This window comes from Micromonospora sp. NPDC049089, from assembly GCF_040648775.1.
Classification (GTDB): Bacteria; Actinomycetota; Actinomycetes; order Mycobacteriales; family Micromonosporaceae; genus Micromonospora.
The window spans coordinates 1-56,599 of sequence record NZ_JBEZEH010000006.1 but is presented as its reverse complement, the minus strand read 5'-3'; the positions used below and the strand labels follow the sequence as shown (position 1 = coordinate 56,599).

Sequence of the window (56,599 nt, the reverse complement as noted above, 5' to 3'; positions counted from 1 at the left end):
TAGGTGCGACCGTCGCCGGAGACCAGCCGCACGTTGCGACCGCCACCGTGCCCGGGCGGCGGGCCGTAGCCACCGCCCTGGTCGTACGCGGGGTAGGCGGGCGGGCCGGCGTCGTAGCCGGGCGCCGACACCGGGGCGACCTCGCCGCCGGTGTAGACCTCGGCCGTGACACGGAACATGCCCGTGTCCAGGCCCTCGCCTCGCTCGATCTCGACGATCACATCGCCGTAGACCGTCCACGCCTGCTCGCCGATGAACTCCGCCTGCGACTGGGCCAACTCCTGGGCCAGCGCGGCGGCGTACGGCGCCAGCCGACTGTGGTCGAACGGCGAGAGATCGATCACGTAGCGGTTGGGCACCAACGTGCGCCCACCGGCCAGGATCGCCTTGTGCGCCTCGGCCTCCCGCTGCATGGCGTTGAGGATCTCCACGGGGTGGACCACCCCTTTGAAGACCTTGGCGAAGGCCCCTTCTACCAGGCCTTCCAGACGCTTCTCGAAGCGTTGCAGCACGCTCACCGGCTCCTCCTCGGGTCCCGAGGACATGATGGTATCCGGCCGGCGCGCGCGCAGCTCACACGCCGCTCGGCCGGCTGCTCTCGACCCGTTCGGAAGGGCCGGGATTGTCGTGCTAATCTTTCGTCCGCCACGAACGGTCATCGTTCGTGGCGAGCGTCAGGGACAGCGTAGTATTCCCGAGGCCCGTTGGAGACAGCGGGGCCGGGCGGCTAGAGTGTTCCGGGTTGTGCCACGGGGATGTGGCGGAATGGCAGACGCGCACGGTTCAGGTCCGTGTGCCCGAAAGGGCGTGGGGGTTCAACTCCCCCCATCCCCACCACCGACGAGGGCTCCGCTTTATGCGGGGCCCTTCCGTCATATCGGGGCGTGCTGGACGTCACGCTATGCTCCGATGGATTCTGCCTCCGATGGACCAGGAGTGGCGTGTGAGTGTCGCGTTGGTGACAGGGTCGGGTGGTCTGATCGGCTCCGAAGCGGTCCGGCATTTCGCCGGCCTCGGTCTGGACGTCGTCGGCATCGACAACGACATGCGCCGGTACTTCTTCGGCGAGGACGGCTCCACCTCGTGGAGCCTGGAACGGCTCGGCCGTGACCTGGGTAACGCGTACACCCACTTCGCGGTGGACATCCGGGACCGGGACGGCCTGGAGCAGGTGTTCAAGAAGTACGGCTCGGACATCGCAGTGGTGATCCACAGCGCTGCCCAGCCGAGCCATGACTGGGCAGCCAAGGAGCCGTACACGGACTTCGACGTGAACGCCGGCGGCACGCTCAACATCCTGGAGAACACCCGCCGGCACGCGATCGACGCGCCGTTCATCCACTGCTCGACGAACAAGGTGTACGGCGACCGGCCCAACAGCCTGCCGCTCATCGAGTTGGAGACCCGGTACGAGCTGCCCGAGGACCACCGCTGGTACCAGGGCATCACCGAAGAGATGTCGATCGACCACTCGCTGCACTCGGTCTTCGGCGCCTCCAAGGTCGCCGCGGACGTGATGGTCCAGGAGTACGGGCGCTACTTCGACATGAAGACCGCCTGTTTCCGGGGCGGCACGCTGACCGGCCCGGCGCACTCCGCCGCCGAGCTGCACGGGTTCCTGGCCTATCTGATGCGCTGCGTCATGGAGGGCCGGACGTACAACCTCTTCGGCTACAAGGGCAAGATGGTCCGGGACGCGATCCACTCGCACGACGTGCTGACCGCGTTCGAGGCGTTCTTCCGGGCCCCGCGATCCGCGGAGGTCTACAACCTCGGTGGCGGCCGCCACTCCAACACCTCGCACATCGAGGCGTTCCGGATCGCGGAGGAGATCACCGGCCGCGAGGCGCAGATCAACTACGTCGAGCAGAACCGCACCGGTGACCACCAGTGGTACGTGAGCAGCATGGCCCGGTTCGAGGCGCAGTATCCGGACTGGAAGATCACCTACGACGTGCCGATGATCCTGCGGGAGATCTACGAGGCCAACGTGGACAAGTGGGTGGCCCAGCCGTGAGCGCCCGGACGAAGCGCAACGTGCTCGGCGTCCTGGTCGACGCCACCGACTACGCCACGGCGACCGACGCGGTGGTGACCGCGGCACACGAACGGCGTCCCCTCGCGCTGACCGCGTTGGCAGTGCACGGTGTGATGACCGGGGTGCTCGACCCGGCGCACAACGCGCGGCTCAACTCCTTCGACGTGGTGACGCCGGACGGGCAGCCCGTGCGGTGGGCGCTCAACCTGCTGCACCACGCGGGGCTCAGCGACCGGGTGTACGGGCCGACCCTGACCCTGCACGTGCTGTCGCGCTTCGCCGACGAGGGGCTACCGGTCTACCTGTACGGCTCGACCGAGGAGACCCTCGCCCGGTTGATCCCGGCCCTGGAGCAGATGTTCCCGGCGCTGAAGATCGCCGGGGTGGAGCCGTCCAAGTTCCGTGCCGTCCAACCCGGTGAGGACGCCGAGATCGCCGACCGGATCCGGTCCAGTGGCGCCCGGTTGGTGCTGGTCGGGCTCGGCTGCCCGCGCCAGGAGGTCTTCACGTACGCCATGCGGCCGCTGCTCGACATGCCGCTGATGGCGGTCGGCGCGGCCTTCGACTACCACGCCGGGCTGCTGCGCCAGCCCCCGCCGTGGATGCAGCGCGTCGGCCTTGAGTGGTTCTGGCGCCTCGGTCTGGAGCCGAAGCGGCTCTGGCGCCGCTACGTCATCCTCAACCCGGCCTACCTGAGCCGGCTCGCCGCGCAGAAGACCGGCCTGTGGAAGGCCCGCCCGCCGGCGCCGGCCACCGAGCGGCCGGCCACCTTCTCGGTCTGAGCCCGATCCGTACGACGCAAGGCCCCACCCGGCGTGCCGGGTGGGGCCTTGGTCGTCAGAACCCGATCAGACGGTCAGGGTCCAGGTGTTGATGTAGCCGGTGTCGGCCGAGTAGGTGTCCCGCACCTGGAGTCGCCAGATGCCGTCGGCGGCCTCACCGGACACGTTGACCGTGTACGTGGCGTTCACGTTGTCGGCGCTGTCCGAGGTGCTGCTGTTCTTCAGCCGGTACGAGCTGCCGTCCGGGGCGAGCAGGTCGATGACCAGGTCACCGCGGTAGGTGTGCACGATGTTCACCGCCACGGTGGAGGCCGAGGAGGCGTTGCGACCGCAGCCGGAGATGGTGATCGAGCTGGTCACCGCCGAGCCGGCGTCCGGGATCGACACGTCGGTGCCGTTGGTGCCGGTGCAGCCGGTGGGCGGCGGCGGGGTGGTGCCGCCCGTGCCGACGTAGAGCAGCAGGTTCGGCGAGCCCGAGCCGGGGTTGCCCACCACGTTGGGCGTGGCGTTGGCCACCAGTTGGTTGCGGACCTGAGCCGGGGTCCAGCTCGGGTTGGCGCTGGCCACCAGGGCCGCAGCTCCGACCACGTGCGGGGTGGCCATCGAGGTGCCGCTGATCGTGTTGGTGGCGGTGTTGCTGGTGTACCAGGCCGAGGTGATCGACGAGCCGGGCGCGAAGATGTCCAGGCAGGTGCCGATGTTGGAGAACGATGAGCGGGCGTCCGTGCTGGTCGTCGAGCCCACAGTGATGGCTTCCGTGGTGCGCGCCGGTGAGGTGTTGCAGGCGTTCGCGCCGCTGTCGTTGCCGGCCGCCAGGCCGTACGTGACGCCCGAGGCGATCGAGTTGCGGACGGCGTTGTCCAGCGAGGTGTTCGCGCCGCCGCCGAGGCTCATGTTCGCCACCGCCGGCTTGATCGCGTTCGCGGTGACCCAGTCGACGCCACCGATCACACCGGCGTTGGTGCCACTGCCGGAGCAGTTCAGCACCCGTACGCCGACGAGCTGGACGCCCTTGGCCACCCCGTACGCGGACCCGCCGACGGTGCCGGCCACGTGCGTGCCGTGCCCGTTGCAGTCGTCGGCCGACCCGCCGTCCACCGCGTCGTAGCCGGAGGTGGCCCGGCCGCCGAAGTCGTTGTGCGAGAACTTGATGCCGGTGTCGATGATGTAGGCGTGCACGTTGCTCGCCGTGTTCGGGTAGGTGTAGGAGCTGTCCAACGGCAGGTTGCGCTGGTCGATCCGGTCGAGGCCCCAGGAGGGCGGGTTGGCCTGCGTGCCGGAGATCGAGACGGTGTGGTTCTGCTCGACGTACGCCACGGCCGGGTCGGCCGCGATCCGGGCCGCCGCGCTGGCGCTCACCTTGGCCTCGAAGCCGCGCAACGCCGCGCCGTAGGTACGGGCCACCGTGCCGCCGTGGCGGCCGGAGAGCCGCTTCGCCGTGTCGCCGACCCGGTCCCGGGCGACGGCGCTGTCCTTGAGTACGACGATGTAGCTGTCCGGCACGGCGGTGGCTCCGCCGGCGGCCCGAACCACACCCACGGGTTCGGCGGCCAGGGCTGGGGTACCGACGGCCAGCACGGTCGCCGCGGCCACCCCGATCAGTACGGACCTTCGTGGAAGACCCATTTCCTACCTCCCTCTGACCGGCGGTGGAACGTGACCACCGGTCCCAACATCAATCGACACTTGCCGATCTAGCTGAGGGTAAGTCAGCCGTCGGGCAGTTGAACATGTCGAAACGGCCATACCTTCGAGTGATGACCCCCTACGGGCCCGGCGTCCGGGGCGAACGGGGGGCACGCCCGGATTCGCTCCGCCCGGATTCGGGAAAGACTCTCGAACATGGAGAGTCAGCTCAGCATCCTGCTCCCGGTCGCCGCCGTCTGGCTGGCCGCCGGCGTCGTTGCCGACGGCCTTCCCCGGCTGCGCAACACCCGCATGCTGCGTCGGCGTACCGGATGGTTGCTGGTGCTGGCCCTCACCGGCCTGGCGCTCACCGCCGCAGTGCTCGGCGGCGGGCTGTTCAGCGCCGGCACCGCTCCGATCGACCGGGCCGCCGCCGGCCTCACACTGGCCGCCGGCCCGGCGCTCGTGGCGACGGTCTGCTCGGTACGACGGATCCGCCGGCTGTGGGCCGGCGCGGGCGCGTTCGCCAGTGCCCCCGCCACCCCCGCGCCGCACGGGCTGCGCGCCGCCGCGGCCCACCCGCTCGTCGGGCTGCCGCTACAGGTCACCGCCCTGGCCACGGCGCCGGCGTTGATCGCCGCCGCTGGCGCCGACCTCGGGGCCGACCCCGGCGTCACCGGGCCGGCCATCACCGTGGGCGCGCTTGCGGTGATCGCCATCGGGGTCCGGCACGCGCTACGCCACAACCGCCTCGCGGAGCGGGCCCAGCCCGCCGTCGCAGGGTCAACGCGGGCGGCTGGCGCTCTGCACGTATAGCAGTTCCAGGATCGACCTGGTCGCCTCGAACCAGCGATCCAGCCAGTCCTGCGAGGGCACTGTGCCCTTCGGCGGCAACTCCATCAGCAGCCCACGCAGCAACGGGTGGTCCGCCAGGGACTCGGGCGGCTCGATCGGCCAGCCCGCCGGCGGGAACGACGGCTCGATCAGCGGGTTCGGGTCCAGTGAGGGCAGCGACAGCGGAGGATCCGTCGTCTCGGAAGCACCCTCCCGCCCGCTCAACTCCTGGTCGGTCGAGACCACCTCGGTCAGAACCGTGTCTCGACGAGCGCCGCGGTACTTGCCACCGAACCGCTCCGGCTTGGCCGGACCGGTGGTGAGGTTGTCTGAACCGATCGTCGTCATCCGTCTCGCCTACTCGCTCGGTTGCGGGTCGGTGCGGCGGGTCGTCGACCAGCGCCGTACCGACCGGTTCAACGAGACGGGGACGCTCTGGCGACGGGAATCCCGACGGAACCTGGCCGACTCCTGCCGCGACGCGGCAGTCAGTCGCGCCTACCGCGGACACGGCGGAGTCCCCGTCCGGCGAACCAGACGGGGACTCCACTGACCAGTCGGTCAGACCGCGCCGAACACACCACCCCTGGTGCCGGCAACGAAGGAGTGCCAGTCACCCGGTGCGAAGACCAGGGCGGGGCCCGCCTTGTCCTTCGAGTCCCGCACTCCGACCGCCCCCGTCACGTACGCCACCTCCACGCAGTTGTCACAGTTCGGCCCGCTCTTCGAGCTCTTGAACCATGCTGCCTGCGTCAGGTCCACGGGGAACCCTTTGGTCGCCATTTCCACAACGGCTCCTCTGCCAGTTTTGCGATGTGTGCGACGGACTCCTCCGGACGTATGGCCGCAGCGCGGATGTGATCGAAGATGAAGCTGTACTTCTGTAGTTCGTCGCTCTTCTCGAGGAAAAGCCCACCCGTGGCGTTCTCCGCGTACACAACATCCGGATCACCGGGCTCAGGGAAGCTGAGGATCGTGAACGTGCCGTCCATGCCGGCATGCGCACCCACCTCGAAGGGCAGGATCTGCAGCGTCACGTTCGGCAACTCGGCCACCTCGACCAACCGTTTGAGTTGACCGCGCATCACCTCGTCCCCGCCCACCGGCCGACTTACCACCGCCTCATCGAGCACCACCCACAGATCGACCGGATCGTCCTGGGTCAATAACGACTGACGGCCCAAACGGACACGCACTCTTTGATGCACCTGATCGGCGGTGAAGTCCGGCCGAGCGGCACGGATCATGGCTCCGGCGTACTCCTCGGTCTCCAGAAGGCCCGGAACGACCTGCTGTTCGTACGCCCGGATCGAACTGGCCGCCGCCTCCAGCCCGACGTACGCGCCGACGAGCACGGTGCTGTAGGGGTGCCACCAGCCCTTCTGGCGGGCCTCCCGGGCGATCTGCACGAGCTCGTCGCTCTCGGCGCCGACGACGCCGTAGATCCGCAGCATGTCCCGTACGTCGCGGGGGGTGGCCGTGGTGTGCCCGGTCTCGATCCGGGAGACCTTGGACGCCGAGCATTCCAACTGTTCGGCGACCACCTCGATGGTGATTCCGGCGGACTCCCGCTGGCGACGCAGCTCGGCCCCGAGCCGCCGCCGTCTGATGGTGGGACTGCGCCGCTCACTCATCGCGCAACCCCGTGAGTCACTGGTCTCCGCCGCTGGCTGCTCGACCCCACTCGGGCTACCTCCGGTAACGCGCCACTGGGTGACACCCGCCGGGGGCGCGACCGTCGACCGGCGAGCGTTCGCGACGAAGGGGGTGGTGCCGGTCCTCGGCCGGCCGCGACGGGCGAAACCGATCCCCAGTCTGCCGCCCGGACGCGGATGGCTTCAATAGGCCTTTCGCGCGACACGCTCACGTATCGGCAAAAGTCGACGTGCAACTTGCATGAAGCACGTCCCTGATGCACTCTGTCCGTATGGCACGGATCACTCAGCGTCTCCGTTCGGTCCCTCGGAGTGGTGACCCCACCGCTTCGGGGAAGCTGGGCACGACGCGGGCCCGGCCGACGACAACGCGACCTGCTCCGGGGTAAGGACCCCGCCGCTGCAAGCCGGCAAGCTGCGGCGGCGGGCGCGTTCCCGGAAGCAACCGGGTGGTGGTCGGGTGACGGCACGTCACCAGCGGGGTACGGCCCGACCACTGCCATCCGCACCACCGGTTCACGAGGCACGACCCCGTCACCGGCCGAGACGTCCCCCGTTCAGGCACCGCCGGCGCAATCGCCGGCCGATCCTCCCCAGGAGCCCATGTGCTTCCCCGCACCGGTGACGTACTGCATGTGACACGCGCGGCGAGTGTCCAGTTCCTCAGGCCGATCAAGTTCCGGGTGATCCGGGTCCTCGACTGGCCGACCTATGACGGCTGGCTGTGGCTCGACGGCTACGAGTTGAACACCGCGGGTGACGCTGTCACCCGACGGTCGATCTTCGTTCAGCGGGAAGGGTTGCAGCAACTGCAGGCCGCCCCCGAACCCCGTCCGCACACCGTGCGGGCCCGCCGCCCGGTCGCGCGTACCCCGCTCCGGGTGGGCTGACCGACCCGAACCGCCGCCGGTGGGCGTGCCGTCGCCATAGAATCGGTACGCCCACCCCGGCACGTTCCACCCGCTCGTCCAGGACCCTGACCCTGGGATGGTCATGGTCAATCAGCCCGCCCTGCGGCGGCACCACCGCTCTCTTATCGCCTATGCCTTCGGACTCCTCGCCCTCCTCGGGGCGATGGCGACACTCCTGGTCCTCGCCCGCGACCCGGCGATGTCGTCCACCCGGCTGACCGCACCGGTGCCCGCACCGGAGATCACCGTGCTCGACTCCGACCCGCCGACGGGCGACGGTCAGTCGGTCTACGACAAACCCGGCTGGACCGACACCGACACCGACACCCCGGCCGAGCAGGCTGGTGGTACCGACCGGACCGGACCGGTGTCCGGGCTGGGTGCCGGCGGCCAGTCCGACGGCCGTCAGGAACTCACCGAGGCCGCTCCGGCTGGGCACAGCGCCACGGACATCCGCCATTCCCTCTTCTGGTCCGGCATCTTCGGCCTCGCCATCTCGCTGGCCGGCATCGGCCTCGTCGGCACCCGCCGCCGGATGTGGTGACCAGCGGTCACGACGTGCTCGTCACAGTGGGGCTCGGTGTGGTCGGGCTCGCCCCGGTCGAGGGCTGAGCCTGGGAGATGATCAACAACACCTCGTCGTCGGTGGACACCGACGTGCCGGCGTCCGGCTCGGTGCCCACCACGGTCCCGGGTGGCAACTCCGACGGGCGGTACACCACCCGGTAGGTCAGACCGAGCCGAGCCAACAGCCCTTCGGCGGTGGCCTGCGGCAGGCCGGCGAGCGGTGGCACCGGCAGCTCGTCCGGCGCTTCCGTGGTCGGCGAGCTGCTCGGCGACTCACTGGTGGGTGCCGCCGACGTGGGGGCTGCGCTGGTCGGCAGGGCGCTGGGGGCACTGGTCGGCGGAGGCGACGGGGTGGGCCCGCGATCGTCCCGGTCGTCGTCCTGCTGGGCGAGCACCACCCAGAGCGCGCCCCCGAGCAGGCCGGCGAGCAGCAGCGCCAGTACGCCCCAGAGGATCGGCGACCACCACCGCCGACCACCCTGCTCCTCGACGTACCACTCACCGCCGGCGTCATCTGGTCGGGGCGAGCGCACCTCGGCCCGGCCGGACCAGGCCGGCGGTATCGGCGCCGTCCGGTCGGCCGGCGGGCCCGGCCGGGTGCCGGCAGACCGGTCGATCGGCATTGTCTGGTCGGGCGAAGGATCGGGACGAGCCGGGACGGTCCGGTCGATCGGTGCCGTCTCGTCCGGTCCGTCGGCGGCGGGCCCGGTCGGGGCCGGCCGATCAGCGGCGGAGGGCAGGGGTCGGGTCCGGTCGTCGTCGTGCTCGTCGGCGGGAGGCTCCTGGCGGTCGTCGCTCATCGCACGTCCTTTCCCGAACCCGGACGGGCGTCATGGCCCTCGACCGCCAACCTAGTCGCCCACACCGCCATCGGTGGGGATCAGCGTGCCGAGCCGCGCCGGCTGTCGGCGAGACAGGACGCCGGTACGAGGCGCGAACCCGCCGGCCTGGAATCAGGGAGTGGGTTTCGGGGTCGGCTGGCCGTCGGAGCCACACCAGATGCTGACCTGGTCGTTCCACCGGGCCGGGCCGTCCTCGGCGGGCTCCTGCCGGCTGACCTTTCCAGTACGTCCGCTGAGGTAGCGCGGGTAGAGGCCCTCGTCGACCAACTCGTCGGCGGCGTCGGCGCAACTCTCGCCGACAACGTCCGGCACCTCGGCGGCCGGCGCCGGCCCGGCAACCTGTAGTTGCACAGTCGTCCCCCGGGCGACCTCGGTGCCCACGTCCGGTGTGGTGCTCTCGACCGTACGGCCGACGCCGCCACCGAAGACCAGCCGCCAACCGAGCCGCTGCTTGCGCAGCGCCTCCCGGGCCTGCTCGAAGTCGGTGCCGATCACCGGCGGCACGGTCAGGCCGGCTGCCTTGGTCGGGGCGGCGGAGGTCTGGACCGCCGACGGTGTCGGTCGGCCGCTGCTCGGCCGGGGTGCGGTGGGCCGGGTGGTCGACGCGCCAGCCGTGGTCGCAACGGCCAGCGGGTCACCAGAGGATGCGTCGTCCTCACCGGCCAGCAACCAGCCGCCGGTCGCACCCACGGCGGCGAGCAGCACCGCTGCCAACCCACCGCCGAGCACAACGCTGGCACGGCCCGCACCGCCACCGGCGGCATTCTGCTGGCCCGTGTTCGTGTCCGTCATAACGCCCACCGCCTCATCACCGGCGACCGTACCGCCCGCCGCCCAACCCGCCCGCACCGGCGGTCCACACCGGCGGGTCTCTGCGACTCGCCGCGCCGACGACGGGACGTTACGCTGCCCGGCATGGCCAGACAGGGCTGGGGAGTGTCGATCGCGGCGGCGATCGGGGTCGCTGCCGGCGCGGGTGCCGCACAACTGGGCTTCGGCTACGGGCTCGGCGTCATCACCTGGACGCCCACCGATGCCGGTGCGACAGACACAGCCTGGGCGGACGGCCTCGCCTGGGCCACCTGGCTCGCCGCCAGTTCGACGGTCCTCGGCGCGGTCTGCGCGCAGCGGCTTCACCAACGCAACGCCCCGGCGAAGACAGTGATCTCTCCGGAAACCTCGCCAGACGGTGCTGCCCCTCAGGAGGGCCTGCGGCTCGACGAACGGCGGCCGGAGCACGACAGCCCGGTCGACGGGCCTTCACCGGTCGTCGACACCGCCCGCCCGGAGGTGGCGGGCACGCCACCAGCGGCGGCCGACACGCCGGTCGACGACCGGGGCGGCCTGCTGCGCCGGGTGGCAGTGGCGCTTGGCGCCGGGCTGGGCGGGCTGGTCACCGTCCTGTTGATTGCGGTACCCGCGCGGGTCGCGACCGGCGCGGACACCGGCGCCCCGCAACGCACGGCCGCCGTACAGGCGACGCTGGGCATCCTGATCGGCGTACTCGTCGCGATCTGGGCGCTTCGCTCCCGAGCCGCCGCGGTCAACGTGACAGCGACGGCCGCCTGGCTCTGGCTGCTCGCGGTGATCTCCGTCATCGACGGGGTACGCGTCGGACGGGGGCTGACCGGCGCGCAGCTCGGTACCTGGCAGTTCGACCCGGACCACGCCCGGTACTGGATCGGGGGCCAGATCTACTGGCCCGGTGCGCTGCTGGCACTGGTGCCCGCGCTGCTGATCGGCGTACTGGCCGCTCGGCGGTCCGCCCGCTCGGGCGGACACCGCGTGGGTGCGGCGGCCTCCGGCGCGGCGGGCCCGGTGCTCGTCGCGCTCGCCTACCTGACCACCCTGCCGCACTGGTCGACGCTGGGCCCCGCGCAGCTGTCCACCCAGCTGATCGCCCCGTACGCGGTGATCGCCGGTATCGGCGGCTCGGTGCTGGCCGCCCGCCTCGGCGAGCACAGCGAACGGAACCGCCCGGCCGAACAGAGCCGCCCGGCCCGGCCGGGTGCTGTGCCTCGGGACACGGTGACCGACCCGGCCCCGGTGACAGGGACCGAGCCCGAGCCGCCGGTCTCCGGCGCGACGGGCGAACCCACTGCGTCAACTGCCGGAGCCTCGGCCTCGACGGTTGGCACCACGGGGCGCCGCAGGAAGGTCAGCGTGCCGTCGCAGATGCCCAGGACGGGCTCGCTGCCGGGCGAAGCCACCGCCGCACCGCAGGTGCCCGCTCCGCGTACGGACCCCGACCGCTCGGATCCGACCCCTCCCACCGAAGCCACGACGAAGGACGCGGCCCCGAGCAGCCGCCGCACCCGCGCAGCCCGCCGCCCCACCACCGACTAACCCCGCCCGGCCGCCCCACCCGGCCTCACCCTGTTGATCATGAAGTTATTGCCACCTCGCTCGGCGTGTCATGGCAACAACTTCATGATCAACGCGCTTCGAGGGGGGGTGGGGGGGTGCAGGGGGTTAGGTGGTTGGCCAGGTGTGGACGGGTTCGTTGGTGCGCTGGAGTTCGGCGTAGCGCTGGACCATGTGGTGCAGCGCGGCAGGCCGGTCCATGCCGTGGCGCCGCTCCGCCGCCCAGACCGCCTCGGTCTGCCAGACGGCGCCGTTGCGGCCGGTACGGCAGCGCTGCTCGATGATGTCGAGCAGCCGGTCCCGCTGCGCCGGGGCGACGCCGAACCCGTCCAGGCCGGTGGCGGCGGTGGGCAGTAGCTGGTCCAGGACCAGCTTGGTGACTGGCACGTCGCCGAGCGCGGGCCAGTGCAGCACGGCGTCGAGGCCACGTCGGGCGGCGGCGTGGAAGTTCTCCTCGGCGGAGCTGAAGGTGAGTTGGCTCCAGATCGGGCGGTCGGCCTCGGCCAGGCCGCGTACCAGCCCGAAGTAGAAGGCCGCGTTGGCCAACATGTCCACCACGGTCGGGCCGGCCGGCAGCACCCGGTTCTCCACCCGCAGATGGGGTCGGCCGTTCATGATGTCGTAGACGGGACGGTTCCACCGGTAGACCGTGCCGTTGTGCAACCGCAACTCCCCGAGCTGTGGCACACCGCCGGCGTGCAGGACCTCCACCGGGTCCTCGTCCTCGCAGATCGGCAGCAGCGGCGGGAAGTACCGGACGTTCTCCTCGAACAGGTCGAAGATCGAGGTGATCCATCGTTCGCCGAACCACACCCGCGGCCGTACGCCCTGGGCCTTCAGCTCGTCGGGACGGGTGTCGGTGGCCTGCTGGAACAGGGCGATCCGCGTTTCGGCCCACAGTTGGCGGCCGTACAGGAAGGGGCTGTTCGCACCGACCGCCACCTGCACACCCGCGATGGCCTGGGACGCGTTCCAGTAGTCGGCGAAGCTGTCCGGGGCGACCTGGAGGTGGAACTGGAGGCTCGTGCAGGCGGCCTCGGGGGCGATCGAGTCGGTGTGCGTGCGCAACTGCTCGACGCCGCGGATGTCCAGCTCGATGTCCTCGCCCCGGGCGCCGACGATCTGGTCGTTGAGCACCCGGTAACGCTCGTTGGTGGAGAGGTTGTCCTCGACCAGGTGCCCCTCGGTGAGGGTGGGCAGGATGCCGACCAGGACGATGTTCGCGTCGGATCTGGCGGCACGCTCGTCGGCCCGGGAGAGGCTGCCGCGCAGGTCGTGCTCGTAGTCGGCGAAGCCGTTGCCCTCGATGAGTCGGGGTTCGGCGTTCAGTTCCAGGTTGAACTGCCCTAACTCGGTCTGGAAGAGGGGGTCCGCGATGTCGGCGAGGATCTCCTCGTTGCGCATCGCCGGCTCGGCGGCCGAGTCGACCAGGTTGAGCTCGATCTCCAGACCCGTCATCGGCCGGTCGGCGTCGAAGCCGAAGTCGTCCAGCATCAGGGCGAAGACGTCCAGGCACCGCCGCACCTTCTGCCGATATCGGACGCGATCATCCCGGGTGAAGGCGCCCTCTGAGACGTCCCTGCCCATGTGTCCTCCCGACGGCCGGCGCGGTCGGGATCATCCCGTCCCGGAAGCGCTTTGTGAAGCATCCACGGTAAGAGCGCCCACCTGACCGGGGCCAGAGGCCGACGGCGGTGATCCGACGTCGACCGGGGCGGACGCGCTCGTGGCGCCATCTGTACCCCGTCGTCGACCGAGTGGACCGGAAAGCGGTGAGAACAACCCGTGACAATTACCACCGCCAGTGGGAACGACGCAGGGCCCGCGCCGACGTGCGGCGCGGGCCCTGCGTACCGGATCGCCGGGAGGATTCCCCTGGCCCTCCGGCGATCCCCGGGGATCAGGCCTGGCGTACGGCCTCGCCCTCGATCTCAATCTTGATCTTGCGGCTGACCAGCACGCCCCCGGTCTCCAGGGCGACGTTCCAGGTCAGGCCGAACTCCTCGCGGTCGATCTCGGTGCTCGCGGAGAAGCCGAAGATGTCCTGGCCGAACGGGCTGCGGCCGACACCCTCGAACTCCACCTCCAGCTCGACGGGACGGGTGACGTCCTTGATGGTCAGCTCACCGGTGAGCACGAACTCACTGCCGCTGCGGGACTTGACCCCGGTGCTGCGGAACTCGAGCGTCGGGAACTTCTCGGCGTCCAGGAACTCGGGGCTGCGCAGGTGCGCGTCCCGGTCGGCCTGGGTCGTGTCGACGCTGGCGGCCTGAATGGTGGCGACGACCGACGACTGCAGCGGGTCCTCGGCGACGGTGATGGTGGCGGTCGCGTCGTTGAACTCACCGCGAACCTTGCTCACCATCATGTGCCGGGCAACGAAGCCGACCCGCTTGTGCGCCACGTCGAGCGCGTAGGTGCCGGCCGTCGGGATGGTGAGGCCGTCCCAGTCGCGGGTAACCGTCTCGATGCTGCTGGTCATGCTGCTGTCCTCCAGGGGATTGTTTAATAGCCCAACGACTGCCTGAGCAACTATAACCGCAACAATATTCCCCGTGTCAAGCACTGATATGATGAACGGGTGACCAACGTCTTCGACGATCCCCGGATCACCGCCGTCGGCCTGCTCTTCGAGGCACACGCCGGGCTGTCCGCCCGGTTCAACGCTCAACTCGAGGAGCACGGCCTCTCCGCGGTCGAGTTCGAGGTCATCACGCGACTGGCCCGCTCGCCGGGCAACCAACTACGCATGACCGACCTTGCCGCACAGACCTCCCTGTCGACAAGCGGAGTGACCCGGGTCGTGGACCGGATGGAGCGCGACGGGTTGCTGACCCGCCGGGCCTGCCCGAACGACCGCCGCAGCTCGTACGCGGTGGTCACCGCCTCCGGGATGCAACGCCTCAACGAGACGCTGCCCGGGCACCTGCAAATGATCGAGCAGTGGTTCACCGGGCAACTCGACCCAGAGGCGCTGGTGGCGCTCCTCGACGGGTTGCGCCGCGTCCGCGACGCCGCTCATCCGTGCGCAACCGCCGGCAGTGACGACGTCAGCCCGGAGCAGGCCACAGCCACCGACGAAGCCACCCGACGGCACTGATCACCACTCGCCGTCGGGCGGCGGCAGCGGCAGAAAGACCGGCAGAACTGATCCAGCCAAGCTGGAGGATTCGGTCCAAGCCGACTTTCTGCCACCCCATCGGTGGCAGGCTTCGGGCACCGGGGATCACCGGGGGGTGACGGCGCGGGCGATCAGCGAGGGGTAGCACCAAAGGGGGCTCTTCGCCCGCGCCACTCTCCCGTCGCGATCCGCTCGGGGACAGCGCAGGGCTCGATCCGCGCAGGGACAGCGCAGGGCTACTGAGCCGGTCCACCCCGGGCGGCGATCAGCGCGTAGAGCAGTCCCGACTCCTGCGGCAACAGCCGGATGCCACTCTCCACACAGACCCGGTCCAGTCGATCGAGCACCGACGGGTCCGCAGTGCTCGCAGCCAGCCCCACCAGCGCCTCCACCACGTCGCGGCGATCCTGCCCCGCATGGTCGGCCGCAGCTGCGAACCACTCGGCAGCCAACTCCCGGTCCCCCCGGTGCAGCGCCAGGTTCCCCTCGATCAGCGCACAGAGCCCGGCCTCCGGGCCACCCCAGACCAGCGCCGAGTCGTCCGAGCGCGGTCGCGGCACGGTCCCCGCCGGCAGCGCCTCCCCGCCCCCGGCGCGCAACTCGGTCAGCACCGCTGTCGCCTCCGCGGCCCGCCCGTCCTGGGCGAGCGCCAGCCCGACGGTCCCGAGCACCCGACGGCGACGCCCGGGATCACCCAGCTCGGACAGGGCAGCGATCGCTCGCCGACCACGGTCGATGGCGTCCGCGTACCAGCCCTCCAGCCGGGCGACCTCGGCGCGATTGGCCCAGCCCAGCACGCGCAGCCGCTGCTCCCCACTCTCGGCGGCGAGTCGGTCCACCGCAGCGAGTCGGCGGCGGGCCGCAGCCAGATCGCCCGCGCGGATCTCGTGCCAGGCGAGGCTGTTCTGGGCCACCGCCAGGTCCCGGGTCCGCCCGTTGCGGGCGGCCAACCGCAGCAGCGCCTCGGCCTGCTCGCGAGCCTCGTCCTGCCGCCGGACGGAGATCAGCAGGGTGCCCAGCACGTTTCGCGCCTCCAACTCCCCTGTGACGTCGCCGGCCTGCCGGAAGGTGTCCAACGCCGCACGGGCCGTCGACAACTCCTCGGCACCGGCGCCGTGCTCCGCGGCCAGCCGGGCGACGCCGAGGGCAGCCCAGCCACGCAGGAGAGGATCGGCGTCGGCGGTCCGCGGGTCCGCCAGCAGCCGCCGCAGCCACTGCCGCCCGACGACGTCGCGTCCGCGGAACCGCCACCAGCGGGTCAGACAGGCCGCCAGCCGCAGCGCTGTCAACGGGTCGTCGGTGGCCGCGTGCGCCAACGACGAGCTGATGTCACTGCTCATCTCGTCCAGCCGGTGCACCGCGTCGGGTAACCGTGGGCCGATCAGGTCACTGGCGGTACGGGCCACCAGGCGCGCGATGACCTCCGCGTGTCGACGCCGGATGCAGGTCAGCTCACCTCCGCCGGCCGCCTGCTCGACGGCGTAGTCCCGGACCGCGTCGAGCAGGCGGAACCGGAACGACCCGGTTCCGCGTACGCTCAGCAGCCCCAACTCGACGAAGCGGTCCAACAGTGGAACCGGATCGATCGCCACGGTGCCGTCCCGGTCGGCCTCGTCGACGAGCATCTCCTCGGCCAACTCGACCGACCAGCGGTTACCGAAGACGGCCAGTTGCCGCAGCGCGGCCTGTTCGTCAGACGCCAACAGGCGGTAGCTGAACGCCACCGCGTCCCGCAGGGTGACGGCGACCGCCACCGCCGCACTGGTGTCGGGTCCGCTCGTCCGGCTGCCGAGCGCCTCCGGTGCGTCCCAGGCCGGGTGGGCGGACGCGTCCGCGGGGGTGGCCAGGTCGAGCACCCGGTCGCCGTACCTGTCGAGCAATTCGGTGAGGTCGAGGAGACGGCCCCGGGCGGCCATCAGCTCGATGGCCAACGGCAGCCCGCCCAACCGGCGCACCAACGCGGCGAGCGCCGGCAGCTCAGCGGGGGTGGGCGGCTCTCGGCGGACCTGAGCGAGCCGGGCGGTGAACAACGCGACAGCCGGCCACGATTCGAGTCCGGAGTGCTCAGCCTCCGGTGGTGGTACGTCGAGTGGCGCGACCGGCCAGACCCGCTCGCCGGGCAACCCGACCGGGTGCCGCCCGGTGACCAGCACCCGCAGCGAGGGCAGCGCTCCGAGCAACCGGTGCACTGTCGCGGCCACCGGGCCGGGCGCGCGCTCCACCGCGTCCATCACCAGCAGCGTCGGCCGCCCGGCGAGCAGCGCCACGAGTTCGGACAGGCGCGCCACGCCGAGCACGGACATCGAGGCGGCGAGCACGTCCGGACCGTCGGCGCCCTCGCCCACCAGCACCCCGGCAACACCGGCCGGGTGAGCGGCGGCCACCAGGTGCGCCACCGACGTCGCCAGGGCGGTCTTGCCGACGCCGGCCAACCCGACGAGGCTCACCAACCGGGGTCCTCGCTCCGCCGTCAGCATTTCGGCCAGCTCGGTGAGGTCGCGCTCCCGGCCGATCAACTCCACCGGCGGCGGGAGCACGACCGACCTGTCGGCGGGGGCGGCGGCTGACGTGGCGTTGCCGCCGACCGCGAGCGCCGTCGACGTGGCGTCCGGCGAGGCCGGTTCGGCACCGGCCCCGCGGGCAGCGGCCAGGAACGCCGCCCGGCTGGTGCCGGTCAGCGCCAGTGCCCCGGCGAGCAGTTCCACAGTGGTGCGTTGTGGCCGGTTCGACCGGCCACGCTCCAGGTCACGGACCGTCCGCACACCCACCCCGGCCCGGGACGCCAGCTCGGCCTGGGTGAGGCCGGCGGCGCGTCGATGCCCGCGGAGCAGCTCCGGCAAGGTGGTACGTCCAGCCGGGCTCCGCGACCATTCATGATCCGGAGTCATGGGCTCGAAGAGTACGGATGGACTACGACCGTCGGCAGTCGAACGTCGGGCTACTGACGTCCGCTCGCCGAAACCCGACAGCCGTACGGACAGCCCGTCCGGGGCGACCGGCCGATCAGCTCGGCCTGGCCGCTCAGAGGCCGAGATCCCGAGCGATGATCATCCGCTGCACCTCGCTGGTGCCCTCGCCGATCTCCAGGATCTTGGAGTCCCGCCAGAACCGGGCCACCGGGTACTCGTTCATGAAGCCGTACCCGCCGTGGATCTGGGTGGCCTCCCGGGCGTTGTCCACGGCGATCGTGCTGGCGTGCAGTTTGGCGATGGCGGCCTGCCGCTTGAACGGCTCGCCGGCCAGCATCCGTGCGGCGGCGTCGTAGTACGCCAGGCGAGCGGTGTGCGCCTTCAGCTCCATGTCGGCGATCTTGAACTGGATGGCCTGGTTGGCGCCGATCGGCTGACCGAAGGCGTGCCGCTCCTTCGCATACTTGATCGACTCGTCGACACAGCCTTGCGCGAGGCCGACGGCGAGCGCGGCGATCGCAATCCGGCCCTCGTCGAGGATCCGCAGGAACTGCGCGAAACCCCGACCCCGGGCGCCGAGCAGGTTGGCGGCCGGCACCCGGCAGTCGTCGAAGGTCAGCTCGTGGGTGTCCGACGCGGTCCAGCCCACCTTGGAGTAGCCGGGCGCGACGGCGAAGCCGGGCGTTCCGGTGGGCACGATGATCGTCGACAGCTCCTTGGAGCCGTCCGGGTTCGTGCCGGTCACCGCGGTGACGGTGACCATGGCGGTGATGTCGGTACCCGAGTTGGTGATGAACGCCTTCGAGCCGTTGATCACCCACTCGTCGCCGTCCAGCACTGCCCGGGTCTGCGTGCCGGCGGCGTCCGAGCCGGTGCCGGGCTCGGTGAGACCGAAGCCGGCCAGCGCCTCACCGCTGAGCAGTCGGGGCAGCCAGGTCGCCTTCTGCTCCTCGGTGCCGAAGCGGTAGATCGGCATCGCGCCCAGCGAGACCGCCGCCTCCAGGGTGATGGCCACGCTGGAGTCGACCCGGGCCAACTCCTCCAGGGCCAGGCAGAGCGCGAAGTAGTCGCCGCCCATGCCGCCGTGTTCCTCGGCGAAGGGCAGACCGAACAGGCCCATCTTGCCCATCTGCCGGATCACCTCGTACGGGAAGGTGTGCTGCTCGTAGTGCTCGGCGATGACCGGGGCGATCACCTCGCGGGCGAATTCCCGCACGCTCTCGCGCAGCGCCGCTTGTTCGTCGGTGAGCCGGAAATCCATCTCATCCTCCTGTAAGGACGGTCCGCCCCGGCGCTCGTGACGCCGAAGGCGGGTCGCTGTGCGGGCCCGAGTCGATGGTCAGACCGGGGTGACGCCGTGCCGACGGCGGGAGAAGTGCCGATCCTTGGTACGCGCCGCCGCGAATCGACGGACCAGCTCAGTGCGTAGGTCCTGCGGCTCCACGATGGCGTCCACCACCAGCTCGCTGGCCAACCGGACGACGTCGATGTCCTGCTCGTACTCGGCCCGCTTGGCGGCGACGAAGGCCGCCCGCTCGTCCTCGTCGGCAATGGCGGCGATCTTGTTGGCGTAGACCGCGTTCACGGCGGCCTCGGCGCCCATCACGGCAATCTTCGCGGTCGGCAGCGCGATCGTGGCGTCCGGCTCGAACCCGGGCCCGGCCATCGCGTAGAGACCGGCGCCGTACGCCTTGCGGACCACCACGCAGATCTTCGGAACCGTCGCCTCGGAGATCGCGGTGATCATCTTGGCGCCGTGCCGGATGATGCCCTGCTTCTCCACCGCGCTGCCGACCATGAAGCCGGGCACGTCGCTGAGGAACAGCAGCGGCACGTTGAACGCGTCGCAGAGCTGCACGAACCGGGTGGCCTTGTCGGCCGAGTCGACGAAGAGCACACCGCCCTTGAACATCGAGTTGTTGCCGACCACACCGACGACCTGGCCGTCGAGGCGGCCGAAGCCGATGGTCAGCTCCTTGGCCCAGAGCGCCTGGATCTCGAAGAACGACCCCTCGTCGAGCAGGCCCTTGACGTACCGCCGCATGTCGAACGCCTGTCGCTCACTGGCCGGCACCAAGGCGGCCAGGTCGGCCTTCACGGGCGCGGCGACCGCCGGTGCGGTCGGCGGCGCCTGTGTCCAGTTCGCCGGCAGGTACGACAGGTAGGTCTTCACGACGTCGAGCGCGTCGGCCTCGGTCTTGCAGAGGAAGTGCCCCACGCCGGATTCGGCGGTGTGCACCTTCGCCCCGCCCATCGCCTCCAGGGTGGTCTTCTCGCCGGTGACCATCTCGACCATCCGGTCGGAGCCGAGGTACATGCTGGCGTTGCCGTCGACCAGCGCCACCACGTCGCAGAACGCCGGGATGTACGCACCACCGGCGGCGCTCGGGCCGAACAGCGCGCAGACCTGTGGGATCGAGCCGGAGGCACGGACCTGGTTCCAGAAGATCTTGCCGGCGCCACGCCGGCCGGGGAAGAGATCGACCTGGTCGGTGATCCGGGCGCCGGCCGAGTCGACCAGGTAGACCATCGGCACGCCGGCGCCGTACGCCCGCTCGATGATCCTGATGATCTTCTCGACGGTGCGGGCGCCCCAGCTGCCGGCCTTGACCGTGGAGTCGTTGGCCATCAGGCAGACCTGTCGGCCGTCGATGGTGGCGGTGCCGGTCACCACGCCGTCGGCTGGCAGACCTTCGGCCATCGTGTTGGCGTAGAGGCCGTCCTCGACGAACGAGCCCTCGTCGACCAGGAGCGCTACCCGTTCACGGGCGAAGAGCTTGCCCTTGGCCGCGTTGGCCGCGTGGTACTTGTCCGCGCCGCCGGACCGGGCCCGCTTGCGCAGCTGCTCCAGTGCCTCACCGTCGAGCGTCACGCCGACTCCTCCGCCATACTGACCTGAACGATCGTTAGGCTAGCGCATCGGCGCGGTTGTCGGCGACCTACGAGCGAACCAGACAGTTGAGCCGAGAGCAAGACATTGAAAAACGTGAATACATATCGCTAGGCTCCTGACACCCCTTCTTTCAGATCGGAGTCAGCGATGACCTCACGACTCAACCGGCTCGCCGTCGCGTTGCTCGCGACGACACTCGCCACCCTCGGCATCACGGTCGCCAACCCGTCGCCCGCGTCCGCCGCCATGACCATCTGCTACAACACCAGCCAGGCGGGCAGCTACGCCAGCGTCGCCAACCAGGCCGCCTCGATCTGGAACAACGCCACAGTCAACCTGACACTCTCCGCCAACTGCGGCTCCAACCTGCGCATCTACCGGATCACCGGCGGCGGCTCGTACGCCCAGCGGACCAGCCTCGGCAACGGCCGGGTCTACATCGACACCCAGCAGGCCGCCCAGTACAGCGTGCTGCGGATCATGACCCACGAGATCGGGCACATCCTCGGCCTGCCGGACAACTACAACGGGAACTGCTCGCTGCTGATGTCCGGCGGCAGCGCCGGCACCAGCTGCACCAACGCCTACCCGAGCACCGCCGAGGCGAACCGGGTCAGCAGCCTCTTCGCCGGCACGTTCAGCGCCACCGACCGCAGCGCGGACATCTTCCGCGACAGCTGGCCGAGCGCGCTCACCACGGTGAACTGACCGAACCCGCCAAAAACGAAGGGGCCGGCGCGTGCGCCGGCCCCTTCGTCGCGTCCTCAGCTCGGCAGCGGCGTCAGCCGGGTACGCGGACCGGCCCGCAACACACCCGACGGCAGCTTCTTGCCGAGCAACGCCTCGGCCAACTCCGCCACCTCGATGAGCGCCGGCAGGTCGATGCCGGTGTCGATGCCCATGTCGTGCAGCATGTGCACGGCCTCCTCGGTGGCCAGGTTGCCGCTCGCCCCCGGCGCGTACGGGCAGCCACCGAGGCCACCGACGCTCGCGTCGAACTCGGTCACCCCCAGCTCCAGCGCGGTCAGCAGGTTGGCCAGCGCCGTACCCCGGGTGTTGTGGAAGTGCAGCAGGACCGGCACGTGCGCGTTGCGGTCGCGTACCGCGGTCAGCAGCTCACGGACCCGACGTGGGGTGCCCATGCCGGTGGTGTCGCCGAACGCGACCCGGTCCGCGCCGTCGCGGACTACCCGGTCCACGATCCCGGCCACCCGCTGCGGATCGATGTCCCCCTCGTACGGGCAGCCAAAGCTGGTCGCCACGATCACCTCGACCCGCGCCGACGCGCCGTGCAGCAGGTCGATCAGCTCGGCGATGTCGTCCAACGACTCGTCAGTGGACCGGTTGACGTTGCGCCGGTTGTGCGTGTCACTGGCCGAGACCACCACCTCGATCTCGGTGAATCCGGCGGCGAGGGCCCGCTGGGCGCCCCGGGTGTTCGGCACCAGCGCGGAGTACCGCACCCCGTCGGCCTTCACCGCCCGCTGCCACACCTCGTCGGCGTCGGCCATCTGCGGAATCGCCCTCGGGTGCACGAACGACACCGCCTCGATTCGGCGTACGCCGGTGCCGGAGAGGGCGTCGAGCAGCCGCACCTTGGCGTCGGTCGGGATCGGGTCCTCGTTCTGCAACCCGTCGCGCGGCCCGACCTCGCGGATCGAGACGAAATCTGGCAGGTCCGCCATAAGGGGTCACCTCACTGTGACGAAAGCAGTGCCTAGGGGGTCCTCCCAGCATGCCACCCCGCTGTTGATCAAAGGTTTGCGTCACCTGCGGCGCGGAACCTGACGCAGACCTCTTGATCACCGGGGAGTGGTGGGCGGGGGTCAGCGCATGCGGGAGACGATGCCCGTGTCGTAGGCGCCGGAGCGGAACTCCTCGTTGTCCAGCAACTCGGTGAAGAAGGGGACGTTGTTCTTCGGGCCCTCGATCTGGAACGCCGCGACGGCTGCCTTCGCGCGATCGAGCACCTCGTCGCGGGTCGCGCCGCTGACGATCAGCTTGGCCAGCAGGCTGTCGTAGAACGGGGTGACCGTGTTGCCCTCGGTGTAGCCGGAGTCCACCCGGACACCCTCACCCGTCGGCTCCACCCACGTCCTGATCACACCCGGGCCGGGCAGGAAGCGCTTCGGGTCCTCCGCGTTGATCCGCATCTCGATGGCGTGCCCACTCGGGGTCAACGCGTCCGGGTCGAACGTCGGCGCCAACCCGGAGGCCACCCGCAACTGCTCCTCGACCAGGTCGATGCCGTACACGTACTCGGTCACCGGGTGCTCCACCTGCAAGCGCGTGTTCATCTCCAGAAAGAAGAAGTCTTCGGAGCCGGGAGCGTCGCCCTCGGAGTCCCGCTCACGTGGGACCAACAGGCACTCCACGGTGCCCGCGTTGCGGTAGCCGACCGCCTCGCCGGCCCGCACCGCCGCCGCCAGGAGCCGGGCTCGCAGCTCCGGCGAGACAGCCGGCGACGGGGACTCCTCGACCAACTTCTGGTTGCGCCGCTGCACCGAGCACTCCCGCTCGCCGAGCGCCACCACCCGGCCGTCGGCCAGGCCGAGGATCTGCACCTCGACGTGCCGTACCCGGGGAAAGTACCGCTCGATCAACACCGAGCCGTCGCCGAACATCCGCTCGGCGAACGCGCGCACCTTGTCGTACTCGGTGCGTAGCGCGGCCTCGTCGACCGCCACGCCCATACCCATGCCGCCACCGCCGGCGGCAGCCTTGACCATCACCGGGTAGCCGATCTCGGCCGCGGCCGTCACCGCAGCGTCCAGGTCGGCGGCCGGGTCGGTGGTGCCCGGCGCGACCGGAACGCCGGCCGCCGCCATCAGGTTCCGGGCATTGATCTTGTCGCCCATCGCGGTGATCGCGTCCGCGTCGGGTCCGACCCAGATCAGGCCGCTCGCCTCGACGGTACGGGCGAACTCGGCGTTCTCCGACAGGAAGCCGTACCCGGGGTGGATCGCCTGCGCGCCCGTCGACTTCGCGGCGGCGAGGATGGCCTCGGTGTTGCGGTAGCTCAGCGCCGGGTTCGGTGGGCCGATGAGGACCGCCTCGTCCGCCTCCGCGACGAACGGCAGGTCGGCGTCGGCCTCCGAGTGCACCGCGATCACGCGGATGCCGAGCCGCTTGGCGGTCCGGATGATCCGGCGGGCGATCTCGCCCCGATTGGCGACCAGCAGTGACTCGATCATGTTTCCTCCCGGCGTCCGGATGGTGGGACGATGTCAGGGAATCATGACCGGCACGGTTCTGACGAGTCGGCTCAGGCGAGCAGCGCGGCCAGTGTCGCCCCGCGCAGCAGCTCCGCGCGGCGTCGCCGGTCCACCTCACCACCGAGGAACGGCGTCGAGTTCATCAGGCCGAACGCGGCGTGCGCGAGCACCCGGGCCTCACCGTCGGGCATCCCCGGGTGCAGCGCGGTGAGCACTGTCACCCACTCCTCGACGTAGAGCCGTTGCAGCCGACGGATCCGCCGCCGCGGCTCCTCGGGCAGGCGGTCCAGCTCGTGCAGGTGCAACGCGATCACCGCCGGGTTGGCCAGCGCGAACTCGACGTGGAAGTCGATCAGCGACTCCAGCACGCCGCGCGGGTCGTCCGAGCGCCCGACGGCGCGTTCCCGCCCACCGGCCAGCAACCCCTCACTGACGGGAATCAGCGCGGCGGCCAGCATGGCTTCCTTGCCGGCGAAGTGGTGGTAGAGCGCCGGACCGGTGACCCCGGCGGCCGCACCGATGTCGTCCATCGAGACGCCGTGATATCCACGCGCCGCGAACAGACCTACCGCGATCTCCAGGATCTCGTCCTTGCGGGACCTGCGCCGGCCCGCGCCCGCCGCACCCCGTGCCTGCTGCTCCACCGTCACCGGACAAGCCTAGACCGCGAGGAGCCCGCGATGGTTGCCGGTCAGTCCCGTCCGTCCGTCCCGGACCGGGCCGCCCCTGACCTGGCCAGGGGCGGCCGCCGAGGTCAGTCGTCCTCGTCCAGGTCGTGTTCGGCGCGCAGCGCCGCGGCTTCCGTGGGCCGATCGAGCAGATCCAACACCCGAGCCAGCAGCCAGGCCGTCTGGCGGACCTGCCGCGAGGCGGCCGGCAACCCGCCGAGTACGCGGCGCAGCAGCGGCTCCGCCTCGGCCGGCCGGTCCAGGCGCAGCAGCAACTCACCGATCAGGGCCTCCACCTGGGCGGCCTCGCCGAACGCCTCGATCGAGCGCAACCGGTCCGGCACCCCGGTGAGCCGGTCCAGGGCCTCGTCCGGGCGGTCCTCGCCGGTGAGCACCCGCGCTCCGGCCTCGGCCGCCAGTGCCAGCTCGTACAGCACCGGCGGTTCGGCCTGCCCGGCCAGCTTCGCCGCCAACGCGTCCATCACCCCGACGGTGCGCAACGCCGCGTCCCGGTCGTCGGCCCAGAACCAGGCGTACGTCTCCCGTCGCCGGGCACGCAGCTCGTCGAGCGGCAGGTCACCGAGCCGGTACGCCTCGGCCGCGGCGGCGAACCGCTCGCCCGCCGCCGCGTCCCGGTCTGCGTCGTAGAGGATCCCGCCGGCCTCCTCCAGAACCTGCGCCCGGTGCGGGAGGTTGTCCGGTCCGTCCAGATTGCCGGCCAACTGCTCCAACAGCGCCAACGCGGGATCGATCTCGCCAAGTCCGGCGTAGACGCCGGCCAGCAGGTGCCGGCAGCGGTCGGCCTCAGCCTGAGCGCCCAACCGGTCCAGACCGAGCACGGCCTCCTCGGCGACCTCGGCGGCCTCGGCGAGCCGGCCCACGATCCGGTACGCGTTCGCCAGCTCCCACCGCAGGAACGCGTCCCCCTCGGCGCCCCGCTCCACGCACAGCGTCACCGCCTCGACGAAGTCGTCGACCGCGTCCGCAGCCTGGCCGGCCGCCAGCAACGCCCGGGCGCGGGCGACCCGGACCGGCAGCTCCGCGTCCGCCGGTGCCGCCTCCAACGCCTCGTCGCAGGCGGCCACGGCGTCCGCCGGATCGTCGACCAGCCGCGCGTACGCCAGGCAGGCACCGGTGACCACCTCGCCGACACCCAACTCCCGGCCGATCCGGCGTGCCTCGTCGACGGCGGCGCGGGCCTCGTCGACGCGGTCCAACTGCTCCAGCAGGTGCCCCCGGTGCAGTGCGATCCGGGCGGTCAGGTGCCGATCGCCGCCCGCGTCGGCCGGCACCCGGTCGAGGGCGGCGAGCGCGTCCGCCCAACGTTCGCGGTGCAGCAGCGCCAACGCCACCCGGTCGTGGCCGGCCGCCCGCTGCTGGGCGTCGCCGAGCCGGTCCAGGACGTCGGCCGCCTCCCGGGTCAGCAGCAGGCCCTCCTCGGTGTCCTCGTCGGACCGGGTCAACAGCACGCCGAGTCGCCCGGCGACCGTCTGGGCCGCCACCTCTTCGCCCGCCTCCCGGTACAGCTCCAACGCTGCCCGATTCAGCGTGATCGCACCCTCGATGTCGTCCTCGTCGCCACGCTCCGACGCGCGCAGGGCCAGCCGGTGCGCGGACGTGCGGGCGGGCAACTCGGCAGAGCCGAACCGGTCGTCGAAGGCAACCAGCGCTGCCCGGAAGGTGCCCCGGTCGTGCCGGCCCCAACTCTGCTCCGCGAGGTCCAGCAGATCGTCCGGGCCGGCGTCTCCGGGCACTGTCACGACCTGTGGTTCAGCCCTGCCGGTTCGCACCCGCCGGGCCCGGTCCGCGGACGACGCCGGTGTCCCCGGCGCGCCGGCCGTCTCGTCGCCGACCGGTCGGGCCGGACGGCGGCGGACGCTCGCGGACAGCGGCACATGCTCGCCGCTCGCCTGCACGGCAAGCCGACTGGCGATCCACTCCGACTGGTGGCTCGTGCCGTTACGGGCGTCGAAGCGGGCGGCCAGACCGGCAGCGGTTTCGGCCAGCTCGTTCGCCAACGACGCCGCCGACACCTCGGCGGCCGGCCGGCCCTCGGCGGCCCGGCGGTACACGGCCGACGGGCCGGCCTGACGCAGCGCCGCGGCGGCCACCGCCGAGAAGTGCATGGCGGCGGCCGGTGACGGCGGCCGGTCCAGCCAGTCCAGGTGCCGCTCGACCAGCTCGATCGCTCGCGCCTCGTTGCCGGTCAGCGTGCAGAACTCGACGTGGTCCGCGATGTCCCACAGGTTGGCGAGGTTGCCGCGCTGCCGGCGGTACGCCTCCCGGTGCGCGTCCCGCGCCTCTTCGACCCGCCCGGTCCGCAGGTACGGCAGGAGCAGCGCGGTGAGGATCGACTGCGGCTGCTCGTTGCAGTTGAGCCGGCCGGCGAGCACCGGCTCGGCCAGCTCCACCGCCTCGACGTCCCGCCCGGTGTCGGCGAGGTAGCCCACCTGGCTCGTGGGGTCACAACCGGCGCAGTCGGACAGGGCGTCGCGCGGGGTGGTCTGCCAGAGGCGGTACCAGTGCGCCGCGGCCTCGACGTCGCCCACGTGGTCGGCGACGCGGAACCGGTGCTTGTGCACGGCCTGGAGGCTGTGCCCGCCGGCCCGGTAGCGGCGTTCCATGTCGTCCAGCACGGCGTACGTGCGGTCGAGCGGCACCTCCGGGAAGTTCAGCAGGCCATTGATCATGTACTTGAAGTGCCAGAGCAGGTTGTGCAGGTGCCCCTGGTGGTACGGCTGCGGATCGCTGTCGAACTCGGACAGGCACCAGGAGAAGGTCACGAAGGACTTGGCCGGCTCACCGCCGTAGATGTAGCCGGTGGTGGCCTGCATCCGGGTGACGAACGCGAGGTGCCGGTCGTCGGCGGCGTCCACCCGGCGCAGCAACTGCTCCAGGGCGGCGATCTGCCCCGCCCCGTACGGCATGTCGGCGATGCCGCGAAGCACCCGCCACAGATCCTCGTCGCTCATGCTCACTCCCGTCCCGGGACAGCCCGGCCGAGCAGGCCGAGGAAGGAATCGTTCAGCAACGCCGCGTCGGCGGCGCGGATCGGATGGTGGCCGAGCAGCAGCGCCTGCCCGTACAGCGCCTCGATGGCCAGACCGACCAGCTCCGGGTCGCTCAGCATGGTCACCCGTCGTACCAGCGGGTTGCGGTGGTTGAGCACCAACTGCGGACGGTCCGGCGGGGCGGTGGCGGCGAGCGCGTCGAGCACTCCACCCCACAGCTCGTCGGCCCGGTCCCGGCTGGCCGCGAGCTGGTCGTTGAACGCCGCCGACCGGCTGACCAGGTAGAGCGCGGGCAGGGAAACCGGGTCGTACGCCCGGATGACCACCTCGCAGCCGGAACGCTCGACGGCCCGCTGCGCCGCCGCGAGGAACTGTCGCAACGCCAACTCCACCTGCGGGTCGAGCGCGTCGAACCGGGTGGTGAGGTCACTCGGCTCCAGGCGCTCGATGAGCACCGAGCGGTCCACCACCGGCAGCCGCTCGATCAGCTCGGTGTCGTACGTGTAGCCGGCGTTGACCACCGCCAGGTCCTGCGCAGCGGCGACAGCGGCCAGTTGACGGAACTCGTCCAGGCTGGCCGCGTAGCGGACCACTCCGTAGCGCTCCCGGAACTCGGCGAGGGTGAGCGTGCCGACGTTGGTGTCCATGGGCCACCACCGGTCGACCAGGCGGAGCATCTCGTCGTCGTGCAGCGCCAGGGCCTTCACGCCGAGGTGATGCACCTGGAGGAACTCGGCCAGCCGGTGCGGGTCGTGCCGGGCCAACCGGACCAGCCAGCCGCGCACCTGGTCGCCGAGTGCCTCCCGGGTCGCCGTCAGCAGGGTGTCCTCGTAGAGGGCCTCCCGGCTGGCGGTCGGGCGCAGCTCGGTCGCGTCCACCACGCAGTGCGCGAAGAACGCCCACTCCGGCAGCAGCCCGTCGGCGTTCTCGGTGAGCAGCATCCGCTTGAGGTAGACGCGGTGCCCGGCCCGGGCCGCCGGGTTCACCGGCGTCGGCAGGATGACGGCGACACCGGTCAGCCCGGCCTCCGGCACGGCCAGCGGCAGGACGTCGAACGGGTCCACGCCGAGCGTCTCCCGGGCGTACCGGATCAGCGCCGCGCGGTCCAGCGGCGCACCCGGCGTGGTCGGCCAGGGCGGCTCCCCGGCGGTGGTGACGACGTCGCCGACGCGGACGGTGACCGGCAGCAGCGCGCCGAACAGCCGGGCCAGGTCGGTGACGGTCGCGGTGGTGAACCACTGGTCCGCGTCGCGGCGGGGCACCAGCGTGACGGTGGTGCCCGGCTCGGCACGAGCGGCTTCCGGCGGGGCCACCGTCACCGCGTAGCGGCCGTCGGCGTACCCGGTCCAGCGAACCGTGGGCTCGTCGCCGTGCCGGGTGAGCACCTGGATCTCGTCGGCCACCAGGAAGCAGGAGAGCAGACCGATGCCGAACTGGCCGAGGAACTCGTGCCGGGAGAAGCCGAGCTCGTCGCGCTTCGAGCTGCGGCCGATGGTGGCCAGCAGCTCGTGCACCTGCGCCTCGGTCAGGCCGATGCCTGTGTCGTGCACCCGCAGGGTGCCGTCGCCGGTGCTGTCCGGGGGTTCGATGCGTACCAGCGCCGGTGCGTCCGGTTCGGTCCTGCGGCGGGCGGTGATCGCGTCCACCGCGTTCTGGAGCAGCTCACGGACGTAGACCCGCGGGCTGCCGTAGAGGTGATGACTGAGCAGGTCAACCACGCCACGTAGGTCGACCTGGAAAGTGTGATCCACGCCTGTTGTCTCCCCGTCCCGATATCGGCGCTCACCGTACCCATGATCACCGACCGGCGCGGTCCCCTCTCTGCCCGGCGGCTTGACCCTCGACCCGGTCGAACCGGCACGGTCGCCGGCATGACTTCCTCCGCTCTGGGCCGGGACTTCCAGCTCCTGTGGTCCGCGGCCGTCTCGTCCCGGTTCGGGGATGCGCTGCGTGCCCCGGCGCTGGCCCTGCTGGCCGCGACCGTGACCCGTGATCCGCGGATCATCGCGGCGGTCACCGTGGCCGGGCAGTTGCCGCCGCTGCTCTTCGGCCTGCTCGGCGGCGTGTACGCGGACCGCTGGGACCGCCGTCGGACGATGGCGGTGGTCGACGGGGTACGCGCGGCAGTGGTGGCGGCGCTGGCCGTGGTGGTCGCGCTCGACCGGGTCAGCGTGCTGGTGCTGCTGGTGGTGGCGTTTCTGCTCGCCACGTTGGGCACTCTCTTCGACTCCGCGTCGTTCGCGCTGCTCCCCGCGCTGGTGCCACCGGACGCGCTGCCCCGGGCGAACGGTCGGCTCCAGGCGGGGTCGGCGGTGGCCGGTGGCTTCCTCGGGGCGCCCGCCGCCGGTGTCCTGTTCGCCGTCGCCCCGGCGCTTCCGTTCGCAGTCGACGCCGTCACCTTCGCGGCGGCCGCCCTGCTCGTGCTGGCCCTCGGTGCGCCTCCCGCCAGCACCCCGGGAATGGCACGGCGGCGCGGCTCGGTGTGGGGCGAGATCGTCGAGGGGCTGCGGTGGTTGGTGGCGCACCGGACCCTGTGGCGGGTCACAGTGCTCACCGCCGCGAGCAACCTGGCGATCAGCGGAATCATGGCGGTGTTGGTGCTCTACGCGCTGGACGTGCTCCGGGTGCCACCGGCCGGGTACGGGCTGTTCGCCGCCGCCGCCATCGTCGGGGGCGTGGCGGGGGCGCTCGGGGCGGGACGGCTCGCCGCCCGACTCGGCACGGTGCCGGCGCTGCGGGCGGTGCTGGCAGTGGAGACCGTGGCGCTGACCGGCTTCGCGCTTGCTCGGCATCCGGTGTCGGGCGGGATCGCGCTGGCCGTCTTCGCCGCCGGCACCGTGGTGTGGAACAGCCTGTGGGCGTCGTACGGGCAGCGGCAGGTGCCGAGCGAACTGCTGGGCCGGGTCGGTGCGGCCCAGCGGATGGTCGGTCTGCTCACCGCACCGCTCGGGGCGGCGCTCGCCGGGTTGGCCGCCGCGTCGTACGGCACGGAGCCGGTGGCGGGCGCTGCGGCGGCGACGTTCGCGCTGGTCACCGTCGCCGCGTGGCGGACACTACGACCGGCCGTGTCCGCTGTGTCCGCCGTGTCGAGCGGCGCGGGTTAGCCCGGCGTCCGCTCCCGGTGCGACAGCCCGGACAGGCGCAGCGCGATGCGTCGGCGGGCCGGTGGAACGGCACCGAGCAGCCGGAGCAGCACGTCCCGGGCGGGCCGGCGAGCCGGGGAGACACCGGCCATCCTGGTCAGCCCGGCGGCGAAGCTCAGCACGTCCTCGGCCATCGGCCGCTGCCGGGCGGTGTAGTCGTCGAGCAGCGTCTCCGGGCCGCCGTCGAGCACGTCCGCCACTGCGGTGCCGAGTGCCACCGCGTCGCAGATCCCGAGGTTCATGCCCTGCCCGCCGGCCGGGCTGTGCACGTGCCCGGCGTCGCCGGCCAGCAGCACCGGTCCGACTCGGAAGGTGTCGGCGATCCGGTGGTGCACCCGGAACCGGGAGCCCCAGAGCACCTCGGTCACCCGGTCGGGTCGTCGCGCCGGGCCGCGCTCGTCGAGCAGCGCCTGGAGGTAGGTCGCGTCCGGTTCGGGCGGGGCGTCCGCCACGGCGGCGACCAGCCGGACCACCCCGCCGGGCAGCGGCGCCCAGACCAGCGGCCCGGGGCGGGCGAGGAAGAGCGCCGCCTCGTCGCGGGGCAGCACGCTGCGCACCCGCACGTCGGCGAGCACGAAGGACTCCTCGTCGCTGCTGCCTGTGAAGCCGATGCCGGCCAACTGTCGGACCGTGCTGTGCAGGCCGTCCGCGCCGACCACGAACCGCGCCCGCAGCGCCGCCCCGTCGACCCGCGCGAGCATGCCGTCACCGGCGCGGCTCAGCCCGGTGAGCTGGCACGGCCGTCGTACCTGGACACCGCGTTCAGCCAACTTCTCGGTGAGCACGGCCTCGGTGACCGCCTGGGAGACCAGCAGCGCGTAGGGGAAGCGGGACGGCAACTCGTGGAACGGCACCGACAGCAGCACCCGGTCCCGGTCGCGCACCGTGAAGCGCGGCGTCCGCACCGCCTGGGCGATCAGCGGCGTCGCGGCGTCGATCCGGTCCAGCACCTCCAGGGTGTACGCGTGCACGACGGCGGCGCGGGAGGTCGTCGGCGGCGCGGCCAACCGGTCCAGCACTGTCACCTCGACGCCGCGCCTTGCCAGCGTCAACGCGGTGGCGAGACCGGTGGGGCCGGCGCCCACCACCAGGACGTCGGTGCTCGTGGGCAGCATTGCCACCTCCAGAAGACCGCTGCCAACATGTGTTGGCAAACACTTGTTGGCAACGCTAGGGCCCGCCCGATTGCGTGTCAACACTTGTTGGCCTACGGTCGTTGGCATGACCCAGTCCGCCCAGTCGACCCCGCCCCGACGCTCCGACACCACCAGGGCGGCGATCCTGCGAGCGGCCCGGGAACGGTTCGCGGCGGACGGCTACGAGCGCGCCACGATCCGGGCCATCGCCGCCGACGCCCAGATCGACCCATCGATGGTGATGCGCTACTACGGCAGCAAGGAAGGGCTGTTCGCGGCGGCGGCCGAGTTCGACCTCCGCCTGCCCGACCTGACCTCGGTGCCGCCCGCTCGACTCGGTGAGGTGCTGGTCCGGCACTTCCTCGCCCGCTGGGAGGGCGACGAGACCCTGGTGGCGCTGCTGCGGGCCGCCAGCACCAACCCCGGCGCCGCCGAACGCATGCGCGGCATCTTCGCCGACCAGCTCACCGCCGCCGTGGCCACGTTCGGCGGCGACCCGGCGCTGACCGCCCGACGGGCCGGCCTGGTGGCCAGCCAGATCCTCGGCCTCGCCTTCACCCGGTACATCGTCCGCCTGCCGCCCATGGTGGACACCCCGCCGGACGACCTGGTCTCCTGGATCGCGCCGACGCTCCAGCGCTACCTGACCGGAACGCCACCGGGCTGACCCAACCTTTTCCCACCTCCCGTGCGTCTGCCAGTTGACGCGTACAGCGCGACGGCCGGGAGGGGGGCGGATGGCGCCGCCGAGGGACGACGGACGCGACGGCTACCTCGCCTTCGTGGAGAACCACCAGCACCGGCTGCTCCGCGCGGCCTACCTGATCTGCGGCAACCAGCATCAGGCCGAGGACCTCCTCCAGGACGCGCTGCTGAAGCTGGCGCTGCGCTGGTCCTCGGTCCGCAACGGCGACCCCTCCGCGTACGTGCGGGCCATCCTCTATCGCGACTCGGTGTCGTGGTGGCGTCGCCGACGGCGGGAATGGCTCAGCGCCGCACCGCCGGACCAGGTAGCCCACGACCGTGACGGCGCGTTACGGCTGACGATGCACGACGCGCTGGGCCTGCTGCCACCACGGCAGCGGGCCGTGCTGGTGTTGCGCTACTACGAGGATCTGACCGAGGTCGCCACCGCCGAGGCGCTCGGGGTGACCGTCGGCACCGTGAAGAGCCAGTGCCACGCGGCGCTGCGCCGACTCCGCGAGGTCGCCCCGGACCTCGCCCGCGATGCCCGACCGAGCCAGGGCTCGGCCGATCTGGCCAGCGGCTTGGAGGTGAACCCGTGAACGAGCAGGAACTGCGCCAACTGCTGACCGTCAGCGTCGAGGACGTGCTCCCCAGCCAGCCGGCCGCCGCCGGATGGGAGCGAGCTCGGCGTACCCGGCGTAACCGGCGGGCCGTCGGAGTGGTCGCCCTGGCCGTGCTCCTTGTCGGCGGTGGCACTGTCGCGGCGCTACGACCGCCCGCTGATCCGGCGCCGGTCCCACCGGTCGGCCCGACGGTGACCCCGACCGCCGATCCCACCCACGGTGATCCGGTGCAGCGACCGCCCGCAGACCTGACCTACCCGCCCGATCCGTTGGCGAAGCTCGGTGCCCCGGCGACGGTGCCGCTCTCCGAGCGACCGGTCCAGCGGGCACTGGCACTGTTCCAGCCGCTTGACGAGGAGGGTCGCGAGGACGGTCCGGTCCGGGTGCTCGGCAACGACGGCGTGGTGCGCAGCCTCGACGTGGTGCCGCTGGCACCCACCCGGGACGCGAGCGGCAACGAGGCAGCGGCCCTCAAGCCGGGAGTGCTGTCGCCGGACGGCCGGTCGGCCGCGTTCGCGCAGACCAAAGAGCTGATCATGATCGACCTCACCACGGCGGCCGTCCGCCGGATACCGCTCGACGGCTACCTGGAGCAGGTGGTGTGGGCGCACGACCGGGTGCTGGTCGGGGGCGACGACCGGACGTACGCGGTGGACCTCACCACCAGGGCGGCCAGCACGATCGACGTCTCGACCTGGGAGTTGATCGCGCCCGACCCGGCCGCCGGCCGCGAGGCCCCGTTGATCGACATTTACGGCGAGGGGACCAGCCTGAAACTACGCAGCCGGACCGCCCGGGAGGGTGAACTCCGCTCCGAACAGCCGATCAACGCCTCGGCGTTGCCGTCGCCCTACCAGGTCAACGAGTTCTACGGCCGGGGCTGGCTGCACGGCGAGCGGCTGGCCCGGGCAGCCTGGATCACCAGCGGCGAGATCAGTGGCGCCGAGGGAGCGGCGGTGCTGGACGCGCGGACCGGCACCGTGCTCCACCTGCTCGACCTGGGCCGGGAGCGCGGCAAGGGCTGCTGCGAGGTGCTGGGCTGGGACAACAGGGGAGCGGTGCTGCTCCGACTGGAACCGGCCGCCCTGGCGCGCTGGTATCCGGAGACCGGCGAGATCACCGGAATCGTCCGCGACCTGCGCGGCGTGATCGCACTGGCCAGCTGAACACCGTCCCCGCGCGACATCGACTGTCACGCGGGGACGGTCGTGCCGCTCAGACGGCCAGGCCGCCGGGCTGGTCACCCTTGACCACTGGTGCCCGGACCAGGTTGCCCCACTCGGTCCACGAGCCGTCGTAGTTGCGCACCTGCGGGTAGCCCAACAGGTGCCGCAGCACGAACCAGGTGTGGCTGGACCGCTCGCCGATCCGGCAGTACGCGATCACATCGTCGTCCGGGCTCAGCCCGAGCTGGTCGGCGTAGATCACCTTCAGCTCGTCGGCCGACTTGAACGTGCCGTCTTCGTTGGCGGCGGACTTCCACGGCTTGCTGACCGCGCCCGGGATGTGCCCACCGCGCAGTGCACCCTCCTGCGGGTAGTCCGGCATGTGCAGCATCTCGCCCGTGTACTCACCCGGCGACCGCACGTCGACGAGTGGCCGGCCGGACGCGACGTGCGCCATAACCTGCTCCCGGAAGGCCCGCAGCGGGGCGTCGTCACGCAACGGCACCGGATAGTCGGCGCGCGGGCGAGCCGGCTTGTCGCGGGTCACCTCGCGCCCCTCGGCGATCCACTTCTGCCGGCCGCCGTCGAGCAGTCGCACATCGGCGTGGCCGAAGAGCGAGAAGACCCAGAGGGCGTACGCGGCCCACCAGTTGAAGTTGTCGCCGTAGAAGACGACGGTGTCGCCCCGGCCGATGCCCTTCGCGGCGCACATCTCGGCGAAGCTCGTGGCGTCCAGGTAGTCCCGGGTCACCTGATCGTTCAGCTCCAGGTGCCAGTCGACCTTGACCGCACCGGGAATGTGACCGGATTCGTAGAGCAGCACGTCCTCGTCGGACTCGACGACGACGAGGCCCTCATCGCCCAGATGCTCGGCCAGCCACTCGGTGGTGACCAGCCGCTGCGGGTCCGCGTACGACTGGAGGCGGGGATCGGGATCGTTCGGCACAGACATGATCCCCAAGGTACGCCGTTCAGGCGCGACGGTGGGCTATCCGACCAGCGACGACTGTCACCAGGCAGGTGCCGTCGAGGCCGTGCACCGCGAGGTCGGCCCGCCCGCCCGGACGCAGCGTCGGCGCCACGGCGGTGGCCAGCACCAGCAGGTCGCCGCGCTCGGCGGCGGCCCGCAGGGCAGGGTCGGTCAGGTGTTCCGCCAGCACCGCCGTCACCCCGGTACGCAGCAGCGCGTGCACCCGCTCACGCGGGGTCGGAGCGGGCGGCAGCGGACCGTCGTGCAGCAGACCCGGCCCCAGCGAGCCGGGCCAGCGGCGAACCCGGGCGTTGGCGTACGCCGAACTCAGCTCGGCCAGTGGGCCGACGGCCTCGATCCGGTCGCCACTGACCAGCACGGCGTGGTCGGGCAACGGCTCGCCGTCCGGGTCACGGCGCAGCAGGGCCGCCGTGTGCACTGTGAGCATGATCAGTCGACGAGCGGGCCGAGTTGTGGGCGCTTCGCCGTCACAGTGTCGCCGGACGACCGACCGGTCAACCGCCGCTTCACCCACGGGGCGAGGTACTGACCGGCCCACCGCAGGTCGGAAGCGCGGGCGGCCAGCCATGGTGACGGCGCCGGGTGCGGCGGAACCATCAGCCACTCCTCGTCGCAACCAACCCCGAGGGCGTTCAGCACCTGCCCGGCGACCCGGCGATGCCCGGCCGGGGAGAGGTGCAGCCGGTCGGTGCTCCAGAGCATGGGGTTGAGGAACGTGTCGTCGGCGTACAGGTCGACCATGATGGCGCCGTGCCGCTCGGCGGTTTCACCGACCGCCTGATTGAGCAGCTGCACCCGGGGGGCGACGAGGCGTTGGCCGGGCAACCGGGCCATCACGTCAGCGAACCGGAAGAGGAGCACGTCCGCTCCACCCGAGCGTAGTTGCCGGACCACCTCGTCGAAGCGGGCGACCAGCGTGTCCGGGTCGAAGGTGCGCCGCAGCACGTCGTTGCCACCGGCCGCGAAACTGATCAGGTCCGGCTTCATCGCCACGGCGGAGGGCACCTGCTCGGCGACCACGCTGGGGAAGAGCCGGCCCCGGATGGCCAGGTTCGCGTACCGGAAGTCGGGCCCCGCGTCGGCGGCGAGCCGGGTCGCCACCAGGTCCGCCCAGCCTCGGAAAGTGCCGTCCGGGTACGCGTCGTCCATACCCTCGGTGAAGCTGTCCCCGACCGCGACAAAACTGCCCCAGCGCACCCGCGCCTCCCTCACGCCACCCGTTGCCTGCGGCGACCAGTCTGTCACCGCAGCAACGCCCGGCACCGCCCCGAATCCACTACGTGTCGGAGGTCATTGCGCGGACGACGACGGGCGGAACCGGCCACCCCCGTGAGTGGCCGGTCCCTCATACCCGGTGACGCTGCACCGGGAGCTCAGCCCAGCAGACCACCCCACGGCTGGCCGGCGGGCACCGACGCGGTGGCCAGCACCCGGCCACTGGCGGTGTAACGGACCAGCCGGTACGCCGGCGCGCCGTCCGACGGTGTTCCCGCGTTGACCTGCACCACCAGACCGCCGTCGGCCATGACGAGCCCGTCGATGGCTTGGCCGTGCCCGGTCGGCTGCTTCCAGGCCGGGTCCAAGGGCGCCAGCTCGGTGACGGCCCCGCTGGCGGCGTCGAGCCGGTAGTTGCGGAACCGCCAGGCGCAGCCACATCCGCCAGGGCTGGTCGTGTGGGCGCTGATCACCAGCGTCTGGCCGTTGCCGGAGATCGCCGCCACCCCACCAATGACGAGGCCGGCGGGGAGGCGTGGGCTGATCGCACGTCGGACGCCTCGCTCGTCCCCGATCGCCACGGTCTGCGCGCCGACCTGGGCGATCCATCCGCCGGACACCGTCGGGCACTTCGGGTGGTGGGTGGCGAGCACCTTCTGCCCGGTCCCGTCGGCGTTGACCGCGATGAGCGTCAGCTCCTTCTCCCGCCCCAGGCCGTACAGCACCCGCCCGGAGTCGAGCCAGCTCGGCGCGCAGGTCTGCTGACCCTGGGTCGGGATGACGTGCCGATTCGTGCCGTCGAACGCGCTGATCACCAGCCGGCGGGCGGACCCTTCCATCCAGGCCGCCCGTCGGCCGTCCGGCGAGACGGCGAGCGGGCCGTTGAGGGCTTTGCCGTTCTCGGGACGGCCCGAACGCACCACCTGCCACGTCCCGGCAGCGGTACGCCGCCAGATCCGGGCCGGGTCGTTCTGCTTCTGGCCTGACTCCTCGGCGGTGTACCAGGTCAGCTGCGGCCACTGCGTCGAACCGACCGCCGGCCGGGCCGGCGCGACGGCCGGGGCCGCGTCCGGCACGGAGCCGCCAGTGCCGGCGGCCGGGGTGTCACCGGTCGCGAGAACGGCGGTGGCGGTGGCGGTGGCGGTGGCGGTTTCGGTCGGAGCGGGAGTGGTCTTCGGGTCGGCGGTACCGCAGGCCGCAGCGCCGAACGTCAGCAGCAGCAGTGCGGCCATACCGGCGAGCGCGCCGGAGCGGCGGGCCGAGGCGGGACGGGTGGTGTGGGTGAACGGGCCGAGGTTCATCGTGTCAATCCTTTGTGGAGGCTTCCCGTGCCTGACACCACCCAAGACGAGCGCCTGGCCGTGGCGAGTTGCCGTCGTGGCGCGCTACTACCGGACAGTCGGATCCGCTCGCACCGGCAACCTTTTCCGCGGTTCACCGACCGTGATCAACACCCGGCCCATCGGCCGGTGCGCAGACGCAGAATGGGCGGGCCACCCGAGGGTGACCCGCCCATCTCGCGCCGATCGGTCAGTCGACGACGGCCAGGATCTGCATGTCCTTCAGGCTCGCCGGCTCGGCGGTCTCGGAGATCTTCCTGCCGTCCTCGTCCACCAACAGCACCGCGTACCCGTTGCTGGTCTTGACCCGCACGACCATCGAACCGTCCGACTGGAAGTAGGCCTGATGCAGCGTGCGCCCACCCAACGGCAACGAGACCTGCTTGCCCGTACGGGTGTCCAGCACCACGTTGACCCGCAGATCGCGAGCCACGTCGCCGGCATCCCCCTCCGGCTTGTGCCGCAGCAGCGCGACCAGCGAGCCATCCGGGGCGAGACTGACGACCTCGTCGGTTTGCCATCCGTCCCGGGAGAAGCCGGGGACGACTCGCTTCTTCGTGCCATCCGGACCGTAGAGCGTGACCCCATAGTCAGTGGCCATGGCGATGGTCTGGCCGTCCGCCGACCAGAAGGCGCTGCAGGCCCTCGTTTCAGTGGTCCACCAACGCACGGTCTTTTTCGCCGAGTGCGTGTCCAACATGCCGTACCGACCGGGACCCAGCTCTGCTATCTCGCGGAACAGCAACTGCCGCCGGTCCGGCGACCATGCCGCGCCGACGCAATACGCATCGACACTCGAGCGGATTGCTTGCCTGTCGGAGCCGTCGGCGTCGGAGACGAAAAGGTCGTTGTTGCTGTCCACCCAAGCAACCCGGTGGCCGTCCGACGAGACGCTCATCTTGCCCTTGAACGCGATATCGGGCAGTGCGAGAAGCCGTGTCGTACTGCCGCCAGGGGTCCAGGATCGCAGGTTCGCGGTCTTCACCCGGGACACATCAGCGGGGCCGTAGAAGAGCTTGCCGAACTGCACGGACGGGGTGTTCGTGCTGGACCCGCCGCTGGGCGGGGCGCCAGGCGTGTCGCCGGCGCTGCCGGACGGCGTCGGGGTGGGCGTCGGAGTCGGCGACGGCGTCGCGGTGACCGACGGGGTGTCAGCCGGCAGCGGGGGCGGGGACTGGTCCGACCGGATGGCGAAGGCGGTGCCGGCCGCTGCGGCGATCAGCACCAGCGCGGCGGCCGACGTGGCAACCGCCCGTTGGATACCGAGCCGACGGGACGTACGCAGGGTCCGGTCCCGCAGGTCGACCGAGGTGACCTCGTCGGCCAGGGCGGTCAGGTCGAGCCGAAGGCGCTGGTCGTTCATTGGGTACTCCCTTCCAGGACGTACAGCTCGGCGAGTTCGGGCGCGACGGCGCGCAGCCTGGCCAGTGATTTGGCCGTCTGGCTCTTCACGGTGCCGATCGTGACGCCGAGCAGGTCCGCCGCCTCAGCCTCGGTGCGGTCCTCGAAGAACCGCAGCACCAGCACGGCACGTTGCTTCGGGGAGAGCTTCGCCAGTGCCGCCCGCAGGGTGAGCCGCAGACTGGTCTGGTGGGCGTGGTCCGGGGCCGAGTCGCCTCCGCGTGGCTCGGGCAGATCGCCCGGCATCGACTCGGGTACCCGGCGCCGTCGCCACCAGGACACCTGTAGGTGGTACATGGTCTTGCGGGTGTACGCCTCGGCGTTGCCGCTGTGGTGCAGGCGGTTCCAGGAGCGGTGGGTCCGGGCCAGGGCCGACTGGACGAGGTCCTCGGCCAGGTGCTGGTCGCCGGTGAGCAGGTAGGCCGAGCGCAGTAACGCTGGGGTGCGGGCACGGACGAACGAGTCGAACTCACTCAGCAGAGGGTCCACACGGGCCAATCCTTCAGGTCGAGGTACGAGGGCTTGGTGTCATTGCAGACGCGAGCAACGGCGTCGATGGTTGCCGGCGTCGGGTCCGGTTCGGATCGAAATGGATCGCTCATCCTGCCGTACCGGCCGTAGGCTGCGCGGATGCTGCTACGCATGTCGACCCTGTTGCTGCGGACCCTGCGCGAGGATCCGGCCGACGCGGAGGTGCCGAGTCATCGGCTGCTGCTGCGCGCCGGCTACATCCGTCGTGCCGCACCGGGCGGCTACACCTGGCTGCCGCTGGGCAAGCTGGTGCTGGATCGGATCACCGACGTCGTACGCGCCGAGCTGATCGCGATCGGCGACCAGGAGGTGCACTTTCCGGCGCTGCTGCCCGCCGAGCCGTACCGCACCAGCGGCCGGTGGACGGAGTACGGCGACGACATCTTCACCCTCGCCGACCGGCGCGGTGCCGAGCACCTGTTGGCGCCCACCCACGAGGAGATGGCGGCGCTGCTGGTCAAGGACCTGTTCAGCTCGTACCGGGACTTCCCGGTGACGCTGTTCCAGGTGCAGACGAAGTTCCGCGACGAGGCGCGGCCGCGGGCCGGGTTGCTGCGCGGCCGGGAGTTCCTGATGAAGGACGCGTACTCCTTCGACCTGGACGAAGCGGGGCTGCGGAAGGCGTACGGGCGGCATCGTGCCGCGTACCAGCGGATCTTCGATCGGTTGGGGCTGGACTACACGGTGGTGCGGGCGATGTCCGGCGCGATGGGCGGCTCCGCGTCGGAGGAGTTCCTGGCGGCGACGCCGGTCGGCGAGGACACGTTCGTCGGCTGCACCTCCTGCGACTTCGCGGCGAACACCGAGGCGGTGGCCACCCGGGTGCCGAGCGCCGGTGACCCGAGCGCGCAGCCGGCGGTCGAGGTGCACGACACTCCGGAGACTCCGACCATCGCGAGCCTGGTGGAGTTGGCCAACGCGCGCCGGTTGGGCGGTCGGGACGGCTGGACCGCCGCCGACACCCTGAAGAACGTCGTGTTGTCCGTGCGTCAGCCGGGTGCCGACCGGGCCGAACTCCTGGTCGTCGGGCTGCCCGGTGACCGGGAGGTCGACCTGAAGCGGGTGGGCGCCGCACTGCACCCGGCACAGGTGGCCGTCTTCGAGGAGTGGGCCGAGCATCCGGAGCTTGTTCGCGGCTACCTCGGGCCGCAACTGCTCGACAAGCTGGGCATCCGCTACCTGGTCGACCCTCGGGTGGTGACCGGTTCTGCCTGGCTGACCGGGGCGAACGAGCCGGGCCGACACGCGACCGACGTGGTGTGCGGACGGGACTTCACCCCCGACGGCACCATCGAGGCGGCCGACGTCCGCGCCGGCGACCCCTGCCCCGCGTGCGAGGCGGGCGAGCTGACCATCCGGCGGGGCATCGAGATCGGGCACATCTTCCAGCTCGGTCGCCGCTTCACCGACGCCTTCGCCGTCGACGTGCTCGGGCCGGCCGGCAAGCCGGTCCGGCCGACAATGGGCTGCTACGGCATCGGAGTCTCCCGGGCGGTGGCGGCCGTCGCCGAGCAGCACCACGACGACCGGGGACTGGTCTGGCCGGCAGCGATCGCGCCGTGTGACGTACACCTGGTGGTTGCGGGCAAGGGCCCGCAGCTCGACGCGGCGCTGGAGCTCGGCGGGCGTCTGGCCGCCGCCGGCCTGCGGGTGCTCGTCGACGACCGCACGCACGTCTCGGCCGGGGTCAAGTTCACCGACGCCGAGCTGATCGGCATCCCCCGGGCCGTCGTGGTCGGCCGCCGGCTCGCCGAGGGGTACGTCGAGCTGCGCGAGCGGGCCGGCGGCGAGCGCATCGAGCTGCCGCTGACCGGTCTGGTGGATCGACTCGTCGACGAGGTACGGCGGGAACGTGCAAACCTGGTGTAGCGACGGCGTCACGGGGTAGTGCAGTCGGATCGGGTGGATACGTCTTCGGAGGCTCTCATGACCGGTTACCGGGTCAGCGACGTGATGACCAAGCAGGTCGTGTACCTGCCGGTGGAGACCACCCTGGACGAGGCGGCCAGGGTGATGAAGGAGGCCGACATCGGTGATGTGGTGGTCACCGACGGCGCCAGCCTCGCCGGCATGCTCACCGACCGGGACATCGTGGTGCGGGCCGTGGCGGAGAACAGCTCCCCCGCGGCCACCACCATCGGCTCGATCGTCACCCGAGAGGTCGTCATGATCGAGCAGCACTGCACGGCGGGTGAGGCGGCGGCGCTCATGCGGGATCGGGGCATCCGACGGGTGCTGGTCTGTGACAGTGACCGCAAGCTGGTGGGGATCGTCTCGCTCGGCGACCTGGCCATGCAGCTCGACCCCACCAGCGCGCTCAGCGAGATCAGCGAGCAGTCACCGACGGTGTGAGCGGGGCCCCGGCATGACGGCGGTAGCCTCGACGCATGGCTGACATGCCGGCCCGACTGGCCGAGATCGTCGACGAGTTCGCCGCCGCGCCGCGCGACCTGGTGCTGGAGATGCTCCTGGAGTACGCGGACGTCATCCCGGCGCTGCCGGAGGGCGCTGCGGAGCGCGAGGGCATGGAGCAGGTGCCCGAGTGTCAGACGGCGTTCTTCCTGCGGGCGAAGGTGACCGCGGAGGGCACGGTGGAGACGCTCTTCGACTGCCCTCCGGAAGCGCCCACCACCCGGGCGTTCGCCGGGATCCTCGCCGAGGGGCTGGCGGGGGCGAGCGCCGAGCAGGTGCTGGCCGTGCCGGACGACCTCTATCAGCGGATGGGGCTGGCCCAGGCGATCAGCCCGCTACGAGTCCGTGGCGGCACCGCGATCCTGGGCCGCCTCAAGCGGCAGATCCGGGAACAACTCGGCTGACCTCGGGGTTGCCACCGAGCATGGAGATCGAGATCTACGCGGACGTCATCTGCCCGTGGTGCTACATCGGCAAGCGCCGCCTGGATGAGGCCCTCGCCAGCTACGACGGCGAGGTGACGGTCCGTTACCGGCCTTTCCAGCTCGACCCGTCGCCGGTGCCGCAGCCCCTGCCACTGGTGCAGGCACTGGCCGGGAAGTTCGGCGGCCCGGAGCGCGCCCGGCAGATGGTCGACCACGTGACCCAGGTCGCGGCGGCCGACGGGTTGCGGCTCGACTACGACCGCGCGGTGATCGCCAACACCTTCGACGCGCACCGCCTCGTCTCGTGGGCGACCGACCAGGGCCGGGCGGCCGAGATGGTGGAGGCGCTCTACCAGGCGCACTTCAACAACGCTGTCGACGTCGGCTCGCGGGAGGAGCTGGCCACGCTGGCCGGCGAGATCGGCCTCGACGCGGCCGACGCGCGCCGGTTCCTCGACTCCGACGAGCGCGTCGCCGACGTCGCCGACGCACTGGCCACCGCCCGGGACCTGGGCATCACCAGCGTGCCGACCTTCGTGCTGGCCGGGAAGTACGCGGTCTCCGGCGCGCAGGACGTGCAGACATTGCTCGCCGCGTTCACCGAGGTCGAGCAGCGAGAGTCCGCAGCGCACTCACACTGAGTCACCAACGGCCGGGCGTCCGGCATCGATGATCACGATGTTTCACGTGCAACAACATCGATGCCGATGCCTGGTCAGGCCGGCCTGGCCAGCCCCTCCACCACCTGGGCTCCCGGCAGCGCGCCCAACGCCGGCCCCGGCAGCGCTATCTTGCTGTGCCGAACGCCGGAGCCGACGATCACGTGCGGTGTGGCGATGACCCGCGAGTCCACCAGGATCGGCCACTGCGCCGGCAGCCCGATCGGGGTGATGCCGCCGTACTCCATGCCGGTCAACTCGACAGCGTCGTCCATCGGGGCGAAGCTCGCCTTGCGGACGTCCAGCGCCCGGCGGGCCACCCCGTTCACGTCGGCCCGAGTGGTGGCCAGGACGATGCACGCCGCGTAGCGCACCACTCCCTCGCGCTTGCCCGCCACCACGACACAGTTGGCCGACACGTCCAACCCCACCTCGTACGCCGCGCAGAACGCCGCGGTGTCGGCGAGGTCGGCGTCGATCGGCGCGACCAGCACGTCGTTGACGTCCACCGGAGCGTCGGCCGGCCACTGCGCGATGGCCTCCGCGACCGGCGGGGCGAGCAGATCCAGGCGGGCGCGGGCCGGTTCGGTCTTCAGCGTTCCCATCACGGGTGCGATCCTCGCATCCGCGACGCTGAACCGCCCAGCGGCTCCCCGGCCCCCCGGCGACGCCACCGGCCGGGGTCGGATCGATCCGGCGCTCAACTGCCGGCGAGGAACGCGTTGTCGCGCATGAAGGAGCGGTCGCGGGCAGCGGCCAGCTCCTCCTCGCGCTGGGCCTTGGCCCGTTGCAGCTCCAGATCCTCGAACGCGTGCCGGACACCCAGCCGGATCACGCCGTAGAGGAAGACGAAGCCGAAGACGTAGAGGATCACAGTGGTGACGACAGCGAACATGGCGTCACGGTAAGACGAACATGAACCGTTGTTGCTCTCATTTCCGGCCGGTTCCCCCGTACGTGTTCGCGAGCCTCTTGAGCAGTCTGGTTCACCCCGACCGGATCAGGTCCAACACGGTGAGCAGCGCGAAGAACGCGATCACGATCTCGTTGACGATCCAGGCGTGCCCCTCGGCCCAACCCCGCATCCGGGTCAGCACCCGTGAGGCCCTGCTCCCCAACAGCAGCAACGCCAGCAGAGGCAGCGCGAGCAGGAGCACGGTGAGCAGCACGAACGGCACCAGGTGCCACCACGGCAGATCATGTCGGGCCACGCTCGCCCCGACGGTTGCCATGGTCAGGTCGTCGGTCGGCGTCGCCACGAAGAGCAGCGCACCCAGCCGCAGCGCCTGCGGCGGACCGGCACGCTCGATGCTCCCCAACCAGCGCGGCGGTCCGGAGCGGCCCCGGCGGACCCAGATCAGCACGGCCAGGCACACCAGCAGGGCCAGCACGACGAGGTCGATGGCGGGGCCGCGATCAACCCTTCCGGCGACTGCGCTGGCGTCGGCCGCCACTCCACCGACCAGTTTGGCCACCAGCCAGGCCGCAGTCACCCCGGCGGCGACCACCAGCCCCGCGCCGGCGAGGAAGCCCAGCGACGCCGCCCGGGGCCGATCCGACGAGGCGAGGAAGACCGCCACCACCAACTGCGTCCCGGCGACCATGACCACGGCGAGCGGCAGAATGGTCAGGAGGTTCATCGCCCGCCATCTTTCCGGCACGAGCAGGTGGGACGCTGCCGAATCCGCTGATCACCCGGCCGGTCGCACACCCCCGCCCACCACGACCCGGCCGGCCAGCAGCGCCCCGAGCAGCGCCAGCCCCGCGGTGACCACGAGCGTCGTCGTGTAGCTGGCCGGGCCCGGCGCATTTCCTGCTGCCAACACGGCCCCGGTCAGCGCGAGCACTGTCGCCGCGAAGAGGGAGTCGCTCAGTTGCAGCGACGAGCTGTTGCGGCCCTGCTCACCCGGCGCGGACAACTCCAGGGTGAGCACCGACAACGGCGGGTAGAGCAACCCCATGCCCAGGCCGGCGATCGCCCAACCGAGCACGGCGACGGCCACCGGAAGCTCGGGCCGGACGGCCAGCGCCACGGTCGCGGTGCCGACGGTGATGCAGCTCAACCCGGCTCGCGGCAGACTGGCCCGCGACGCCGGCACCGGGATCCGGCCCTGCAACCAGGAGCCCGCCGACCAAGCCAGCGCGCCGACCGTGAGGACCAGCCCGGCCGCGGTCGGCGAGAGACCTCGTTCCCGGGAGAGCATCAGCGGGATCACCACCTCGCTGCCGACGAAGGCCGCCGACGCCAGGCCACGCAGCCCCACGACGGTGGGCAGCCCTCGTGCGGCCCGAAGGAACCCGGCCGGCAGCAGGCGCGGTGCACAGACCAGCAGGCCGACCACGGCGGACGCGACAAGAACCAGGGCCGTGGCGCCGCGCTGCTGTCCCCCGATGTGCAGCAGTGCGGCACTCACCGCGGCCCCGCACGCCCAACCGATCCGTGCCGCCGCACCCGCCGGCGGGCTCGTCGCCGCACTCCGGCCCAGCGACCGAAGGCCGGGATGAATCAGCAGCCCCGCCGGCACCGCCACCGCCGGCACCGCCAGGAAGACCCACCGCCAGCCCAGGTGCTGCACGATCAGGCCGGCAACCGCCGGCCCGACCAGCGACGGTACGACCCACGCCGCCGCGAACGCCGCGAAGATCCGCCGGTGCAGGTCCGGCGGGTACGCCTGCCCGACGATCACGTACAGCGCCACCGAGAGCAGCCCGGAGCCGAAACCCTGCACGACCCGCCCGACGACCAGCGCGCTCATCACGGGGGCGGTCCCGGCGATCAGCAACCCGACCACGAACCAGGCGACGCCGTGCCACATCGGCCCCCTGGGCCCCCGCGCGTCGCACCAGATGCCGGAGACCACCATGGCCAGCACACCGGTGGCGAACGGGCCGCCGAACGCGATCCCGTAGAGCGCCAGCCCGTCCAGGCTGCGCGCGACGGTGGGCATCGCCGTGCCGACCGCCAACGCCTCGAACGCGAGGAGTGAGATCAGCGCGACGCTGCCCACCGTCATCGCGCGCAGTCGGGGTGCGAAGAGTCCCGGTGCGGCGGGTGTGGCGGTGACGGCTGTGCTCGGCATCGACCGAGCATGCGACTTCAACCCTGATTCATGTCAACCGCCCGGTGACCCGGCTCTCGTCAGGCGTCCTCCAGCGCCTCCCCGAGACCGCGCACCAGTCCGGAAAAATGCTGGTCTGCCAGCACGTGACCAGCAGTGATCACCACAGCGATCGGCCACTCGATGACCTGTAGCGCGGCGAGCACTCCGAGCCCGGCGTAGTAGACGACCTTGTCCGGTGGTGGCACCGCCACCTCACCCAGCATCGGCAGTTGCACCCGCCGGTTGTACATCGTGACGTTCTCCCGTGAACCGTTGAGATGTCGCGTCAGCGTGCTCATGCCGGCCTCCCCATGTCCGGTGATGGTCGTCGGGTTCCACGGCCCATCCCGTCCATGCGCCTGCGACGGCGGAAAATTCCGCCACTCAGGGGGCATAACGGATGGCAGGTCGGGAAGCCAGGCCGCCGGACGTCAGTGCGGTGGGAGGACGACATGGCCAAGGTCAGGACGAGCGGCAACAGGGAGCCGGGCCGGCGCCCGTCCAGCCGTACGCCTCGATGACGGCGGCGGGTCGCACTGCCGGCCGCATCCTGCCGTCCTTCGGCGTGCCGCACCTGGTCGGCGAGGCGTCCCGGTCGGTCAGTTCGGCCGCGGTCCGGCTGGCCCGGTCGGCCGGACTGACGCGGCGTCGCGTCTGGTCCCGGCCGGGCCGGCACCACATCGAGGTGCACGGCGTCTGCCAGGACGGTGGCAACCGGCTGGCCCGTCAGGTGGAGGGCGCGCTGGAGCAGATGCCCGGCGTGGCCTGGGCCCGGGTCAACGCACCCTCCGGCCGGGTGGTGGTCGCCGTTCAGACCCCCGAGCCGACGTTGCGGGACCTGATCGCCACCATCGACCGCGTCGAGCGGACCTGCGACCACGAACCCGACCCGGAGATCCCACCCCCGCACCCACCGGAGGAAGGGCCGCGCACTCCGCGCACCCTCGGCGCGCTCGCCTCGGACGCACTGGGCCTGACCATCTCGGCGGCCACCCGGATCCTGCCGTTCGCGCCGCTGCCCGGTGAGGTGGCCGGCCTGCTCTCCGCAGTGGATCTTCAGCCGAAGCTGCACGGGATACTCGGCAGACGGCTGCGCTCCGACCCGCGCGCCGACATCCTGTTTCCGCTGGCCGAGGCGGTAGTGCAGGGCTTGACCGGCCGCTGGACGGGCATCGTCCTGGACGGCGCCCAGCGGGTCGTGCAGTGGGGTGAGGACCGGGCCCAACTCTCCGCCTGGGAGAAGGCCGAACCACGGCTGACCGGAGACGCCGAACGGGCCACCGCCCGCTGGCCGGTGATCGAACGTCCGAGGCCGAAGCCGGACGGCCCGATCGAGCGGTACATCAACCGCATGCTCGCCGCCGGTGCGGCCGCAGGTGCGGCGGCGGTGCCGTTCGCCGGGCCGAAGCGGGCCACCGCGCTGGGACTGTCCGCACTGCCGAAGGCCCCGGGCAGCGGTCGTGAGGGGTACGCGGCTCAGCTTGGCCGGATACTGGCCCGGCGTGGTGTGATCGCGATGGACCGGAGTGTGCTGCGCGAACTGGACCGGATCGACACGCTCGTGCTCGACGCCGCCGTGCTCGGCTCGGACCGGGGCGTCCTGGCCGATCTGGCACCGGCCCCTGACGCCGATGTCGACCAGGTGGCCGAGCGGGCCTTCGCGTTGTTCGACCCGGACGACCCGTCCGCTTCCCGTACGGCGGACGGCTGGCGGCTCGGGCCGCTGGACCGGATGCCCGCGAACAACCTGGACGACATCCCGGACGCGGCCCGGCTGCGCTCCGCCGGCGGCCAACTCCTCGGCCTCGCCCACGGCGACCGGCTCGCCGCCCTGTTGCGGGTCGAGCCGGAACCCGCGCCCGGCGTTGACGGCCTGCCCTCGGCCGCCCGACATGCCGGCCTGCGGCTGGTCGTCGCCGGCGGCGACGAGCAGCGGTACGGATTCGCCGACGCGATACTCCCCGGCGGGGACCAGTTGGCCGAGTCGGTACGCGCGTTGCAGCGCGACGGCGCTGTGGTGATGCTGGTTTCCGCGGACCGCAAGGCACTCGGCGCGTCCGACTGCGGTCTCGGGTTCGCCGCACCGGAGGAGCTGCCGCCGTGGGGTGCGCACCTGCTGGTCGGTGCCGACCTGCGGGTGGTGGCGCTGGTGATCGAGGCGACCGGGGTGGCCCGGCGCACGGCTCAGCAGAACATCCGGCTGGCCATGGCCGGCACCGGTCTCGGGGCGCTCGGCGCGTTCACGGCCCCACCGACCCAACTGCCGCACCGGGCGCTCGTCGCTGTCAACGGCGCGGCCGGGCTGGCCTTCGCCAACGGCGTCTGGCAGGCCCGCCGGTTGCACGACCAGTCGGACACCCCGGCACCCGTGGCGACCGCCTGGCACCTGATGCCGGCCGGCACCGTGCTCGACCACCTTCGCTCCACCCCGGACGGCCTGACCAGCGCCGAGGCGCAGCGCCGACGCCACGGTTCCGGTGACAACGGCGGCGGCGCCCCCGGAAGTGGTGGGCTGCTGCGTGCCTTCGTGGACGAGTTGTCCAACCCGCTCACGCCGGTGCTGGCCGCCGGGGCGGTGCTCTCCGCGTCGTTCGGCTCACTGGTCGACGCCGCGCTGGTGGGCAGCGTGGTCGGTGGGTCCGCCCTGATCGGCGCTGTGCACGAGCGCAACACGGAGAGGTCGCTGGCGGAGCTGCTGTCGCGGTCGGCGGTGACCGCCCGGGTCCGTCGGGACGGTGCCGAGCAGGTTCTCGCCGCCGAAGACCTTGTCCTCGGGGACGTCATCGCCCTCGAACCGGGCGACTCGGTGCCCGCCGACTGCCGGGTGCTCGAGTCGGTGGGACTGGAGGCCGACGAGTCGTCGCTGACCGGCGAGTCGCTGCCGGTCGCCAAGTCCAGCCGACCGGTGGTCGCCGCCGCCATCGCCGACCGACACTCGATGCTCTACGAGGGCACCACAGTGGCCGCCGGGCACGGTACCGCCGTGGTGGTGGCGACCGGCAACGACACCGAGGCGGGGCGCAGCCTGGCGTTGGTGCGGCAGGCACCCCCCACCAGTGGGGTGGAGGCTCGGCTGGGCGCGTTGACCAGCGCCGCCATCCCGTTGGCGGCCGGTTCCGCGGTGGCGGTGGCCGGCGCTGGCCTGCTTCGAGGCGTACCCCTGGCGGAAACGGCGGCGACCGCCGCGAACCTCGCCGTGGCGTCGGTGCCGGAGGGGCTGCCGTTCCTGGTCAGCGCGGCGCAGCTGGCCGCGGCCCGGCGGCTGGCCGAGCACGGCGCGCTGGTCCGCAACCCGCGCACCATCGAGGCGCTGGGCCGGGTGGACGTGCTCTGCTTCGACAAGACCGGCACCCTCACCGAGGGCCAGTTGCTGCTGGCCGGGATCGGCGACAGCGTCGGCGACCGGTACGCCCCGCTGGACCGGTTGGACGACCGGCTCCGGATGACGCTGGCCGCGGCGCTGCGGGCCACCCCGGCCGCGAAGAACCCGGAGGAGTTGGCGTTGCAGACCGACCGGGCGGTCCGTCGGGGCGCCGGGGAGGCCGGGGTGGTGGAGCAGACCGGCGCCGCCGGGTGGCGGGCCGCCGGAGGGCTGCCGTTCGAGCCGTCCCGCGGCTACCACGCGAGCGTCGGACAGACCGATGGTCACCTGTTGTTGAGCGTCAAGGGTGCTCCGGAGACGGTGCTGCCGCGCTGTTCGTCCCGACGCATGGACGGTCGTCAGGAGCCACTGGACGACGCCGGCCGCGCGGAGCTGGAGCGGATGCTCGCCGACCGGGCCGGTGCGGGAAACCGGATCCTCGCCGTCGCGGAGTGCCCGGTGAACGACCCGAAGGTGACCGACTCCGACGTCCGAGGGCTGACCTTCGTGGGCTTCCTGGCCCTGGCGGACGGCGTCCGGGAGAGTGCAGCCCCGGCGGTACGCCGGATCCGGCAGGCCGGCGTGCACACCATCATGATCACTGGTGATCACCCGGCCACCGCCGAGGCGATCGCCGCCACCATCAGTGAACACGACGAGCAGCGGGTGGTGACCGCCGCTGAACTCGACCAGCTGGACGACGACGCGCTCGCGGAACGGTTGGCCAACACCGACGTGGTGGCCCGCTGCACCCCTGCACACAAGGTGCGGATCATCCAGGCGTTGCAGAAGTGCGGACGGACCGTGGCGATGACCGGCGACGGCGCCAACGACGCCCCGGCGATCCGGCTGGCCGACGTCGGCATCGCCCTCGGCCAACGGGGCACCCCGGCCGCCCGCGCCGCAGCCGACCTGGTGGTCACCGACGACCGGCTGGAAACCATCATCGCCACCCTGATCGAAGGGCGGGCCATGTGGTCGTCGGTGCGGCACGCGCTCAGCATCCTGGTCGGCGGCAACCTCGGCGAGATCGCGTTCAGTGTGCTCACCGCTGCCGCGACCGGCCGTTCCGCGCTCACCGGACGACAACTCCTGCTGGTCAACCTGCTCACCGACCTGGCGCCGGCACTGGCCATCGCGGTCCGGCCACCCGCGTCCGACCGGACCGACGCGCTCCTCAAGGAGGGTCCGGACACGGCACTCGGCGAGAGCTTGACCAGGGAGATCGGCCTGCGGGCGGCAGCCACCACGCTGGGCGCCACCGCGGGCTGGACGTTGGCCCGCTACACCGGACGCCGCCAGCGGGCCGGCACTGTCGCGCTGGTTTCCCTGGTCGGCACCCAACTCGGGCAGACCATCCTGGCCGGCGGCACCAGCCCGACCGTGCTGGCCTCCACGGTGGCGTCACTGGGCGTCCTGGTCGTGGTGGTGCAGACCCCGGGGGTGAGCCAGTTCTTCGGCTGCACCCCGCTCGGACCGGTGGGCTGGACCATCGGGGCCGGGTCGGCGCTCGGCGCGACCTTTGCCAACGGCGCGCTCACCAAGCTGGTGGAACGCCTCCCGGAAACCTGTCCCAGGGCCGCCGGTGGCTCCGAAGGCTGACTGGCGGCGTTCGCAGCAAAGTGCGCGATGTCCCTGAGTCATCATGATGTCCCTGAGTCATCACGCTGACCAGAATGGGATCGCCCCCGACGGGCAGCGCCGTCACCCCAAAGCCCAGGGGCGCCTACGTGCAGGTACATGTCCCCATGGGCGCCAGCGGACTGGCGGCGTCGACCGCCTGCACCGATCCCCGACGCGGTGAAAATCTGCCACGGACGCGCGATGTGAGCCTTGCTCGGCGTTGCTAGCGTCGTGGCTACGTCTCGGGGCGAACAGGTAGGACGACGCGATGGCCAGCGGCGGAACTACAGCTAGCTTGGCGAATCGCCGTGCTCGCGCGCCGATGGTCGTGATCGGCAGCGTCGTGGCGTTGGCCGCCCTCATCGCGCTGGGGTACATGCTGGGTACCGACCCGCGGGTCGGGCACGGCGGGGACGTCATCCGCGTGGCGCTGGCTCCGGGAGCCTTTCTGGTGCTGTCCTGGCTCGTCCGCCTGGTGCAGTGGTGGGGTGCCGCTCGTGCTCCCGCGAGGCGCGCCATGGTGACCGCGCATCTGGCGCAGTCGCCGCAGCCGGGAAGCGCGGGGCGGGTCACCGCTGCGGCGCACGCCGTAAGCGCCGCCGGCGGGATCGACACCAGCCCCAAGGGATACTCCGTGTGGCTGACGGTGAGCGGCCGGGGCGGGGGCGGTGTCCTGCACCAACGTGTCGTCTGGGAACCGTGGTTGCGGGAGCTGACCAGGTCGCGTCAGGCTACGGTCCGGCACGGGCCCGGCGTCAGCGTGGTCGACGTGGCCGGGTACGGGCGGCTCTGGCCGGCGAGTTTCACGCTGCGCCGTCGTCCCTACGGGGTCAGACTCATTCCGTTCCGCAAGGCCCGGGGGCTGCCGAAGAGGACCAGCCTCTCGTACGGCCGTCTGGCCTATCTCTTTCTCGTGTTGCTCGTGCCCGGCCTGGCCGACGCCCTCGCCCACGGTATGTGGGCGCTGATCGGGTGGTGGGCGGCGTACCTCGTCGCCCTGATGGCCGCCACCGGAGCCTGGTTCGGCACCATCCCGCCCGGCGTGCGTTGGGAAGCAGCCCCTCGGGGCCACGCCCCGACGACCTCCTGACCACGGACGCGATCGAGCGAATTGAGGGCTTCGGTCCAGACCTCGACGCCGGCCCAACCGGGTCGCCGGCAGCAGGACTGAACAGGAAAGTGCTGGTGGAGCCCAGGGGACTCGAACCCCTAACCCCTGCCTTGCAAAGGCAGTGCTCTGCCAGTTGAGCTAGGGCCCCGCGAATTGCGCGACGATTGGCGCGGCGCGAGCGTCAGCGCAGGTCGGGCGCGGTGGTCGCCTCGTGCCACAGGGCACGCTCGTCGTTCGACGCCTTGATCTTGTTGAACACGACGGCGGCCACACCGACGACGCCAGCCAGAATCAGCAGCTTCTTGAACATGGGGCGACCCCTCGCGCTCGACTACCGTCGGACGACATGCGGTGGGGCTAGATGGAATCGAACCATCGACCTCAGAGTTATCAGCTCTGCGCTCTAACCGACTGAGCTATAGCCCCGCGTTGCGACGAGCAAGATTAACCCATCCGCTCCGCCGGCCCCAAATCGGGGGTCCGGCTTGCGAGCCAGGCCCGTCGCCGCCTGCAAAACCTACCCGGGTACGGGACGCCGGAGCGACCGCTTTCCGCGGTGCCCCGGCGTCCCGGTCGTTCAGTCCCGCTCGGCGAGGGTCAGCTCGATGCCGCCGACCAGGTCGGCGCAGACGTTGTAGACGAACGCGCCAAGGGTGGCCAGTGCGGTGAACAGCACCACATTGACCAGGCCGATCAGCGCCGAGCTGAGGATCACGCCCTTGGCGGTGATCTGGAAGCCGCTGGTGCTCTGCCCACCGCCGGCGTTGACCAGATCGCTCAGGCTCTCGTTGACGCTCTGGAACACACCCATCGCGTCCAGCGCCAGGTAGAGCACCGAGGTGGCCACCACCACGACGATGAAGAGCACCACCGACACCGCGAATGCGAACTTCATCACGGACCACGGGTCGATCCGCTTGAGGTTCAGCCGGGCCCGTCGCGGTCCGCGGGAGGCGGCCGAACTGACCGACGTACGCGCCGCACGCACCGCGTCACCGACGCGGGCTGCGCCGACGGCGGACGCGTTGCCGATCCCCGGTGGCAGGCCACCGCCGCTGGCCGGGCGGCCGGCGGCGGCGGTGGCGGTCGCCCGCCCCGCGTCCGGCTGTGGCTGGGTCATCCCGGGTGTGATCCGCGGCTGGGTGCCGGTGGACCCGCTTGACGCCGCCTGACCGGGCCGGAGACCGATCGGCTGGGTGGTCGTCGGACGTGCCGGGGGTGCCGCCGCCGGACCCGGAGGATTGGCGGCGGCCGACGTCGGCGCCTCGGCGCTGGACGCCTCGGTCTTGTCGCCGGACTCGCCGTCCTCGCCCGGTTGCTCCGGCGGGGGTGTCATACCTGGAGCCCTGGTGAACTTCGGGGCAGGCGCGTCGGCGGGGACCGTCGCCCGGCCCACGGCCGCGCGGCCGGTCGCTGGTGTGCCGCCCTTGGCGGCCTCCTCGTCGACCGGTTTGGCCGAGGTCCCCGTGTTCCCCGACTTCGCCTGTGTCTCCGTCATTCAACTAGTCCTGTTCGTCAGGCTCGTCGGCATTGCGAGCAATCGCCACGATAGTCACGCCGTCCGGGAGGTCCATCAGCTTGACCCCCATTGTGTTCCGGTCACGTGTACGCCGTACAGGCTTCACCGGAGTCCGAATGACACCACCGTTGCTGGTGATCGCAAACAGCTCGTCGTCCGGATCGATCACCACAGCGCCAACCAGACCACCGCGCCGTTCGGTGATCTTTGCAGTCAACACGCCCTTACCTCCCCGGCCCTGCACCGGGTATTCCTCGATCGGGGTCCGCTTCGCGTATCCCCCGTTCGTGGCCACCAGAACGTCCAGACCATCCCGCACGACCTCCATGGCGAGCAGGACGTCGTCGTCCGTGAAGCGCATGCCGATCACACCGGAGGTGGCCCGGCCCATTGGCCGCAACGCCTCGTCCGAGGCGTTGAACCGGATCGCCTGTGCCTTCTTGGAGACCAGCAGCAGGTCGTTCTCCGGCGCTACCAGCGCAGCACCGACCAGCTCGTCCTCATCGCGCAGGTTGATCGCGATGATGCCGCCGGAACGGTTGGAGTCGAACTCCTCGAGCCGCGTCTTCTTCACCAGGCCGTTCTTCGTGGCCAGTACCAGATAGGGGGCTACCTGGTAGTTCGGGATCTCAATGATCTGCGCGATCTGCTCGTCGGGTAGGAAGGCGAGCAGATTGGCCACGTGTTGGCCCTTGGCTACCCTACTGGCCTCCGGCAACTCGTACGCCTTGGCCCGGTAGACGCGGCCCTTGTTCGTGAAGAACAGGATCCAGTCGTGGGTCGAGCAGACGAAGAAGTGGCTGACGATGTCGTCCTGCCGCAGCGTGGCGCCGCTGACGCCCTTGCCGCCGCGCCGCTGCGAGCGGTACAGATCGACCTTGGTCCGCTTGGCGTACCCGGTGCGGGTGATCGTGACGACCACGTCCTCGCGGGCGATGAGGTCCTCCATCGAGACCTCGCCGTCGAACGGGATGATCTGCGTCCGGCGGTCGTCGCCCCACTTGGAGACGATCTCGCCCAGTTCCTCCGAGACGATCTTCCGCTGCCGCTCGGGCTTGGCGAGGATGTCCTTGAGGTCGGCGATCTCGATCTCGAGCTTCGCCAGGTCGTCGATGATCCGCTGCCGCTCCAGGGCGGCGAGCCGGCGCAGCTGCATGTCCAGGATCGCGGTCGCCTGGATCTCGTCGATCTCCAGCAGCCGGATCAGGCCCTGTCGGGCGTCGTCCACCGTCGGAGAGCGCCGGATCAGGGCGATCACCTCGTCCAGCGCGTCCAGCGCCTTGCCCAGGCCCCGCAGGATGTGTGCCCGCTCCTCGGCCTTGCGCAGCCGGTACGCGGTCCGCCGGCGGATCACGTCGATCTGGTGCTCGACGTAGTAGCGGATGAACTGGGCCAGGTTGAGCGTGCGCGGCACCCCGTCGACCAGGGCCAGCATGTTGGCGCCGAAGGTCTCCTGGAGCTGGGTGTGCTTGTAGAGGTTGTTCAGCACGACCTTGGCGACCGCGTCGCGCTTGAGCACCAGGACGATGCGCATGCCGGTACGACCGGAGGACTCGTCGCGGATGTCGGCGATCCCGGCGAGCTTGCCCTCCTTGATCAGCTCGGCGATCCGCTCGGCGAGGTTGTCCGGGTTGACCTGGTAGGGCAACTCGCTGACGACCAGGCAGGGGCGGCCCCGCTTGTCCTCCTCGACCTCCACCACGGCGCGCATCCGGATCGAGCCGCGACCGGTGCGGTACGCGTCCTGGATCGCGGTGGTGCCGACGATCAGGCCGTAGGTGGGGAAGTCCGGGCCCTTGACGATGCCGAGCAGAGCTTCGAGGGTGGTCTCCTCGTCCTCCTCCGGGTGCTCCAGGCACCACTGGACCGCCGCGCCGATCTCCCGCAGGTTGTGCGGGGGGATCTTGGTGGCCATGCCGACCGCGATGCCCTCGGAGCCGTTCACCAACAGGTTGGGGATCCGCGACGGCAGGATGGTGGGCTCCTTGGCCCGGCCGTCGTAGTTGTCCTGGAGGTCGACGGTGTCCTCGTCGATGTCCCGCAGCATCTCCATGGCGAGGGGGTCGAGCTTGCACTCGGTGTATCGCATGGCGGCGGCCGGGTCGTTACCCGGCGAGCCGAAGTTGCCGTTGCCGTCGACCAGCGGGTAGCGCAGCGACCAGGGCTGCGCCATCCGGACCAACGCGTCGTAGATCGCCGAGTCGCCGTGCGGGTGGAACTGACCCATCACGTCACCGACGACGCGGGAGCACTTCACGTAGCCGCGGTCCGGGCGGTAGCCAGAGTCGAACATCGCGTAGAGGATCTTGCGGTGGACCGGCTTGAGGCCGTCCCGGACGTCCGGCAGCGCGCGACCGACGATGACGCTCATCGCGTAGTCGAGGTAGGAGCGCTGCATCTCCACCTCGAGCCCGACCGGTTCGATCCGGTCGTGCGCGACCACCGCGGCGATGGCCTCGGCGGGAACCTCTGGCTCGTTCGGTGTGGACTCGGGCGAATCAGTCACTGTGTACCCTTATCAGACTCAGAGTCGTTTTCGTGCTGTGGATAACGGCTGTGGATACCGGCCAAGCTGTGGATAACTCTGTGGACCGGGGGGGCGGGGGCGCGGCTGCCCCCCCCGGCCCGGCCCCCCCCGCCTTAAACACGGACCCCCCCGGCCGGGGCGTGGGCGGGGGGTTAGACCCGCGCGCCGCGCCGCCCACCCCCCACCAAAAAC

At 71.3% G+C, this 56,599-nt stretch carries 49 protein-coding genes, 3 tRNA genes and 1 pseudogene (1 of these 53 cut by a window edge); 19 read left to right on the top strand and 34 right to left on the bottom strand.

From position 1 onward, the window contains the following. Nucleotides 1-545: the 5' portion of a DUF3662 and FHA domain-containing protein gene (locus tag AB0B48_RS02545; protein ID WP_007454122.1), read on the bottom strand. It extends 244 nt beyond the left edge of the window; 545 of the gene's 789 nt are visible here — the first part of the coding sequence; the start codon lies at nt 543-545; the stop codon falls past the left edge of the window. A 206-nt stretch (nt 546-751) separates the two neighbouring features. Here AB0B48_RS02545 and AB0B48_RS02540 point away from each other — a divergent pair. The 3 genes from AB0B48_RS02540 (at nt 752) to AB0B48_RS02530 (ending at nt 2,820) form a co-directional block, all read left to right on the top strand. Continuing rightward, nucleotides 752-837: transfer RNA gene (locus AB0B48_RS02540), tRNA-Leu, on the top strand. A 64-nt stretch (nt 838-901) separates the two neighbouring features. Further along, a complete protein-coding gene (locus tag AB0B48_RS02535; RefSeq protein ID WP_238687678.1) occupies nt 902-2,017 on the top strand; it encodes an NAD-dependent epimerase/dehydratase family protein in 1,116 nt (371 codons plus the stop codon). Beyond that, nucleotides 2,014-2,820 carry a WecB/TagA/CpsF family glycosyltransferase gene (locus AB0B48_RS02530; RefSeq protein WP_355004607.1) on the top strand — a complete coding sequence of 269 codons (807 nt, stop codon included), beginning with the start codon at nt 2,014-2,016 and terminating at the stop codon, nt 2,818-2,820. The genes AB0B48_RS02535 and AB0B48_RS02530 overlap by 4 nt, the downstream gene beginning before the upstream one ends. 66 nt (nt 2,821-2,886) lie before the next feature. On the opposite strand, the gene AB0B48_RS02525 is transcribed toward AB0B48_RS02530, so the two are convergent. Next, the gene (locus AB0B48_RS02525; RefSeq protein WP_357194793.1) at nt 2,887-4,446 is read right to left on the bottom strand and encodes a S8 family serine peptidase; all 1,560 of its coding nucleotides are present in this window, start codon (nt 4,444-4,446) and stop codon (nt 2,887-2,889) included. A gap of 216 nt (nt 4,447-4,662) precedes the next feature. Here AB0B48_RS02525 and AB0B48_RS02520 point away from each other — a divergent pair, with 216 nt between their 5' ends. Then, a complete protein-coding gene (locus AB0B48_RS02520; RefSeq protein WP_357194790.1) occupies nt 4,663-5,262 on the top strand; it encodes a hypothetical protein in 600 nt (199 codons plus the stop codon). Here AB0B48_RS02520 and AB0B48_RS02515 read toward each other — a convergent pair. The 3 genes from AB0B48_RS02515 to AB0B48_RS02505 all read right to left on the bottom strand — a co-directional run bounded on the left by AB0B48_RS02515 (nt 5,230) and on the right by AB0B48_RS02505 (nt 6,914). Continuing rightward, nucleotides 5,230-5,628, bottom strand: coding sequence for a hypothetical protein (locus tag AB0B48_RS02515; protein ID WP_357194787.1), 399 nt, complete (start codon nt 5,626-5,628; stop codon nt 5,230-5,232). The genes AB0B48_RS02520 and AB0B48_RS02515 overlap by 33 nt on opposite strands. 213 nt (nt 5,629-5,841) lie before the next feature. Next, nucleotides 5,842-6,063, bottom strand: a complete 222-nt coding sequence (locus AB0B48_RS02510; RefSeq protein ID WP_091396369.1) for a DUF397 domain-containing protein — start codon at nt 6,061-6,063, stop codon at nt 5,842-5,844. Further along, entirely contained in the window at nt 6,033-6,914 is an 882-nt protein-coding gene (locus AB0B48_RS02505) for a helix-turn-helix transcriptional regulator (RefSeq protein ID WP_091396372.1), read from the bottom strand. The genes AB0B48_RS02510 and AB0B48_RS02505 overlap by 31 nt, the downstream gene beginning before the upstream one ends. 626 nt (nt 6,915-7,540) lie before the next feature. Here AB0B48_RS02505 and AB0B48_RS02500 point away from each other — a divergent pair. Beyond that, a complete protein-coding gene (locus AB0B48_RS02500) occupies nt 7,541-7,825 on the top strand; it encodes a hypothetical protein (protein WP_355004603.1) in 285 nt (94 codons plus the stop codon). A 103-nt stretch (nt 7,826-7,928) separates the two neighbouring features. Next, entirely contained in the window at nt 7,929-8,390 is a 462-nt protein-coding gene (locus AB0B48_RS02495) for a hypothetical protein (protein ID WP_357194783.1), read from the top strand. Between the two features lie 7 nt (nt 8,391-8,397). On the opposite strand, the gene AB0B48_RS02490 is transcribed toward AB0B48_RS02495, so the two are convergent. Together AB0B48_RS02490 and AB0B48_RS02485 are read right to left on the bottom strand one after the other, a co-directional pair. Continuing rightward, nucleotides 8,398-9,213, bottom strand: a complete 816-nt coding sequence (locus AB0B48_RS02490; RefSeq protein WP_357194780.1) for a PASTA domain-containing protein — start codon at nt 9,211-9,213, stop codon at nt 8,398-8,400. 153 nt (nt 9,214-9,366) lie between these two features. Further along, entirely contained in the window at nt 9,367-10,047 is a 681-nt protein-coding gene (locus tag AB0B48_RS02485) for a PASTA domain-containing protein (protein WP_357194777.1), read from the bottom strand. Nucleotides 10,048-10,170: 123 nt separating this feature from the next. Here AB0B48_RS02485 and AB0B48_RS02480 point away from each other — a divergent pair, with 123 nt between their 5' ends. Next, nucleotides 10,171-11,601 carry a hypothetical protein gene (locus AB0B48_RS02480; RefSeq protein WP_357194774.1) on the top strand — a complete coding sequence of 477 codons (1,431 nt, stop codon included), beginning with the start codon at nt 10,171-10,173 and terminating at the stop codon, nt 11,599-11,601. Between the two features lie 126 nt (nt 11,602-11,727). Here AB0B48_RS02480 and AB0B48_RS02475 read toward each other — a convergent pair whose 3' ends face one another. Together AB0B48_RS02475 and AB0B48_RS02470 are read right to left on the bottom strand one after the other, a co-directional pair. Then, nucleotides 11,728-13,206, bottom strand: a complete 1,479-nt coding sequence (locus AB0B48_RS02475) for a glutamate--cysteine ligase (RefSeq protein WP_357194771.1) — start codon at nt 13,204-13,206, stop codon at nt 11,728-11,730. A 313-nt stretch (nt 13,207-13,519) separates the two neighbouring features. After that, entirely contained in the window at nt 13,520-14,101 is a 582-nt protein-coding gene (locus tag AB0B48_RS02470; RefSeq protein WP_357194768.1) for a YceI family protein, read from the bottom strand. 99 nt (nt 14,102-14,200) lie between these two features. Here AB0B48_RS02470 and AB0B48_RS02465 point away from each other — a divergent pair, with 99 nt between their 5' ends. Beyond that, the gene (locus tag AB0B48_RS02465) at nt 14,201-14,719 is read left to right on the top strand and encodes a MarR family transcriptional regulator (RefSeq protein ID WP_355004596.1); all 519 of its coding nucleotides are present in this window, start codon (nt 14,201-14,203) and stop codon (nt 14,717-14,719) included. Nucleotides 14,720-14,976: 257 nt separating this feature from the next. Here AB0B48_RS02465 and AB0B48_RS02460 read toward each other — a convergent pair whose 3' ends face one another. From AB0B48_RS02460 to AB0B48_RS02450, 3 genes are all read right to left on the bottom strand, one after another. Continuing rightward, on the bottom strand, nt 14,977-17,628 hold the full coding sequence (locus AB0B48_RS02460) for a helix-turn-helix domain-containing protein (protein ID WP_357194764.1): 2,652 nt from the start codon (nt 17,626-17,628) through the stop codon (nt 14,977-14,979). A 133-nt stretch (nt 17,629-17,761) separates the two neighbouring features. Beyond that, nucleotides 17,762-18,910 carry an acyl-CoA dehydrogenase family protein gene (locus tag AB0B48_RS02455; protein ID WP_238669691.1) on the bottom strand — a complete coding sequence of 383 codons (1,149 nt, stop codon included), beginning with the start codon at nt 18,908-18,910 and terminating at the stop codon, nt 17,762-17,764. 78 nt (nt 18,911-18,988) lie between these two features. Continuing rightward, nucleotides 18,989-20,521, bottom strand: a complete 1,533-nt coding sequence (locus AB0B48_RS02450; RefSeq protein ID WP_357194761.1) for an acyl-CoA carboxylase subunit beta — start codon at nt 20,519-20,521, stop codon at nt 18,989-18,991. 168 nt (nt 20,522-20,689) lie between these two features. Here AB0B48_RS02450 and AB0B48_RS02445 point away from each other — a divergent pair, with 168 nt between their 5' ends. After that, nucleotides 20,690-21,250, top strand: a complete 561-nt coding sequence (locus AB0B48_RS02445; RefSeq protein ID WP_357194758.1) for a snapalysin family zinc-dependent metalloprotease — start codon at nt 20,690-20,692, stop codon at nt 21,248-21,250. 56 nt (nt 21,251-21,306) lie between these two features. On the opposite strand, the gene AB0B48_RS02440 is transcribed toward AB0B48_RS02445, so the two are convergent. From AB0B48_RS02440 to AB0B48_RS02420, 5 genes are all read right to left on the bottom strand, one after another. Beyond that, nucleotides 21,307-22,227: a hydroxymethylglutaryl-CoA lyase gene (locus AB0B48_RS02440; protein ID WP_357194755.1), complete on the bottom strand. Its 921-nt coding sequence runs from the start codon at nt 22,225-22,227 to the stop codon at nt 21,307-21,309. A 141-nt stretch (nt 22,228-22,368) separates the two neighbouring features. Further along, nucleotides 22,369-23,736 carry a biotin carboxylase N-terminal domain-containing protein gene (locus tag AB0B48_RS02435; protein ID WP_357194752.1) on the bottom strand — a complete coding sequence of 456 codons (1,368 nt, stop codon included), beginning with the start codon at nt 23,734-23,736 and terminating at the stop codon, nt 22,369-22,371. 71 nt (nt 23,737-23,807) lie between these two features. Beyond that, on the bottom strand, nt 23,808-24,407 hold the full coding sequence (locus tag AB0B48_RS02430; protein WP_238669677.1) for a TetR/AcrR family transcriptional regulator: 600 nt from the start codon (nt 24,405-24,407) through the stop codon (nt 23,808-23,810). A 104-nt stretch (nt 24,408-24,511) separates the two neighbouring features. Then, nucleotides 24,512-27,397: a hypothetical protein gene (locus AB0B48_RS02425; RefSeq protein WP_357194749.1), complete on the bottom strand. Its 2,886-nt coding sequence runs from the start codon at nt 27,395-27,397 to the stop codon at nt 24,512-24,514. 2 nt (nt 27,398-27,399) lie between these two features. Further along, nucleotides 27,400-29,187: an HSP90 family protein gene (locus AB0B48_RS02420; RefSeq protein ID WP_357194746.1), complete on the bottom strand. Its 1,788-nt coding sequence runs from the start codon at nt 29,185-29,187 to the stop codon at nt 27,400-27,402. A 120-nt stretch (nt 29,188-29,307) separates the two neighbouring features. Between AB0B48_RS02420 and AB0B48_RS02415 the strand changes: the two genes are divergently transcribed. After that, entirely contained in the window at nt 29,308-30,540 is a 1,233-nt protein-coding gene (locus AB0B48_RS02415) for an MFS transporter (protein WP_357194743.1), read from the top strand. Here AB0B48_RS02415 and AB0B48_RS02410 read toward each other — a convergent pair. Further along, nucleotides 30,537-31,694: an FAD-dependent oxidoreductase gene (locus AB0B48_RS02410; RefSeq protein WP_357194740.1), complete on the bottom strand. Its 1,158-nt coding sequence runs from the start codon at nt 31,692-31,694 to the stop codon at nt 30,537-30,539. The two genes, AB0B48_RS02415 and AB0B48_RS02410, sit on opposite strands and share 4 nt — an antisense overlap. 106 nt (nt 31,695-31,800) lie before the next feature. On the opposite strand from AB0B48_RS02410, the gene AB0B48_RS02405 reads away from it, so the two are divergent. The 3 genes from AB0B48_RS02405 to AB0B48_RS02395 all read left to right on the top strand — a co-directional run bounded on the left by AB0B48_RS02405 (nt 31,801) and on the right by AB0B48_RS02395 (nt 34,191). After that, nucleotides 31,801-32,382, top strand: a complete 582-nt coding sequence (locus AB0B48_RS02405) for a TetR family transcriptional regulator (protein ID WP_357194738.1) — start codon at nt 31,801-31,803, stop codon at nt 32,380-32,382. A 70-nt stretch (nt 32,383-32,452) separates the two neighbouring features. Next, on the top strand, nt 32,453-33,001 hold the full coding sequence (locus tag AB0B48_RS02400) for a SigE family RNA polymerase sigma factor (protein ID WP_357194735.1): 549 nt from the start codon (nt 32,453-32,455) through the stop codon (nt 32,999-33,001). Further along, the gene (locus tag AB0B48_RS02395; RefSeq protein ID WP_357194732.1) at nt 32,998-34,191 is read left to right on the top strand and encodes a hypothetical protein; all 1,194 of its coding nucleotides are present in this window, start codon (nt 32,998-33,000) and stop codon (nt 34,189-34,191) included. Before AB0B48_RS02400 ends, AB0B48_RS02395 begins: the two co-directional genes overlap by 4 nt. 49 nt (nt 34,192-34,240) lie before the next feature. On the opposite strand, the gene AB0B48_RS02390 is transcribed toward AB0B48_RS02395, so the two are convergent. The 6 genes from AB0B48_RS02390 to AB0B48_RS02365 form a co-directional block, all read right to left on the bottom strand. Continuing rightward, the gene (locus AB0B48_RS02390; RefSeq protein WP_357194729.1) at nt 34,241-35,143 is read right to left on the bottom strand and encodes a sulfurtransferase; all 903 of its coding nucleotides are present in this window, start codon (nt 35,141-35,143) and stop codon (nt 34,241-34,243) included. Nucleotides 35,144-35,162: 19 nt separating this feature from the next. Next, a complete protein-coding gene (locus AB0B48_RS02385) occupies nt 35,163-35,609 on the bottom strand; it encodes a hypothetical protein (protein ID WP_357194726.1) in 447 nt (148 codons plus the stop codon). A gap of 2 nt (nt 35,610-35,611) precedes the next feature. Further along, the gene (locus AB0B48_RS02380) at nt 35,612-36,379 is read right to left on the bottom strand and encodes an SGNH/GDSL hydrolase family protein (RefSeq protein WP_357194723.1); all 768 of its coding nucleotides are present in this window, start codon (nt 36,377-36,379) and stop codon (nt 35,612-35,614) included. Between the two features lie 176 nt (nt 36,380-36,555). Further along, complete coding sequence (locus AB0B48_RS02375; RefSeq protein ID WP_357194720.1) at nt 36,556-37,698, bottom strand: hypothetical protein; 1,143 nt, start codon at nt 37,696-37,698, stop codon at nt 36,556-36,558. A gap of 229 nt (nt 37,699-37,927) precedes the next feature. Beyond that, nucleotides 37,928-39,100, bottom strand: a complete 1,173-nt coding sequence (locus tag AB0B48_RS02370) for a hypothetical protein (protein ID WP_357194717.1) — start codon at nt 39,098-39,100, stop codon at nt 37,928-37,930. Further along, nucleotides 39,097-39,627: a SigE family RNA polymerase sigma factor gene (locus AB0B48_RS02365; protein ID WP_357194714.1), complete on the bottom strand. Its 531-nt coding sequence runs from the start codon at nt 39,625-39,627 to the stop codon at nt 39,097-39,099. Before AB0B48_RS02365 ends, AB0B48_RS02370 begins: the two co-directional genes overlap by 4 nt. Nucleotides 39,628-39,768: 141 nt before the next feature. Between AB0B48_RS02365 and AB0B48_RS02360 the strand changes: the two genes are divergently transcribed. The 4 genes from AB0B48_RS02360 to AB0B48_RS02345 are packed head-to-tail and all read left to right on the top strand — an operon-like array spanning nt 39,769 to nt 43,147. Then, on the top strand, nt 39,769-41,538 hold the full coding sequence (locus AB0B48_RS02360) for a proline--tRNA ligase (RefSeq protein ID WP_357194711.1): 1,770 nt from the start codon (nt 39,769-39,771) through the stop codon (nt 41,536-41,538). Nucleotides 41,539-41,595: 57 nt separating this feature from the next. Next, nucleotides 41,596-42,021 (top strand): CBS domain-containing protein, encoded by a 426-nt coding sequence (locus AB0B48_RS02355; protein WP_354945799.1) that lies wholly within the window; start codon nt 41,596-41,598, stop codon nt 42,019-42,021. 35 nt (nt 42,022-42,056) lie between these two features. Next, nucleotides 42,057-42,485: a SufE family protein gene (locus AB0B48_RS02350; RefSeq protein WP_357194707.1), complete on the top strand. Its 429-nt coding sequence runs from the start codon at nt 42,057-42,059 to the stop codon at nt 42,483-42,485. Between the two features lie 20 nt (nt 42,486-42,505). Beyond that, nucleotides 42,506-43,147 (top strand): DsbA family oxidoreductase, encoded by a 642-nt coding sequence (locus AB0B48_RS02345; RefSeq protein ID WP_357194704.1) that lies wholly within the window; start codon nt 42,506-42,508, stop codon nt 43,145-43,147. Between the two features lie 74 nt (nt 43,148-43,221). Here AB0B48_RS02345 and AB0B48_RS02340 read toward each other — a convergent pair whose 3' ends face one another. The 5 genes and pseudogenes from AB0B48_RS02340 to AB0B48_RS02320 all read right to left on the bottom strand — a co-directional run bounded on the left by AB0B48_RS02340 (nt 43,222) and on the right by AB0B48_RS02320 (nt 46,621). Then, nucleotides 43,222-43,770 (bottom strand): YbaK/EbsC family protein, encoded by a 549-nt coding sequence (locus tag AB0B48_RS02340; protein WP_357194822.1) that lies wholly within the window; start codon nt 43,768-43,770, stop codon nt 43,222-43,224. A gap of 95 nt (nt 43,771-43,865) precedes the next feature. Next, entirely contained in the window at nt 43,866-44,060 is a 195-nt protein-coding gene (locus AB0B48_RS02335; protein ID WP_030331904.1) for a hypothetical protein, read from the bottom strand. 91 nt (nt 44,061-44,151) lie between these two features. Beyond that, on the bottom strand, nt 44,152-44,805 hold the full coding sequence (locus AB0B48_RS02330; RefSeq protein ID WP_357194701.1) for a GAP family protein: 654 nt from the start codon (nt 44,803-44,805) through the stop codon (nt 44,152-44,154). A gap of 51 nt (nt 44,806-44,856) precedes the next feature. Then, nucleotides 44,857-46,245 (bottom strand): MFS transporter, encoded by a 1,389-nt coding sequence (locus AB0B48_RS02325; protein ID WP_357194698.1) that lies wholly within the window; start codon nt 46,243-46,245, stop codon nt 44,857-44,859. Nucleotides 46,246-46,304: 59 nt separating this feature from the next. Beyond that, nucleotides 46,305-46,621 (bottom strand): annotated as a pseudogene (locus tag AB0B48_RS02320) (hypothetical protein). Nucleotides 46,622-46,783: 162 nt separating this feature from the next. Between AB0B48_RS02320 and AB0B48_RS02315 the strand changes: the two are divergent. Next, complete coding sequence (locus AB0B48_RS02315) at nt 46,784-51,229, top strand: HAD-IC family P-type ATPase (RefSeq protein WP_357194819.1); 4,446 nt, start codon at nt 46,784-46,786, stop codon at nt 51,227-51,229. A gap of 349 nt (nt 51,230-51,578) precedes the next feature. Further along, a complete protein-coding gene (locus tag AB0B48_RS02310; protein WP_357194695.1) occupies nt 51,579-52,340 on the top strand; it encodes a hypothetical protein in 762 nt (253 codons plus the stop codon). Between the two features lie 93 nt (nt 52,341-52,433). Here the strand turns inward: AB0B48_RS02310 and AB0B48_RS02305 are convergent. From AB0B48_RS02305 to gyrA, 5 genes are all read right to left on the bottom strand, one after another. Continuing rightward, a tRNA-Ala gene (locus AB0B48_RS02305) sits at nt 52,434-52,509 on the bottom strand. Nucleotides 52,510-52,542: 33 nt separating this feature from the next. Then, nucleotides 52,543-52,671, bottom strand: coding sequence for a DLW-39 family protein (locus AB0B48_RS02300; RefSeq protein ID WP_209444550.1), 129 nt, complete (start codon nt 52,669-52,671; stop codon nt 52,543-52,545). A gap of 42 nt (nt 52,672-52,713) precedes the next feature. Then, nucleotides 52,714-52,787: transfer RNA gene (locus AB0B48_RS02295), tRNA-Ile, on the bottom strand. Between the two features lie 151 nt (nt 52,788-52,938). Beyond that, on the bottom strand, nt 52,939-53,859 hold the full coding sequence (locus AB0B48_RS02290; protein WP_357194692.1) for a DUF3566 domain-containing protein: 921 nt from the start codon (nt 53,857-53,859) through the stop codon (nt 52,939-52,941). Nucleotides 53,860-53,863: 4 nt separating this feature from the next. Then, on the bottom strand, nt 53,864-56,386 hold the full coding sequence (gyrA, locus tag AB0B48_RS02285) for a DNA gyrase subunit A (RefSeq protein WP_357194689.1): 2,523 nt from the start codon (nt 56,384-56,386) through the stop codon (nt 53,864-53,866). Nucleotides 56,387-56,599: the final 213 nt, after the last annotated feature.

Bases quoted from the DNA above. Each gene is read 5' to 3' on its own strand.
- AB0B48_RS02350 (WP_357194707.1), top strand. From the start codon at position 42,057: ATGGCTGACATGCCGGCCCGACTGGCCGAGATCGTCGACGAGTTCGCC.
- AB0B48_RS02335 (WP_030331904.1), bottom strand. From the start codon at position 44,060: ATGTTCGCTGTCGTCACCACTGTGATCCTCTACGTCTTCGGCTTCGTC.
- AB0B48_RS02535 (WP_238687678.1), top strand. From the start codon at position 902: ATGCTCCGATGGATTCTGCCTCCGATGGACCAGGAGTGGCGTGTGAGT.
- AB0B48_RS02345 (WP_357194704.1), top strand. From the start codon at position 42,506: ATGGAGATCGAGATCTACGCGGACGTCATCTGCCCGTGGTGCTACATC.
- AB0B48_RS02505 (WP_091396372.1), bottom strand. From the start codon at position 6,914: ATGAGTGAGCGGCGCAGTCCCACCATCAGACGGCGGCGGCTCGGGGCC.
- AB0B48_RS02360 (WP_357194711.1), top strand. From the start codon at position 39,769: ATGCTGCTACGCATGTCGACCCTGTTGCTGCGGACCCTGCGCGAGGAT.
- AB0B48_RS02475 (WP_357194771.1), bottom strand. From the start codon at position 13,206: ATGGGCAGGGACGTCTCAGAGGGCGCCTTCACCCGGGATGATCGCGTC.
- AB0B48_RS02435 (WP_357194752.1), bottom strand. From the start codon at position 23,736: ATGATCGAGTCACTGCTGGTCGCCAATCGGGGCGAGATCGCCCGCCGG.
- AB0B48_RS02490 (WP_357194780.1), bottom strand. From the start codon at position 9,213: ATGAGCGACGACCGCCAGGAGCCTCCCGCCGACGAGCACGACGACGAC.
- AB0B48_RS02370 (WP_357194717.1), bottom strand. From the start codon at position 39,100: ATGAACGACCAGCGCCTTCGGCTCGACCTGACCGCCCTGGCCGACGAG.
- AB0B48_RS02495 (WP_357194783.1), top strand. From the start codon at position 7,929: ATGGTCAATCAGCCCGCCCTGCGGCGGCACCACCGCTCTCTTATCGCC.
- AB0B48_RS02470 (WP_357194768.1), bottom strand. From the start codon at position 14,101: ATGACCAGCAGCATCGAGACGGTTACCCGCGACTGGGACGGCCTCACC.
- AB0B48_RS02520 (WP_357194790.1), top strand. From the start codon at position 4,663: ATGGAGAGTCAGCTCAGCATCCTGCTCCCGGTCGCCGCCGTCTGGCTG.
- AB0B48_RS02410 (WP_357194740.1), bottom strand. From the start codon at position 31,694: ATGCTGCCCACGAGCACCGACGTCCTGGTGGTGGGCGCCGGCCCCACC.
- AB0B48_RS02385 (WP_357194726.1), bottom strand. From the start codon at position 35,609: ATGCTCACAGTGCACACGGCGGCCCTGCTGCGCCGTGACCCGGACGGC.
- AB0B48_RS02400 (WP_357194735.1), top strand. From the start codon at position 32,453: ATGGCGCCGCCGAGGGACGACGGACGCGACGGCTACCTCGCCTTCGTG.
- AB0B48_RS02480 (WP_357194774.1), top strand. From the start codon at position 10,171: ATGGCCAGACAGGGCTGGGGAGTGTCGATCGCGGCGGCGATCGGGGTC.
- AB0B48_RS02340 (WP_357194822.1), bottom strand. From the start codon at position 43,770: ATGGGAACGCTGAAGACCGAACCGGCCCGCGCCCGCCTGGATCTGCTC.
- AB0B48_RS02355 (WP_354945799.1), top strand. From the start codon at position 41,596: ATGACCGGTTACCGGGTCAGCGACGTGATGACCAAGCAGGTCGTGTAC.
- AB0B48_RS02405 (WP_357194738.1), top strand. From the start codon at position 31,801: ATGACCCAGTCCGCCCAGTCGACCCCGCCCCGACGCTCCGACACCACC.
- AB0B48_RS02515 (WP_357194787.1), bottom strand. From the start codon at position 5,628: ATGACGACGATCGGTTCAGACAACCTCACCACCGGTCCGGCCAAGCCG.
- AB0B48_RS02445 (WP_357194758.1), top strand. From the start codon at position 20,690: ATGACCTCACGACTCAACCGGCTCGCCGTCGCGTTGCTCGCGACGACA.
- AB0B48_RS02375 (WP_357194720.1), bottom strand. From the start codon at position 37,698: ATGAACCTCGGCCCGTTCACCCACACCACCCGTCCCGCCTCGGCCCGC.
- AB0B48_RS02415 (WP_357194743.1), top strand. From the start codon at position 29,308: ATGACTTCCTCCGCTCTGGGCCGGGACTTCCAGCTCCTGTGGTCCGCG.
- AB0B48_RS02485 (WP_357194777.1), bottom strand. From the start codon at position 10,047: ATGACGGACACGAACACGGGCCAGCAGAATGCCGCCGGTGGCGGTGCG.
- AB0B48_RS02510 (WP_091396369.1), bottom strand. From the start codon at position 6,063: ATGGCGACCAAAGGGTTCCCCGTGGACCTGACGCAGGCAGCATGGTTC.
- AB0B48_RS02425 (WP_357194749.1), bottom strand. From the start codon at position 27,397: ATGAGCGACGAGGATCTGTGGCGGGTGCTTCGCGGCATCGCCGACATG.
- AB0B48_RS02315 (WP_357194819.1), top strand. From the start codon at position 46,784: ATGACGGCGGCGGGTCGCACTGCCGGCCGCATCCTGCCGTCCTTCGGC.
- AB0B48_RS02325 (WP_357194698.1), bottom strand. From the start codon at position 46,245: ATGCCGAGCACAGCCGTCACCGCCACACCCGCCGCACCGGGACTCTTC.
- AB0B48_RS02290 (WP_357194692.1), bottom strand. From the start codon at position 53,859: ATGACGGAGACACAGGCGAAGTCGGGGAACACGGGGACCTCGGCCAAA.
- AB0B48_RS02390 (WP_357194729.1), bottom strand. From the start codon at position 35,143: ATGTCTGTGCCGAACGATCCCGATCCCCGCCTCCAGTCGTACGCGGAC.
- AB0B48_RS02440 (WP_357194755.1), bottom strand. From the start codon at position 22,227: ATGGCGGACCTGCCAGATTTCGTCTCGATCCGCGAGGTCGGGCCGCGC.
- AB0B48_RS02330 (WP_357194701.1), bottom strand. From the start codon at position 44,805: ATGAACCTCCTGACCATTCTGCCGCTCGCCGTGGTCATGGTCGCCGGG.
- AB0B48_RS02455 (WP_238669691.1), bottom strand. From the start codon at position 18,910: ATGGATTTCCGGCTCACCGACGAACAAGCGGCGCTGCGCGAGAGCGTG.
- AB0B48_RS02300 (WP_209444550.1), bottom strand. From the start codon at position 52,671: ATGTTCAAGAAGCTGCTGATTCTGGCTGGCGTCGTCGGTGTGGCCGCC.
- AB0B48_RS02525 (WP_357194793.1), bottom strand. From the start codon at position 4,446: ATGGGTCTTCCACGAAGGTCCGTACTGATCGGGGTGGCCGCGGCGACC.
- AB0B48_RS02460 (WP_357194764.1), bottom strand. From the start codon at position 17,628: ATGACTCCGGATCATGAATGGTCGCGGAGCCCGGCTGGACGTACCACC.